This is a genomic window from Mesorhizobium sp. B2-5-13 (assembly GCF_006440535.1).
GTDB classification, from domain to species: Bacteria; Pseudomonadota; Alphaproteobacteria; order Rhizobiales; family Rhizobiaceae; genus Mesorhizobium; species Mesorhizobium salmacidum.
Genome location: NZ_VFUI01000027.1, coordinates 1 through 47,818, shown reverse-complemented (window position 1 = coordinate 47,818; position 47,818 = coordinate 1). Strand labels below are relative to the sequence as shown.

At 63.6% G+C, this 47,818-nt stretch carries 51 protein-coding genes; 29 read left to right on the top strand and 22 right to left on the bottom strand.

Annotated features, from left to right (window positions below; all coding sequences use genetic code 11):
• Nucleotides 1-224: 224 nt before the first annotated feature.
• The 4 genes from FJ434_RS26975 to FJ434_RS26960 all read right to left on the bottom strand — a co-directional run bounded on the left by FJ434_RS26975 (nt 225) and on the right by FJ434_RS26960 (nt 4,073).
• Entirely contained in the window at nt 225-875 is a 651-nt protein-coding gene (locus FJ434_RS26975) for a dihydrofolate reductase family protein (RefSeq protein WP_140752067.1), read from the bottom strand.
• Nucleotides 876-984: 109 nt separating this feature from the next.
• Nucleotides 985-1,821 carry a protein-L-isoaspartate O-methyltransferase gene (locus FJ434_RS26970; RefSeq protein ID WP_181166102.1) on the bottom strand — a complete coding sequence of 279 codons (837 nt, stop codon included), beginning with the start codon at nt 1,819-1,821 and terminating at the stop codon, nt 985-987.
• A gap of 129 nt (nt 1,822-1,950) precedes the next feature.
• Nucleotides 1,951-2,469, bottom strand: coding sequence for a DUF2867 domain-containing protein (locus tag FJ434_RS26965; protein ID WP_140752071.1), 519 nt, complete (start codon nt 2,467-2,469; stop codon nt 1,951-1,953).
• Between the two features lie 239 nt (nt 2,470-2,708).
• Nucleotides 2,709-4,073: an Nramp family divalent metal transporter gene (locus tag FJ434_RS26960; RefSeq protein ID WP_140752073.1), complete on the bottom strand. Its 1,365-nt coding sequence runs from the start codon at nt 4,071-4,073 to the stop codon at nt 2,709-2,711.
• A gap of 214 nt (nt 4,074-4,287) precedes the next feature.
• Here FJ434_RS26960 and mntR point away from each other — a divergent pair, with 214 nt between their 5' ends.
• The 5 genes from mntR to FJ434_RS26935 all read left to right on the top strand — a co-directional run bounded on the left by mntR (nt 4,288) and on the right by FJ434_RS26935 (nt 8,672).
• Nucleotides 4,288-4,737: a manganese-binding transcriptional regulator MntR gene (gene mntR, locus FJ434_RS26955; RefSeq protein ID WP_140717219.1), complete on the top strand. Its 450-nt coding sequence runs from the start codon at nt 4,288-4,290 to the stop codon at nt 4,735-4,737.
• Between the two features lie 207 nt (nt 4,738-4,944).
• Nucleotides 4,945-5,133, top strand: coding sequence for a hypothetical protein (locus FJ434_RS26950; RefSeq protein WP_140505111.1), 189 nt, complete (start codon nt 4,945-4,947; stop codon nt 5,131-5,133).
• Between the two features lie 26 nt (nt 5,134-5,159).
• Complete coding sequence (locus FJ434_RS26945; RefSeq protein WP_140505113.1) at nt 5,160-5,993, top strand: alpha/beta hydrolase; 834 nt, start codon at nt 5,160-5,162, stop codon at nt 5,991-5,993.
• A gap of 334 nt (nt 5,994-6,327) precedes the next feature.
• Entirely contained in the window at nt 6,328-7,251 is a 924-nt protein-coding gene (locus FJ434_RS26940; protein ID WP_140717225.1) for a neutral zinc metallopeptidase, read from the top strand.
• Between the two features lie 155 nt (nt 7,252-7,406).
• Nucleotides 7,407-8,672, top strand: coding sequence for a TCR/Tet family MFS transporter (locus tag FJ434_RS26935; protein WP_140752075.1), 1,266 nt, complete (start codon nt 7,407-7,409; stop codon nt 8,670-8,672).
• 117 nt (nt 8,673-8,789) lie between these two features.
• On the opposite strand, the gene carA is transcribed toward FJ434_RS26935, so the two are convergent.
• Nucleotides 8,790-9,995: a glutamine-hydrolyzing carbamoyl-phosphate synthase small subunit gene (gene carA, locus FJ434_RS26930; protein WP_140752077.1), complete on the bottom strand. Its 1,206-nt coding sequence runs from the start codon at nt 9,993-9,995 to the stop codon at nt 8,790-8,792.
• 275 nt (nt 9,996-10,270) lie between these two features.
• On the opposite strand from carA, the gene FJ434_RS26925 reads away from it, so the two are divergent.
• A complete protein-coding gene (locus FJ434_RS26925) occupies nt 10,271-10,720 on the top strand; it encodes a GatB/YqeY domain-containing protein (RefSeq protein ID WP_023781512.1) in 450 nt (149 codons plus the stop codon).
• Nucleotides 10,721-10,784: 64 nt separating this feature from the next.
• Here FJ434_RS26925 and FJ434_RS26920 read toward each other — a convergent pair whose 3' ends face one another.
• Entirely contained in the window at nt 10,785-11,702 is a 918-nt protein-coding gene (locus FJ434_RS26920; protein ID WP_140752079.1) for a LysR family transcriptional regulator, read from the bottom strand.
• 100 nt (nt 11,703-11,802) lie between these two features.
• On the opposite strand from FJ434_RS26920, the gene FJ434_RS26915 reads away from it, so the two are divergent.
• Complete coding sequence (locus FJ434_RS26915; RefSeq protein WP_140752081.1) at nt 11,803-12,594, top strand: alpha/beta fold hydrolase; 792 nt, start codon at nt 11,803-11,805, stop codon at nt 12,592-12,594.
• Nucleotides 12,595-12,619: 25 nt separating this feature from the next.
• On the opposite strand, the gene FJ434_RS26910 is transcribed toward FJ434_RS26915, so the two are convergent.
• The gene (locus FJ434_RS26910) at nt 12,620-13,603 is read right to left on the bottom strand and encodes a hypothetical protein (protein WP_140752083.1); all 984 of its coding nucleotides are present in this window, start codon (nt 13,601-13,603) and stop codon (nt 12,620-12,622) included.
• Between the two features lie 294 nt (nt 13,604-13,897).
• Between FJ434_RS26910 and FJ434_RS26905 the strand changes: the two genes are divergently transcribed.
• Nucleotides 13,898-14,455: a GNAT family N-acetyltransferase gene (locus FJ434_RS26905; protein ID WP_140752085.1), complete on the top strand. Its 558-nt coding sequence runs from the start codon at nt 13,898-13,900 to the stop codon at nt 14,453-14,455.
• Nucleotides 14,456-14,457: 2 nt separating this feature from the next.
• Here the strand turns inward: FJ434_RS26905 and FJ434_RS26900 are convergent, their stop codons facing one another.
• The 4 genes from FJ434_RS26900 to FJ434_RS26885 all read right to left on the bottom strand — a co-directional run bounded on the left by FJ434_RS26900 (nt 14,458) and on the right by FJ434_RS26885 (nt 18,804).
• A complete protein-coding gene (locus FJ434_RS26900; protein ID WP_140752087.1) occupies nt 14,458-15,495 on the bottom strand; it encodes a P1 family peptidase in 1,038 nt (345 codons plus the stop codon).
• A 1-nt stretch (nt 15,496) separates the two neighbouring features.
• Nucleotides 15,497-16,681 carry an MFS transporter gene (locus tag FJ434_RS26895; RefSeq protein WP_140505130.1) on the bottom strand — a complete coding sequence of 395 codons (1,185 nt, stop codon included), beginning with the start codon at nt 16,679-16,681 and terminating at the stop codon, nt 15,497-15,499.
• Between the two features lie 115 nt (nt 16,682-16,796).
• Nucleotides 16,797-17,006 (bottom strand): DUF2061 domain-containing protein, encoded by a 210-nt coding sequence (locus tag FJ434_RS26890; RefSeq protein WP_140752089.1) that lies wholly within the window; start codon nt 17,004-17,006, stop codon nt 16,797-16,799.
• Nucleotides 17,007-17,139: 133 nt separating this feature from the next.
• Nucleotides 17,140-18,804, bottom strand: coding sequence for a Na/Pi cotransporter family protein (locus tag FJ434_RS26885; protein ID WP_140505131.1), 1,665 nt, complete (start codon nt 18,802-18,804; stop codon nt 17,140-17,142).
• 379 nt (nt 18,805-19,183) lie between these two features.
• On the opposite strand from FJ434_RS26885, the gene FJ434_RS26880 reads away from it, so the two are divergent.
• The 9 genes from FJ434_RS26880 to FJ434_RS26840 all read left to right on the top strand — a co-directional run bounded on the left by FJ434_RS26880 (nt 19,184) and on the right by FJ434_RS26840 (nt 27,876).
• A complete protein-coding gene (locus FJ434_RS26880; protein ID WP_140505133.1) occupies nt 19,184-19,564 on the top strand; it encodes an RcnB family protein in 381 nt (126 codons plus the stop codon).
• Between the two features lie 220 nt (nt 19,565-19,784).
• Nucleotides 19,785-20,084 (top strand): helix-turn-helix transcriptional regulator, encoded by a 300-nt coding sequence (locus tag FJ434_RS26875; protein ID WP_140752091.1) that lies wholly within the window; start codon nt 19,785-19,787, stop codon nt 20,082-20,084.
• A gap of 108 nt (nt 20,085-20,192) precedes the next feature.
• A complete protein-coding gene (dnaG, locus tag FJ434_RS26870) occupies nt 20,193-22,148 on the top strand; it encodes a DNA primase (RefSeq protein ID WP_140752093.1) in 1,956 nt (651 codons plus the stop codon).
• 426 nt (nt 22,149-22,574) lie between these two features.
• Nucleotides 22,575-24,599, top strand: a complete 2,025-nt coding sequence (gene rpoD / locus FJ434_RS26865; RefSeq protein WP_140505140.1) for an RNA polymerase sigma factor RpoD — start codon at nt 22,575-22,577, stop codon at nt 24,597-24,599.
• Between the two features lie 209 nt (nt 24,600-24,808).
• On the top strand, nt 24,809-25,102 hold the full coding sequence (locus FJ434_RS26860; RefSeq protein WP_140752095.1) for a GYD domain-containing protein: 294 nt from the start codon (nt 24,809-24,811) through the stop codon (nt 25,100-25,102).
• A gap of 179 nt (nt 25,103-25,281) precedes the next feature.
• A complete protein-coding gene (locus tag FJ434_RS26855; RefSeq protein WP_246678397.1) occupies nt 25,282-25,500 on the top strand; it encodes a DUF333 domain-containing protein in 219 nt (72 codons plus the stop codon).
• 79 nt (nt 25,501-25,579) lie between these two features.
• Complete coding sequence (locus tag FJ434_RS26850; RefSeq protein ID WP_140752099.1) at nt 25,580-26,644, top strand: DMT family transporter; 1,065 nt, start codon at nt 25,580-25,582, stop codon at nt 26,642-26,644.
• Between the two features lie 3 nt (nt 26,645-26,647).
• Nucleotides 26,648-27,028 carry a DCC1-like thiol-disulfide oxidoreductase family protein gene (locus FJ434_RS26845; protein ID WP_140505147.1) on the top strand — a complete coding sequence of 127 codons (381 nt, stop codon included), beginning with the start codon at nt 26,648-26,650 and terminating at the stop codon, nt 27,026-27,028.
• A gap of 155 nt (nt 27,029-27,183) precedes the next feature.
• A complete protein-coding gene (locus FJ434_RS26840; RefSeq protein WP_140752101.1) occupies nt 27,184-27,876 on the top strand; it encodes a PadR family transcriptional regulator in 693 nt (230 codons plus the stop codon).
• 116 nt (nt 27,877-27,992) lie between these two features.
• Here FJ434_RS26840 and FJ434_RS26835 read toward each other — a convergent pair whose 3' ends face one another.
• Nucleotides 27,993-28,226, bottom strand: coding sequence for a YiaA/YiaB family inner membrane protein (locus tag FJ434_RS26835; RefSeq protein ID WP_246673759.1), 234 nt, complete (start codon nt 28,224-28,226; stop codon nt 27,993-27,995).
• 244 nt (nt 28,227-28,470) lie between these two features.
• Here FJ434_RS26835 and FJ434_RS26830 point away from each other — a divergent pair, with 244 nt between their 5' ends.
• Both FJ434_RS26830 and FJ434_RS26825 read left to right on the top strand, forming a co-directional pair.
• The gene (locus FJ434_RS26830) at nt 28,471-29,112 is read left to right on the top strand and encodes a TetR/AcrR family transcriptional regulator (protein ID WP_140505150.1); all 642 of its coding nucleotides are present in this window, start codon (nt 28,471-28,473) and stop codon (nt 29,110-29,112) included.
• Between the two features lie 44 nt (nt 29,113-29,156).
• Nucleotides 29,157-29,450 (top strand): HlyU family transcriptional regulator, encoded by a 294-nt coding sequence (locus FJ434_RS26825; RefSeq protein ID WP_140505151.1) that lies wholly within the window; start codon nt 29,157-29,159, stop codon nt 29,448-29,450.
• A gap of 107 nt (nt 29,451-29,557) precedes the next feature.
• Here the strand turns inward: FJ434_RS26825 and FJ434_RS26820 are convergent, their stop codons facing one another.
• The gene (locus FJ434_RS26820; RefSeq protein ID WP_140752103.1) at nt 29,558-30,592 is read right to left on the bottom strand and encodes a class I SAM-dependent methyltransferase; all 1,035 of its coding nucleotides are present in this window, start codon (nt 30,590-30,592) and stop codon (nt 29,558-29,560) included.
• Nucleotides 30,593-30,791: 199 nt separating this feature from the next.
• Between FJ434_RS26820 and FJ434_RS26815 the strand changes: the two genes are divergently transcribed.
• On the top strand, nt 30,792-32,885 hold the full coding sequence (locus tag FJ434_RS26815; protein WP_246673760.1) for an EAL domain-containing protein: 2,094 nt from the start codon (nt 30,792-30,794) through the stop codon (nt 32,883-32,885).
• Between the two features lie 139 nt (nt 32,886-33,024).
• Here FJ434_RS26815 and FJ434_RS26810 read toward each other — a convergent pair whose 3' ends face one another.
• Together FJ434_RS26810 and FJ434_RS26805 are read right to left on the bottom strand one after the other, a co-directional pair.
• The gene (locus FJ434_RS26810; protein ID WP_140717260.1) at nt 33,025-34,227 is read right to left on the bottom strand and encodes an MFS transporter; all 1,203 of its coding nucleotides are present in this window, start codon (nt 34,225-34,227) and stop codon (nt 33,025-33,027) included.
• Between the two features lie 171 nt (nt 34,228-34,398).
• Nucleotides 34,399-34,857, bottom strand: coding sequence for an Lrp/AsnC family transcriptional regulator (locus tag FJ434_RS26805; protein WP_140752136.1), 459 nt, complete (start codon nt 34,855-34,857; stop codon nt 34,399-34,401).
• 170 nt (nt 34,858-35,027) lie between these two features.
• Here FJ434_RS26805 and FJ434_RS26800 point away from each other — a divergent pair, with 170 nt between their 5' ends.
• Entirely contained in the window at nt 35,028-35,762 is a 735-nt protein-coding gene (locus FJ434_RS26800; protein ID WP_140752104.1) for an AzlC family ABC transporter permease, read from the top strand.
• Nucleotides 35,759-36,058, top strand: a complete 300-nt coding sequence (locus tag FJ434_RS26795) for an AzlD family protein (RefSeq protein ID WP_140505159.1) — start codon at nt 35,759-35,761, stop codon at nt 36,056-36,058. The genes FJ434_RS26800 and FJ434_RS26795 overlap by 4 nt, the downstream gene beginning before the upstream one ends.
• 53 nt (nt 36,059-36,111) lie before the next feature.
• Here FJ434_RS26795 and FJ434_RS26790 read toward each other — a convergent pair whose 3' ends face one another.
• Nucleotides 36,112-36,744, bottom strand: coding sequence for an FMN-dependent NADH-azoreductase (locus FJ434_RS26790; RefSeq protein WP_140505161.1), 633 nt, complete (start codon nt 36,742-36,744; stop codon nt 36,112-36,114).
• Between the two features lie 109 nt (nt 36,745-36,853).
• Between FJ434_RS26790 and FJ434_RS26785 the strand changes: the two genes are divergently transcribed.
• On the top strand, nt 36,854-37,816 hold the full coding sequence (locus FJ434_RS26785; protein ID WP_140752106.1) for a LysR family transcriptional regulator: 963 nt from the start codon (nt 36,854-36,856) through the stop codon (nt 37,814-37,816).
• Nucleotides 37,817-37,833: 17 nt separating this feature from the next.
• On the opposite strand, the gene FJ434_RS29995 is transcribed toward FJ434_RS26785, so the two are convergent.
• The gene (locus FJ434_RS29995; RefSeq protein ID WP_198028830.1) at nt 37,834-37,932 is read right to left on the bottom strand and encodes a putative RiPP precursor; all 99 of its coding nucleotides are present in this window, start codon (nt 37,930-37,932) and stop codon (nt 37,834-37,836) included.
• Between the two features lie 170 nt (nt 37,933-38,102).
• Between FJ434_RS29995 and FJ434_RS26780 the strand changes: the two genes are divergently transcribed.
• Together FJ434_RS26780 and fabF are read left to right on the top strand one after the other, a co-directional pair.
• Nucleotides 38,103-38,684 (top strand): TetR/AcrR family transcriptional regulator, encoded by a 582-nt coding sequence (locus FJ434_RS26780; protein ID WP_140752108.1) that lies wholly within the window; start codon nt 38,103-38,105, stop codon nt 38,682-38,684.
• Nucleotides 38,685-38,752: 68 nt separating this feature from the next.
• Nucleotides 38,753-40,024 (top strand): beta-ketoacyl-ACP synthase II, encoded by a 1,272-nt coding sequence (gene fabF, locus FJ434_RS26775; RefSeq protein ID WP_140752110.1) that lies wholly within the window; start codon nt 38,753-38,755, stop codon nt 40,022-40,024.
• Between the two features lie 30 nt (nt 40,025-40,054).
• Here fabF and FJ434_RS26770 read toward each other — a convergent pair whose 3' ends face one another.
• The gene (locus FJ434_RS26770) at nt 40,055-40,648 is read right to left on the bottom strand and encodes a TetR/AcrR family transcriptional regulator (RefSeq protein WP_140752112.1); all 594 of its coding nucleotides are present in this window, start codon (nt 40,646-40,648) and stop codon (nt 40,055-40,057) included.
• 66 nt (nt 40,649-40,714) lie between these two features.
• Here FJ434_RS26770 and FJ434_RS26765 point away from each other — a divergent pair, with 66 nt between their 5' ends.
• The gene (locus tag FJ434_RS26765) at nt 40,715-41,140 is read left to right on the top strand and encodes a VOC family protein (protein WP_140505170.1); all 426 of its coding nucleotides are present in this window, start codon (nt 40,715-40,717) and stop codon (nt 41,138-41,140) included.
• Between the two features lie 9 nt (nt 41,141-41,149).
• On the opposite strand, the gene FJ434_RS26760 is transcribed toward FJ434_RS26765, so the two are convergent.
• Nucleotides 41,150-42,100: a trypsin-like peptidase domain-containing protein gene (locus FJ434_RS26760; protein WP_027145790.1), complete on the bottom strand. Its 951-nt coding sequence runs from the start codon at nt 42,098-42,100 to the stop codon at nt 41,150-41,152.
• A gap of 226 nt (nt 42,101-42,326) precedes the next feature.
• Here FJ434_RS26760 and FJ434_RS26755 point away from each other — a divergent pair, with 226 nt between their 5' ends.
• Both FJ434_RS26755 and FJ434_RS26750 read left to right on the top strand, forming a co-directional pair.
• Nucleotides 42,327-43,199: a S1C family serine protease gene (locus FJ434_RS26755; RefSeq protein ID WP_140752114.1), complete on the top strand. Its 873-nt coding sequence runs from the start codon at nt 42,327-42,329 to the stop codon at nt 43,197-43,199.
• An 8-nt stretch (nt 43,200-43,207) separates the two neighbouring features.
• Nucleotides 43,208-43,846: a helix-turn-helix transcriptional regulator gene (locus FJ434_RS26750; protein WP_140752138.1), complete on the top strand. Its 639-nt coding sequence runs from the start codon at nt 43,208-43,210 to the stop codon at nt 43,844-43,846.
• Between the two features lie 6 nt (nt 43,847-43,852).
• On the opposite strand, the gene FJ434_RS26745 is transcribed toward FJ434_RS26750, so the two are convergent.
• The gene (locus FJ434_RS26745; RefSeq protein WP_246672921.1) at nt 43,853-44,209 is read right to left on the bottom strand and encodes a type II toxin-antitoxin system VapC family toxin; all 357 of its coding nucleotides are present in this window, start codon (nt 44,207-44,209) and stop codon (nt 43,853-43,855) included.
• A 29-nt stretch (nt 44,210-44,238) separates the two neighbouring features.
• Nucleotides 44,239-44,505, bottom strand: a complete 267-nt coding sequence (locus FJ434_RS26740) for a type II toxin-antitoxin system VapB family antitoxin (RefSeq protein ID WP_140505177.1) — start codon at nt 44,503-44,505, stop codon at nt 44,239-44,241.
• A 177-nt stretch (nt 44,506-44,682) separates the two neighbouring features.
• Here FJ434_RS26740 and FJ434_RS26735 point away from each other — a divergent pair, with 177 nt between their 5' ends.
• Entirely contained in the window at nt 44,683-45,549 is an 867-nt protein-coding gene (locus FJ434_RS26735; RefSeq protein ID WP_140752116.1) for an NAD(P)-dependent oxidoreductase, read from the top strand.
• 382 nt (nt 45,550-45,931) lie between these two features.
• Here FJ434_RS26735 and FJ434_RS26730 read toward each other — a convergent pair.
• On the bottom strand, nt 45,932-47,818 hold a 1,887-nt coding region (locus tag FJ434_RS26730), incomplete at its 5' end, for an OmpA family protein (protein WP_140796819.1).

Below are 47,818 nucleotides of genomic sequence, written 5' to 3'. Positions count from 1 at the left end.
GAATCATCCCTCTTCATTCCTTACGCACGGAATCACCAACCCGGTTCCGTGCAAAGGCCTCACAAGGGGAGAAGGAAGAGTCATCGATGTCATGGCTAATTGCCAATGTTGGAGAGTGGCAGAGCCGAATGCGCCAGGCTCCACCTTCTCCCCTTGTGGAAGAAGGTGGCCTCGCGAAGCGAGGTCGGATGAGGGGTGTTCCAGCTTGATGCCAGAGGTCGAATTTACTTCCAGTTCTTGCGCCGTTCGAGTTCGGCGTCGGAGGGTTTGCCGGTGACAAAGGAGCCGACCTCTATTTCGCCCGCGCGCTCGTAGGTCGCCATGATGACGCCGGTGGTGGAAGCCTGCGATTTGACAAGCCTGAAGGCGGCCGGCATCGCGGCATCGCCGAACAGCCGCTTGCCCTTGCCCAGCAACAGCGGGAACGTCATCAGCCGGATCTCGTCGATCAGCCCGTTGGCGAGCAAAGTCTGAATGAGATTGCCAGATCCCTGGATGAGCAGGTCAGGTCCATCTTCCTGCTTGAGCCGGTGCAAAGTCGCGATGATATCGGGCCCAAGCGACTGCGTGTTCTGCCAGGTCAGAGTGTCCGGCCGATGCGTCGCCACATATTTGGTCGCGGGGTTGAAGGCATCCGCGATCGGATCTTTCTGGTACGGCCAATACGCGGCGAAGATGTCGTAGGTTCTGCGGCCGAGCAGCAGGGCGAAGGGTTTGGAAAATAGGTCATCCATTGCCGCGCCCGCCTCCTCGTCAAAGTAGTGGAAAGTCCAGCCGCCGAATTTGAAGCCGCCGACCGGATCTTCTTCCGGTCCACCGGGTGCCTGCATGACGCCATCGAGGCTGACGAAGGTTGCGGCGGTGATCTTTCTCATTGTGCTCTCCCTTGCTTTCGTCCACGCCGTCGCGGCCGGACTTCAGTCCAAGGACGGACCAGCCGCGACCATCCCGACAGCGGCCGCGAATCTGGTTCGCCACCGATGCTTAATCACGCGCGCTCGGGGCTTCTGACGAGAACCAGACATGCTCGAAGATTGCCGTGGCGGTGCTGTCTGGCTGCCTATCCTCGATCAGCCAGATCGAGCGGCTGCGCGCGGCCTCTTCGCGTGTCGGGATCTTCGCGGCGGAGTCGGCGGTCGACGCGCCGACACAAGGGATGAACCACGAGCGCATGAACGGGTGGCAGGCGAAGCCTTTTTCGCCGCGGGTCACCATCACCGCGAACGGAACGCGCTCGGCCGGACGCCACGGGAAGATCATGCGGCCGCCGGGGCGCAACGCCTTCAGCCATCCGGCGGGAGGGGCCACGACACCGGCGTTGACATAGATGATGTCGGATGATGGCAGGGGCGAGGTCACGGCATTGCCATGGACAACAGTCGCATTGCCGTAGGCTTCGAGATTTTGCCGGGCCAGCTCTGCCAGCTTCTTGTCGAGCTCGAAAGCGGTGACGGTGCCGCCCGGCGAAACCAGCCTGGTCAGCACCGCAGTGTAGTAGCCGGTGCCGGCGCCGATATGACAAACGGCCTCGCCGGGTCTCGGCGCAAGCTTTCCGATCCACATGGCGTGCAGGAACGGCTCGCCATTGTTGATGCCCTTGTCGTCGTCGAGCGCCACCAGCACGTTCTGGTAGATGTGGGCCGGATCGGCGCTCGGCGTCGTGATCTTGCCGTTGCCGGCGATGATCGTCCACGGTCCGGGGCCGAGAAAGGCTTCGCGCGGCACTTCGGCGAAGACCGTCTGCAGGCGCGGATCGGGCGATCCGGCATTTGCGGCCATCAGCCGCGCGTAGAATTTCCTGAAATCTTCGATCCCGGTCATGACGAGGGGAAGATAGCGCGGATCGCCGATTTGTCGCGGGACCATCTGCGGCCGGACTGTGTGAGAAGAAGCACGGGGCGGGAGCTCCCCGCCGTGTTTCATCGTTCGAAATTCGACGTTCCTGCAGCTCTACTGCATTTGCGTTTGTGCACAGCGTGCCAGGTTGGCCCTGACCACCAGGTGATGAAAAGGCCTGATCGCGTTGAGATAGGTGAAGCCCAGGGCATTGTGGGTATGCACAACGGTTGTCGCGATGATCAACGTGCCCGTTGGAGAATGGCGTCGGAGCAGAGATAGACGGAAGTCCAGGTGTCGGTCATCCGTGCCGAGCACGATTTCGTCCTTGCCCTCCCAGTGCACCGGGAAGAAGTCCACCCGTTCACGGCTCTCCTGGAACGTCCTGACCGTGTCGGAGGTTTTGATGCCGAAGGGCATAACCATGGCGTCGCGCAGCGCGATCAACGCCTTTTGCCACACGGGTGGATTGACGAGTATCCGCGTCGCCAACTCGCGCATGCTCGACTGTTCCGATGCACTCAAGTCAATGCTGTAGCTATCGAGTGAACTGGCGTTCTCGTACCAGCTCGCAATGATACTTTCCGACGGCGGCGTTGTCCGGCGTACCTGCGGTTTGCGGTCTAAACCCATGCTGAAAGCTCAATCATGGCAGCTGGCCAAATAGCGGTAGGAGTACATGCCTTAGAACGAAGCCGACCGAGAACGATATAATATGGTGCGTGAGCGCTATACAAGCGGCGCGGTCGCAAGCCGATATCGGCGCGCACGAGGGCACAATCGAATCGGCCCTCGCCTGGATGCAAATCGCCTTCGTTGCGATACTGTTGCGCAGACCGGGTTATGATGGATCTTAATTTCGACTCAGGTTCTTAGCCAACCCCGGACATGGTCTCGTAGAGCAGCTTGAAATTGAGCACCAGGATGATGGCCGCGACTACCCAGGCCAATGCCGCCACGCCGCGCGGGATGGCGAGGTTGCCCATCTTCTTCTTGTCGGAGACGAACTGCACCAGCGGGATGACGGCGAAGGGCAGCTGCATGGACAGGATCACCTGACTGAACACCAGCAGCTGGCCGGTGCCCTTCTCGCCATAGAGCGCGGTGACGACCACCACCGGAACGATGGCCAGGCCGCGCGTCAAAAGACGCCGTGCCCAGCTGGGGATGCGCAGGCGCAGAAAACCTTCCATGATGATCTGGCCGGCCAGCGTCGCCGTCACCGTCGAGTTGAGGCCCGAGGCCAGCAGTGCCACGGCAAACAGGATCGAGGCGATGCCCAAGCCAAGCAGCGGCGACAGGAGCTGGAAGGCCTGGTCGATCTCGGCGACATGATGGTGGCCGGTGTCGTGGAAGGCGACCGCCGCGACGATCAGGATGGCGGCGTTGACGAAGAGCGCCAGCATCAGGGCGATGGTGGAGTCCATCGTCGCCCATTTGATGGCATCGCGCTTGCCCGCGTCGGTGCGTTCATAGGCGCGGGTCTGCACGATCGAGGAATGCAGATAAAGATTATGCGGCATGACCGTGGCGCCGATGATGCCGATGGCGATGTAGAGCATCGCCGGGTTGGTGATGATGTCGGAGGACGGCACGAACATCGAATGCAGGATCGTGCCGGCCGGCGGGGCGGCAACGAAGATCTGGATGGCAAAGCAGCTGAAGATGATGATCAGAAGCGCGACGACGAATGCTTCCAGATAGCGGAAACCCTTGTTCATCAGGAGCAGCACCAGGAAGGCGTCGAGCGCGGTGAGCATGGCGCCGCCGATCAGCGGGATGCCGAACAAAAGCTGCAGCGCGATCGCGGTGCCGATCACCTCGGCGAGGTCGCAGGCGATGATGGCGAGCTCGCAGGCGATCCACAGCACGAAATTGACCGGGCGCGGGTAGTAAGCGCGGCAGGCCTGGGCGAGGTCGCGGCCGGTGGCGATGCCAAGCCGCGCGGCCAGCGCCTGCAGCAGGATCGCCATCAGGTTGGACAGCATGATGATGAACAAAAGCGTGTAGCCGAACTGGGCGCCGCCGGCGAGGTCGGTCGCCCAGTTGCCCGGGTCCATATAGCCGACCGAGACCATGTAGCCCGGGCCCATGAAGGCGAACAGCCGGCGGAACCAGACGCCTGACGTCGGCACCGCGATGGTGGAATTGACCTCGCGCAGGCTGGGCTGATCGTCTTCCTCCCGTCTGGCGGGCCGCCATGCGGACCGGGGGGCTGTGACGTCTGCTTCTAACATGAAAAGGCTTTCCGCGGCTTCCGGAGGATACCCATAAGCTATGCCATGGCTCAACATTATGCAATAGGCTATATTTCATTGTCGGTGCTTGTTGCGAGGGCGGGCGACCGGAGACGCCGATTGCGCCTCTCGCGGAATGCAAATAAACGGCCTGAAGAATCAGAGCCCGTGCTATAAAAGCAGCGACGGCTAAACTTCCGAGGAGGAGCGCGCATTGGCGCTGAAGAACAGACCGGCTCCGCGTGAGCCGTTGCTCGATGCCGATATCCATTCGGAAGGGTTCCGGCAGACGCGCGAAGCGCGCCGCAGCGCGCTGGTCGAGGATTATGTCGAGCTGATCGCCGACCTGATCGAGGACGGCAATGAGGCGCGTCAAGTCGACATCGCCGCTCGCCTCGGCGTCGCCCAGCCGACGGTGGCCAAGATGCTGACGCGGCTCTGCGCCGACGGGCTGGTGTCGCGAAAACCCTATCGCGGCGTGTTCCTGACCGAAGCCGGCCGCAAGGTCGCGGAGGAAAGCCGCATTCGCCACCAGACAGTGGAAGCCTTCCTGCGCTCCCTCGGCGTCAGCGCCGAGACGGCGCGCATCGACGCCGAGGGCATCGAGCACCATGTCAGCGCCGAGACGCTGGAAGCGTTCCGCAAGGCGATGACGGCCCGCTGAAGGGCGCTTCATTGCCGAGTTTTCGAACACGTTGCAGCATGTCGCGGCGAATAGGATTCGCCCGATCTGCCGTAAGCTTCTGATTTTATGCATGTCGTTATTCCGAAACCGAGGACACTTCCGGGCGACATGCTTTAGTTGCTGGAACCGTCGGCGCTTATGCGCGTTGGCTCTCATCGCGCGCTTGTTGCGCGCAGGGAGGAAGCCATGGGCGTTGAGCAGGCACCGACCGCAAAAGGCAAGCAGGCAGCCACAGGATTGAAACAGGCGGCCGCCAGGGACGAGCGCAAGACCGAGGCCGAAACCGGACATTCGCTGAAGAAAGGCGCCGATCGTTTCGAGGAACGCTCGAAGAGCTCGGACGGCAAGAGCGCCGGTGCCAAGCAGAAAGAGTAGGCGGCGGTAATTCCGGATCGATGCAGATGACGATCGAGTGGCGCCCGCCCGAACGCTTTGTCTTTCAAGGACATTCCATCGCCTGGGGCGTGATGGGGGAAGGACCGCCCGCCGTCGTTCTCCATGGCACGCCCTTCTCCTCGGTCGAGTGGCGCCGCATCGCGCCATGGCTCGCCAAGCAGCGACGCGTCCACTATTTCGACATGCTTGGCTATGGCTGGTCGGACAAACCGGACGGCGACGTGTCGCGCGCCATCCAGAACGAATTGTTCGCGGCGCTCTGTGCCCACTGGAAGCTGGAACGGCCCGACGTGGTCGCGCATGATTTCGGCGGATCGACCGCTCTGCGCGGTCATCTGCTCAACGGGTTAAATTTTCGCTCGCTGGTGCTGATCGATCCGGTGGCGATCAGCCCGCAAGGCTCGCCGCTGGTCCAGGCAGCCAAACAGAACGAGAAGGTTTTTGCCGAGCTGCCCGCCTATGTCCACGAAGCGATCTTGCGCGCCTATATCAACGGCGCGACGTACAATCCGTTACGCAAGAACGAGATGCAGGCCTATCTGCGTCCATGGCTTGGCGACGCGGGCCAGAAGGCATTCTGGAGGCAAGTCGCACAGATGGATGACAAATACACGGAGGAGGTGGAGTGGCGATATGGCGAAATCCGGTGTCCGGTCACCATCCTCTGGGGCGACAATGACGATTGGATCCCGGTAAAGGACGGCCGGGAGCTGGCGCGGCGCATTCCCGGCGCGACGTTTCAGACAGTCCCTGATGCCAAGCATCTCGTCCAGGAAGATGCGCCAGAAGCGATCGCCGCTACGGTCCTTCAGTTCTGGCGGAGCATGGAAGCCGGCTAGGACTGTTCAGCGTTTGATAGAACCGCCGGACCGGCCTAATTTCCTTCGCTGGTCTTCGGCTCTTCGGCGATCTCGCGCTTGACCGTGTCGCGCACGCTGGCCAGCGCCACCAGCAGCGACAGGAAACCCCTGATCTCCCTCAAGCCTGGCACCCCTCCCAATGCCCGGCGATGCGACAGGCCTTGCGCGCTCCCTGCCAGTGCGGTGAAGCGGCCATGTGGCGCTGCCTGGCCACAAAAATGCTGTGACTTGGAGCAACCATTGCGATACTTGTTTGTTGGGTTGAGCCGGCCCCGCCGGAGCAATGGGGAAGTTCGCAGCACGAGGAATTGCCATGCTCTGGAGAGGCCGTCGTCAGAGTGACAATATCGAGGACGACCGCAGCGATGGTGGCGGCGGCGGGATCGGTGGTGGTGGCGGCCAGTTCCGCATCCCGATCGGTGGCCGCGCCGGTGGCGGCGGCAGCATATTCCTCGTCATTCTGGTGGTGCTGGCCGGTTGGTATTTCGGCTTCGATCCCTCGGCAATCCTGGGCGGCGGCGACGGCGGCCTGCTGCCGGGTGGTGGCGGCCAGATATCAGACAATAGCGGCAGCCAGGACAGCGGCGGCACCCCCGCCAATGACGAGATGAAGCAGTTCGTGGCGACCGTGCTCGCCGAGACGGAAGACACCTGGACCGGCATCTTCAAGTCGCAAGGCCTGACCTATGAGGACCCTAAGCTGGTGCTGTTTTCCGGCCAGGTCCGCTCGGCCTGCGGTTTTGCTTCCGCCGCGGCCGGACCGTTCTATTGTCCGGGCGACCACAAGGTCTATCTCGACATGACCTTCTTCCAGCAGCTCGACCAGCAGTTCGGCGCTTCAGGCGAGTTCGCCCGTGCCTACGTCATCGCGCATGAGGTCGGTCACCACGTGCAGAACCTCACCGGTATCATGGGTAAGTTCAACCAGATGCGCCAAGGCATGAGCGAAGCCGATGCCAACCAGCTGTCGGTGCGCATCGAGCTGCAGGCCGACTGCTTCGCCGGCGTGTGGGCGCATTACACCGGGCAAAAGGGCATATTGGAGCAGGGCGACTTCGAAAGCGCGCTGAACGCGGCCAAGCAGATCGGCGACGATACGCTGCAGAAGAAGATGCAGGGCTATGTCGTGCCGGAAAGCTTCAACCACGGCACCTCGCAGCAGCGGCAGACCTGGCTGACGCGCGGCTACAAGAGCGGCAAGCTGTCGGACTGCAACACGATGACTGGTTCGCTCTAAGCAGTCGTTTTCGGATAAGGACCTGGCGGCAAGACGCCGTCAGGGAGTGTCAGGATCAAAGCTTCCTGCCTGTTCCCGCATTGTTCCTTTTCGCCGGCTCGCCTATAAGGTGCGTCCGCCCGCGCCCCAGGGCGGCCAGAGGAGCTTGACCCATCATGATCGACCCCAAGACCGCCAGGCGGGGCCTTGCGCTCGTTTTCACCACGCTGCTGCTCGACATTATCGGCTTCGGCATGATCATGCCGGTGCTGCCGGCTTTTCTCAGGGAATTGACCGGCGTCGGCATCAGCGAAGCGGCGATCGAGGGCGGCTGGCTGTTCTTCGTCTATGCGGCCATGCAGTTCTTTTTCGCGCCCATCATGGGCGGCCTGAGCGACCGGTTCGGGCGGCGGCCGATCCTGCTCGCCTCGGTGCTGACCTTCTCCATCGACAATTTGATCTGCGCGATCGCCTGGTCCTATCCGATGCTGTTCATCGGGCGTGTGCTCGCCGGCATTTCGGGCGCCAGCTATTCGACGACGTCGGCCTTCATCGCCGACATTTCGAACGACGAGAACCGGGCGAAGAATTTCGGCCTGCTCGGCATTGCGTTCGGCGTCGGTTTCGTCATCGGGCCGGTGCTGGGCGGCCTGCTCGGCACATTCGGCCCGCGCGTGCCGTTCTTTTGCGCCGCCGGGCTGGCCTTCGTGAACTTCCTGATCGCGATGTTCTTCCTGCCCGAAACGCTCGATGAAAAGCATCGCCGCCGCTTCGAGTGGAAACGCGCCAATCCGGTCGGCACGCTCCTGCAGATGCGCCAGTATCAGGGTATCGGCTGGATCGGGCTGGTCTTCTTCCTGATGACGCTCGGCCATATGATGTATCCGGCGGTGTGGTCGTTCGTCTCCAATTACCGCTATGGCTGGAGCGAGCAGCAGATCGGCTTCTCGCTCGGCGCTTTCGGCCTGTGCGGCGCGATCGTCATGGGCACGGTGCTGCCGCGCGTCATCCCGAGGCTCGGCGAGTGGAGAACGGCGGTCATCGGCCTGACGTTCACGGCGGCCAGCGCCTTCGGCTATGCCTTCGCCTCGCAAGGCTGGATGGTCTACGCGGTGATCGTCGTCGGCTGCCTGGAAGCTCTGGCCGATCCGCCGCTCAGAAGCCTCGCCGCCGCCAAGGTGCCGCCTTCGGCACAGGGCGAGTTGCAAGGCGCGATGACCTCGATCTTCTCGATCACCTCGATCATCACGCCGCTGCTCTATACCGCGATCTTTTCCTGGTTCACCGGGCCAAGCGCGCCTGTCACCTTCGGCGGCGCGCCCTATCTGGTCGGTGCGTGCTTCCTGGTCCTGGCGGTCATTGTCTTCGTCACCAAGGTGGCGAGACCGGCGACGGTCATGAATGTCACGAACAATGTCGTGGAAGATGGAGCCCAGCTATGAGCCGAAGGCAAGTGAGGGCCGGCCGGTGGCGTGAGGTAGAGGAATTTTGCGATGCGGGGAAGAAGAGCGCCGAGGTTGCGGCAAGCTCACTTCCGATGAGGGGCGGCGCGAGGTCTCTCAGGCCCGCTCCACCAGCAATTCCTCGCCGCGCTTCTGGCGGATCAGGTTGACGAAGCGGCGGAACAGATAATGCGAATCCTGTGGGCCGGGCGAGGCCTCGGGGTGATGCTGGACCGAGAACACCGGACGGCCGGTCAGCGCGATGCCGCAGTTCGAGCCGTCGAACAGCGAGACATGGGTTTCCTCGACGCCCGCGGGCAGCGAGTCGGCATCGACGGCAAAGCCATGGTTCATCGAGACGATCTCGACCTTGCCTGTCGTGTGATCCTTCACCGGATGGTTGGCGCCATGATGGCCCTGGTGCATCTTGGCGGTCTTGCCGCCCAGCGCCAGCGCCAGCATCTGATGGCCAAGGCAGATGCCGAACACCGGAATGTCGGTCTTGAGCAGGTCCTGGATCACGGGTACGGCATAATCGCCCGTGGCTTCCGGGTCGCCGGGGCCGTTGGAGAGGAAGATGCCGTCGGGCTGCATGGCGAGAATTTCTTCCGCGTCGGTCTTGGCGGGAACGACGGTGACCTTGGCGCCGAGGCCGGCAAGCAGCCGCAAGATGTTGCGCTTGACGCCGTAGTCGATGGCGACGACATGCAGCGAAGGCTCGGCCTGTTCGCCAAAGCCCTCGTTCCACACCCATGGCGTCTCGCGCCAGACCGAGGACTGGCCCGACGTGACCTCCTTGGCGAGATCGAGCCCGATCAGGCCCGACCATGCGGCGGCGCGCCGCTTCAGATCGTCGAGGTCGAAGACGCCATCCGGTGCATGCGCGATGACGGCGTTGGGCATGCCCTTTTCGCGGATCAGCGCGGTGAGCGCGCGGGTGTCGATGCCCGAGAGCGCGACGATGCCGCGCTTCTTCAGCCACTGATCGAGGTGGCCGGCAGTGCGGTAATTGGACGGGTTGGTGACATCGGCCTTGAACACGGCGCCGACAGCGCCGGCGCGGGCGGCCGGGTTGAGGTCTTCGATGTCCTCGCCATTGGTGCCGATGTTGCCGATATGCGGGAAGGTGAAGGTGACGATCTGGCCGGCATAGGACGGGTCGGTGAGGATTTCCTGGTAGCCGGTGAGTGCGGTGTTGAAGCAGACTTCGGCGACGGCGGAGCCGGTGGCGCCGAGGCCGCGACCCTCGATGACGGTACCGTCGGCCAGCACCAGAAGGGCGGTCGGCTTTTCAGTGGCCCAGGCGGGCGTCATCTCGGCCATGGCGGCACTCCTATCAGGCCGCGCGCTTCCATAGCCCGGCGGGCCTTCGCGCGGCAAACGGCGCGAAGCGGCGAATTCGCGGCCTCCACGCACCCAAGCTTCAGTTCATGCAAGGCCCAGTACATAGGGGAAGGGAGCAGGGCGGTCAATGATCATGCGAAATGCCGTCGCGATTTATTTCATTGAGGAATATCATAGGCTTGCCCTGGCATATCAGGGTTTGCGTTGGCCTGTCCCCGGCGCTATTGTCCGCGCCGACCGAAGGAGAGAGAGCAATGCGCGCGAAAATCGCCGAATCCCTGAAGACCGCGATGAAGGCGCAGGACAAGCACCGGCTGCCGACATTGCGGCTGATCCAGGCCGCCATCCACGACCGCGACATCGCCAATCGCGGCGCCGGCAAGGAACCCGCCAGCGACGAGGAAATCCTGCAGATCCTGGCCAAGATGGTGAAGCAGCGCGAGGAATCGGCCAAGGCATTCGAGGACGGCAAGCGGCCGGAACTGGCGGCGCAGGAACGCGGCGAGATGGAGATCATCCGTGGCTTCCTGCCGACGCAGCTTGACGATGCGGCAGTCACGGCGGCGGCGCGCGAGGCGATTGCCGCGACCGGTGCGGCCAGCCAGAAGGATATGGGCAAGGTGATCGCCGCGCTGAAGCAGAAATATGCCGGCCAAATGGATTTCGGCAAGGCGAGCGGCATCGTCAAGGGGTTGCTGCAGTAGGGCTTTTACCGTCGCGTCAGCGGCTTCCAACACGGCCTACTCGACGCCAAGCCGCGGCTCGCCACTAGGCCCGAGGCTCCAACGCACGGCGCAATGCCGGCGCTTCCTGCTGGATATGGTCCCACAGGCGGTTGGCGATCGGCCCGTGCGGCCGGTCGCGGCGGCGCGCCACCACCAATTCATCGGTGCGGCCCGGCAGATGACTGCCGGCAATGGACAGTAGCTGTCCGCCGCGCAGCTCTTCCGCGATCAGGAAGTGGGGCAGGTGGCCCCAGCCGAGCGCTTGCAGGATAATCTCCTTCTTCATCGCTTGATCGGGGACCAGGCATTGCGGCGCGCCCTCGACCACGAAATAGTCCTGTCGTGGCGAATGCAGGGCGGTGTCGCGCATCACGCATTGGGTGAACGCCTGCATCTTCTCCAGTGTGATCGGTCGTTCGATGCGCTCGGGCAGGAAGCCCGGCGCCACCACGGGAATGAACGGCACCTCGCTGAGGTCGATCCATTCCACCCGCGCATCACCCTTGTCGATCCAGTGCAGGATGAGATCGGCCTTGTCGTCGAAAAGGCGCTCCCACGGGCCGCCGACGGCTTCGAAATGGAGATGCAGCCGGGTGCCGAGGCACTGGGCGAAGAACCGCCCGAGCATGCCCAGTACCTGCGGGCGCGGGCAGATGTCGCCGATCACGACGTGGATTTCGCTTTCCTCGCCCATCGACAGCTGGGCGGCATGGACGCGCAGGCCTTCCAGTTCGCGCAGCATCGATTGCGCGCGAAGGTGGAACGACAGGCCCGCTTCGGTCGCACGCACGCGGTAGCCGCTGCGATCCAGCAGGACGAGGTCGAGCTGGCGTTCGAGCCTTGCGACAGCGGCGAACACCGCGGGATGCGAGCGGTGGAGCATGGCCGCGGCCGGCTGAAAGCCGCCGGTGCGGATCACGGCGTCGAAGCACTGGAGGTCGTGCAAGGTGAATTCGGCCATGTCATCTTTGATTACAGAGATTGTCCTATCTTTGTAATATCACCAAAACCCGGCCACAGCTACGCTTTGCCTTATTCACCGTTCCAAGAGGATTTTCATCATGAGTGAGCTGAATTTCGTGACTGTCGGCGACGGCACGCGCATCGCCTATCGCTTCGACGGCGATGCCGGGAAGCCTGTGCTGGTGCTGTCCAACTCGATCGCCACCACGCTGCATATGTGGGATGGGCAGGTCGGCGAATTGTCCAGGCATTTCCGCGTTCTGCGCTACGACTTTCGCGGCCATGGCGGGTCGAGCACGCCAGTCGGCGCCTATTCACTCGACCGGCTTGGCCGCGACGTGATCGAATTCATCGATGCGCTCGGCCTTGGGCGCGTGCATTTCCTCGGCCTGTCTCTGGGCGGTTTCGTCGGGCAGTGGCTCGGCATCAACGCGCCCGAACGGATCGACCGGCTGATCCTGAGCAACACCTCGTCCCATCTCGGGCCGGCAAGTTATTTCGACGAGCGGATTGCCGTCGTGCGACAGGCGCCGGACATGTCGGAAACCGCCGACGTGTTCCTCAACAACTGGTTCCCCGCGGACATGGTGGCGGCCAACGAACCCGTCATCGAGGAATTCCGCGCTATGCTGCTGGCGATCGACCGGCAAGGCCTGGCCGGCCTGTTCGCGGCGGTTCGCGACGCCGACCTTCGCCGCACGGTGGCGCTGATCTCCCGGCCGACACTGGTGATCGCCGGCGAGCACGACACGGTGACGGCGGCGAGCCATAGCGAGCTGATCGCGGCCGCGGTGCCCGGCGCGAAGCTTGTCGTGCTGCCCGCGGTCCACCTGTCGAACGTGGAATACCCCACCGAGTTCGTGCAGGCCGTGCTCGATTTCCTGCGCTGAGCCGGAGCAGGGCCGTGGGTACGTCTCACGGCTCCTTGCAGATCGGCAGCGGCTGCGCAGGTGGTGCGGGATGATCCTTCTTGTACTGGGCGATGACAGGCTCGAGCATTTTTCGCGGCCAGAATTTCGGCTTTCCGATTTCCTTCAGGCACGATGCGTTCCAGTAGGTGCCTGAAGCGGAATGGCCGCTGGCAACGGAGGCGATATCGCGCGATTCCGGATAGATGTAGAGCGTCGTCGGATTGTCCTTCACCATCGAGATGAGTTGCCCGGCATCGGCCGGCGACCAGCTGGTGCAACCATTGCTGCGGCCGCCGGCATAGTCCACCAGTTTGCCGAACGGCACGAAGCCGTCATGGTCGGCATAGGAACTGTTCGGGGTCTTGCGCATACACATGCCGCGCAGCACCTGTGCCGCGTGGCCGCCGATCACGCGCTGCCTTGCGTTGGCGGCTTCGCCTTCGCCGTCGAACTGGATGAAGGTGCGCTGGAAAGCCACGTCCTGTTTCGCGCCAGTGCGATAAAAGCCCTTGAACGAGGTCTTCGCTTCGCTGGTCATGTAGGCGCCGCCGGCGGTCAGTTCCGAATCCATGGCATTGCCGAAGTTCTTCGCGCAGCGCCTGCCGTTCGAAAAATCGACGGTGCCTTTCAGGTTCCGGCCGCCGCCGTGACCCGACGAAATCGCGCGAAACGACTGGCTGGCTTCGCATATGACATAGTAGCGGCGCCCGAGCACGCCATTGCCCAGATCGCCGGGACGGGTGGCATCCATGGCGAAGTAGCAGGGGTTCCGGACGGCGCGCTGCGCCACCTTCTTCAGGTAAAGCGCGCGCGCCCGCTCCAGCACGACTTGTGAGATCTGGCCATCGCCGTTGCCGACATGGGCCTCCAGCCAGGCCGGAACGGCCGATGGCGCGGCAAAGGACCGGGCCGATGCCGTCAAGGCAACGATGATGGCAAGAAGGCTGAGGGTGACGACGACACCCAGCGGGACAGATCTCAACCGCACCGTACCCATTCTCCTGCCGAAGCCCTTTGTGATTCCCCGCGGAATCACCAGAGGACGATCATAAGACGCGGGGTGTCATCAGGCGAAACACATCTTGTTTAGCGCGTCGGCAAGTATGCGCGAAGAGACCAGGCCGACGCGCAACCATCCATAAGCTGCCATGCTGGGCCAAGGCTTGGGGCGGAGGCCTGCAAACGTCCCCAATTTTCGATCCGCCCGGATTGCTCTTCCAGCCGGCTTGAGCGCCCTGCTGTCGAAGGTTATGCCTGCCTCGTTTATCAGGAGGCATCGATCATGGTCGAGATCGTGAAACCGGCGCTTGAACATCTGCCGTCCTACAAGGCGGCGCTCGAGCGCGGCTGGTCGCCGGACAATGTGCGGCTCCTGGAGGCGACGCGCGAGCAGCTCGCGGCCATAGAAGAAAATCCCATCGCGTTCCTCGCCGACCTCGATGATCCCGAGGCCAAAGGGCCGCCCATCGCCTTGCCCGACGGCACGCAGATGCCGCGCCTGCCGGGCTTCCGCCGCTGGATCTGGGACGGCGAGGCATCGGGCTCGATCGGCTTTCGCTGGCAGAAGGGCACGGCGGAACTGCCGCCGCACGTGCTTGGCCATATCGGCTACGCGGTGGTGCCGTGGAAGCGGCAGCGCGGCTACGCCACCGAAGCGTTGCGGCTGATGCTGGACGAGGCGAGGGCGGTGGGCCTACCCTATGTCGAGATCACCGCCAAACCGGGCAATCCGGCCTCGCACAAGGTGATCCTGGCCAATGGCGGCAAGCTCGTCGAGCGCTTCGTCGAGGACGCTGCCTATGGAGGGGCGGAGAGCCTGCGGTTCCGGATCGAGCTGTAGACCTATCGCCTTTCGGCCTGGTCGCGCAGCCAGTCGGCGAGCGATGCGCGGTGCGTGCCGGCCCTGCCGGTGAAAGCCTCGGCGGACAGCATGGAATTCAGCACCGCCTCCTGCGTCGCTTCCGCCGCCGCCCGGAAGAGAATGTCGATGCGTGCTTCGTTGAGCGCGACCAGCGGCACCAGATCGCGGGTTTCATCGTGGTCGACCGGGTTGCCGGTGCTGAAGGCAATGGCTATGTCGCCGCTGCCATTGCCCCAGAAGGAGCCAAGCCTGGCGATGCCGGCCCCAGTGCGGCGCGCCACACGCTCGAGCTGGCGGTGTTCGAGCGGCACGTCCGTCGCCAGAACGATCATGATCGAGCCGCGTTCGGCCTCGGCCTGCCGCCTGGGGTCGGGCCGGCGTCCATCAGGCAGGACGAGGTCGCCGGGCCTGCCGAAATTCGACAGGACGAGAATGCCAAGATGATGTCCCTCGCCAAGCGCAATTTTCCTGGAGGCCGAGCCTATGCCACCCTTGAAGCCGAAGCAGCTCATTCCCGTTCCGGCGCCGACATTGCCCTGCTCGACCGCGCCCTCACGGGCGTCCGCCAACGCGGCAAGGGCATGCTCCTCCGATATCGCCAGGGCCTGGATGTCGTTCAGCGCACCGTCATTGCATTCACCGACCACCGGATTGACCGTTCCGGTGGTGCGGCCGATATCGGGGTTCTGGCGGATGGCGTCACGGATCAGCGCCGTGGCGCAGGTGCCGACCGAGAGCGTGTTGGTCAAGAGAACGGGCGTCTCGATGGTGCCGAGTTCCTGCACCTGCGTCAGCCCGACCGTCTTGCCGAAGCCGTTGATGACATGGCTTGCCGCCATCACCTTGGTGCGGAACAGGTTTCCGCCATGCGGCAGGATCGCGGTCACGCCGGTGTTGATGTCGCCGTCGCGCAGCGTGCAGTGACCGACGCGCACGCCAGGCACGTCGGTGATCGCGTTGTGCGTGCCCGTCGGCAAGGTGCCGCAGGTCAGGCCGAAATCGGCGACAGTCCTTGCCATGTTATTCGGCGGCGGCCGGTACCGGCGGGCTGATGTCGCTGCGCCGTTCCCAAAGATGGGAGAGGACAGCCACAATGACGGCGACCAGCATGGCAAACGCGCCAACAGCCGGCAGGCTGCGATAGCCGTAGCCGGCATTGAGCATGGCGGCGCCGAGCGACGCGGCCAGCGCGATGCCGATATTGAAGCCGGACGGAATGAGCGAGGCGGCGAGGCCGGAGGCGTCGGCCGTCCAGGACAGGATGCGGGTCTGGATCGGGGTGCCGATGGCGAAGTTGAGACCGCCCCAGACGATGATCGCGACAACCATCGGCACGGGGTAGGGGCTGACGGCATAGATGACAGCCAGCGTCACCGCCTGCAGGGCGAGCATGGTGATCAGCGACGGCATCAGTTTCCAGTCCGACAGTTTGCCGCCGAGGAAGACGCCAAGCGTGGCGCCGACGCCGTTGAGCAGCAGCACCCAGGGCACCAGGTTTTCGTCGAGCCCTGTCACCTCCAGCAGCGTCGGGGTGATGTAGGTGAACAGGCAGAACTGGCCGAGCATCAGCATCAGCATCAGGATCAGCGAGGTCCAGACCTGCTGGCGCGCCAGCACGCGGACCTCGCTGGCTAGGCTCGCCGCCTTGGACTGATACCCGGTCGTGCGCGGCAACAGGGCCGCCATGGCCAGAGTTGCCGCCACGCCCAGCGCGCCCATCACCCAGAAGGTCGCGCGCCAGCCCCAGATGTTGCCAATGGCGGTGCCGGCCGGCACGCCGATGACGTTGGAGACGGTGAGGCCCGACAGGATGACGGCGACCGCCATGCCACGCTGATCCTCGCGCACCAGGCCGACGGCGACCACCATGGCGACGCCGAAATAGGCGCCATGCGCGACTGCCACGGCAATGCGCAGCAACAGCATCGAGGTGAAGTCGGGCGCCAGCGCGCAGGCCGCCTGGCCCAGGGTGAATGCGACGGCGAGGCCGAGCAGCAAGGTCTTGCGCGGCAAGGACTTGGTGGCGAGCGCCAGCAGCGGGCCGCCGATGGCGATGCCGCAGGCATAGCCGGAGACGAGATAGCCGGCGGAGGGAACCGAAACGCCAAGCCCTTGCGCCACCTGCGGCAGCACGCCGGCGATGACGAATTCGGTGGTGCCGAAAGCGAAGGCGGCGATGAACAGGGCGATGAGCGGCAGCGACATGAGCAGAAACCCCCGAAATACAGGGCTCAAACCATGGATAGCCCGGGCAGGCAATCCAGAAATTGTCACGGTCGCTTTAGCTTTTCTTGACCAGATCCGTTGGGCACCGGTCCCGTCAGCTCACGGACTTACGTCCGTAAGGAACCTTCAGCCATGCCCGCTCGTGAAAATAATAAAGCAGCGACTTGGTGAAGACCTCCGTTACACCGATGGCGGCCGCAATCTTGACGCTTCCGGTCACCACCAGCGAGATGATCATCGTATCGATGGTGCCGGTCACCCGCCAGGAAAGCGCCTTGGCGAAACTGCGCGAATGGGTTTCCATCGATTTCCTCCCGGTGGAAACGGATTCTTAGCCGACGGATGGGCGGTTAAGCAAAGACTAATTTGGCCGTTCACGGCTGGAATGCCTACCCCTTGTTGCCAAGGTGCATGCCGCCGCGGCGAATCGTTGTCGCCTAGCTGGCCTTCAGCCGTGACCCCGTGAGCAGGCCGCGCTCTTCCAGCACGGGATAGGCCATCGAGGCCAGCAGCGAGTTGATCTGCTTCAGGTCGCGGATGGTATCGAGGTGGATCGAACTGGTTTCGACGCTTTTGGCGGTGCCTTCGCGCAGCCGCAGGAAATGGCTGGCGCTGGTTTCTTTTTCGCGGTCGCGCAGCTGGTCCTTCTCCAGCACCAGCTGGCGTGCGGTTTCGGCATCGCGCGAGACCAGCACGTTGAAGGCAAGCCGGGCATTGGCCAGCACTGAGGCGTGGAAGGCGCACAATTCGCTCCAGCCTTCGTCGGTGAATTCCAGCCCGCGTTCGAATTTCTTCTTCACATGGACCAGCATGTTGCGCACGACTATGTCGCCGACCTGCTCGAGCTTGACGCAGGCGCCGATCAGCTCCTGGCAGCGCAGCGCCTCGTCTTCGGTCATCGGGTTCCTCGTGACCTTGGCGAGGTAGAGCTTTATGGCCGCGTGCCTGCGGTCGACACGGTCGTCGAGCGCCGCCAATGCCTTGATCTTGTCCGAGTCGGCGTCCTCATAGAGTTCGATGATACGCTTGAGCATGATCTCGACCGTCTCGCAGACCCGCACCACCTCGCGTGTGGCGTTGGCCAGAGCCTGGCTCGGCACATCGAGCGCGCTTTCGTTGAGCGCCGACAGTTCGACGACGTCGAGCGTGGCGGCCGGCGCCGGCTTGGCTCCGAGTGCCACGATCCTTTCGGAGGCTCGGTATACCAAACCGGCCAGCGGCAGGCCGGCGAGCAGGATGATCACGTTGAACAGGATATGGGCGTTGACGATCTGATCGGCCGCCGTCGGGCCGAGGAAGGCGACATGCGGCCGGAAGATCATGAACAGGATCAGCATGACCAGCGAGCCCAGCCCGCGCATCAGGAGGTTGCCGACCGGCACGACGCGGACTTCGGGGCTGGCGGAGCGTGTCAGCATCGGCGCGATGAGCGATGAACCGAGATTGACCCCAAGGATGAGGACGAGGCCGAGTTCGGGGCTGATCAGACCGCGGCCGGCCAGCGTGGCCATCAACAGCACCGCCGCGATGCTCGACTGGAACAGCCAGGTGATCATTGCCGCCAGCAGGTAGGCGGTAATGGAATCGGTGGAGAAGTAATTGAGGATGACCGGCAGCAACTGGCTGTTGCGCAGCGGCTCGGACGCCTGGCCGATCATTTCGAGGGACAGGATCAAGAGGCCGATGCCGACCAGGATGCGGCCGATCTGGCGCCAGTCGCGCCGCTCGGTGGCCATGAACATCACCGTGCCTGATGTCAGGCAGAGCGGCACAAGCAGCGTGAGATCGAAGGTCAGCAGCTTGACCACCAGAGCCGAGCCGATCTCGGCGCCACGCACGGCCAACTGGCCGGCGGCGCCCGAAACGATGCCGGAACCGGCGAAGGAGCCGACCAGCAAGGTGACGGCGGTCGAGCTTTGCAGCGCGATCGCAAGGCCGGTGCCGGCCAGCACCGCCATGATCGGATTGCGCATGGTGGCGCGCAGACGGTGACGCAGCACGTCGCCATAGGCGCGTTCGACGCCGGTCTTGACCATGCGGGTGGCAAACAGCATCAGCGCGACCGCGCCGGCCAGATGCAGAAGGACGACCGAGCCGCTCATCGCCGCGCCTGCGCGCGGGCATGGCGCGCGCTTCGGGCAGCATGGCGACAGGGGGCGAAGACGAGGGCACGAATCATGGTCATGGCAGCCTTGGAATATAGCCGGAATATTTTAGCCGGATAATAAAAATCTGTCGATTTCAAGGGCCGCCGCGAGGCGACAGCCGGTGTCGGAAAATGGACGGGCCCGCAAATGGTTGCATGGACCTAAGCAGTGGATTCGGCCGGACCTGCGACGCTTTTGGCGCCCGTCTTTGCGATGATGTTCAAATCTTTGGATTAACCATCCGAATTCGTTACATAATTGTAATGCCGGCGTTCAGTTTCGGTTCATCCCTTGGCCGCTATTCCCCTGGCATCGACAACCAAGGAGACTTCTGATGAAACGCATTGTCCTTTCCGCTCTCGCCTTCTCGATGCTGGCCGCCACCTCGCTCACCGGCCAGGCAGCGCCGATGAACGCGCCAGTGGCGCCGCAGTCGAACTACGCCAAGGTCGACTGGCAGAAGCCCTCCAACCGGGATGTCAAGAAGCGCGTCATCCAGAAGCGGTTCGTCCAGAAGAAGGTGATTGTGAAGCGGAACCACTGGCGCAACGGCCAGAAATATTCCGGCTGGAGGCAGCACCAGCCGATCCGCGATTATGGCCGCTATGGCCTGCATCGTCCCGGCCGCGGCCAGGAATGGATCCGCGTCGGCAATGACTATGTGCTGGTCGGCATCCTCTCCGGCGTCATCTTCGGCGCGCTTGCCGCGCAGTAATCATCTACGATAGCCGGCATGTCGCCGGCCTTTCGATGGCAGGCGGCCCGCAAGGGTCGCCTTCTATCGCGTGATCTTCGAAGAGACGGATCAAGAGATCATCGTGACCAAGATCGGACCGCGTGGATCGGTATATGATTGAAGGAAATGCCGGGATGAACAACGTCGCCTATGTCACGACGCCAGGTGGCGAGGAACTGGCCATCCTGCCTCGCAGCGAATGGAAGCCCTTCGTGAATCGCTGGAGCATGCGCAGGCGCTTGGCGGGTTTCGTGCCGGGCAGCTTCCCGGTCTTACGCCCGATGAAGCACGAGCACTTGTCGGCGCGGTCTCTCCGCTCGCTTTTTGGCGTAGATACCGCAAGCAGACCCAGGCCGTTCTCGCTGCCTCCGTGGGCGTGACCCAGAACTATCTTTCGGATATCGAGAACGGAAAGCGCGGTGGGGATGTCACGCTTTGGCTGCGGATTGCCCGTGCTCTCGAATTGCCGATCGAGAGTTTGGTCGACGACGGCGACTGACCGGCGGTACAGCGGGGTCGCCTTGCCCTGTGGAAACCGGGTATGGCCTCTATGGGGGGTCGTCTGAAATCGCGGGCATGATTATATGGTGACGAAACGAGTTCCCCGATGCGATTTCCGCCCGCCTTCCTTGACGAGATACGCGACCGCGTGCCGATTTCGCAGGTCATCGGCCAGCGCGTTGCGTGGGATCGCAAGAAGACCAATACGTCGCGCGGCGACTATTGGGCCTGCTGTCCGTTCCATGGCGAGAAGAGCCCGTCCTTCCACTGCGAGGACAAGAAGGGCCGTTACCACTGTTTCGGCTGCTCGGTCTCGGGCGACCATTTTAAATTCCTGACCGAGCTCGAAGGACTGAGTTTTCCCGAGGCGGTCGAGAAGATCGCCGACATGGCCGGCGTGCCGATGCCGGTTCGCGACGCACAGGAAGAGCGGCGCGAGCAGGAACGCGCCAGCCTGACCGATGTCATGGAGATGGCGACCGCCTTTTTCCAGGAGCGCCTGCAAGGGCCCGAGGGCGCCAAGGCCCGCGCCTATCTGCGCGATCGTGGGCTGACGCCGGCGACACAGCAGTCATTCCGGCTCGGCTTCGCGCCCGACAGCCGCAACGCGCTGAAGGAGCATCTGGCGGCCAAGGGTGTGCCGAAAGCCGATATCGAGGCCTGCGGGCTGGTGCGCCATGGCGACGACATTCCGGTCTCCTATGACTGGTTTCGCGACCGCATCATGTTTCCGATCCCGGATTCGCGCGGCAAGATCATCGCCTTCGGCGGCCGCGCGCTGGCCCCCGACGCGCTCGCCAAATACATGAACTCGCCCGATACCGAGCTCTTCCACAAGGGTAACGTGCTCTACAATTTCGCCCGCGCCCGGCAAGCGCTGTCAAAGGGGGCTCTGGCCAAGGGCGGTACGGTCATCGCGGTCGAAGGCTACATGGACGTGATCGCGCTGGCGCAGGCCGGCTTCGAGAATGTCGTGGCGCCGCTCGGCACGGCGCTCACCGAAAACCAGCTCGAACTGTTGTGGCGCATGGCGCCGGAGCCGATGCTGTGCTTCGACGGCGACAAGGCCGGGCTGAAGGCGGCCTGGCGGGCCGCCGATCTGGCGCTGCCATCGGTGCAGGCCGGACGCTCGGCGCGCTTCGCGCTGCTGCCGGAAGGCAAGGATCCCGACGATCTGGTCAAGGCCGAGGGGCCGGAGGCCTTCCGCGCCGTGCTGGCCGATGCGCGGCCGCTGGTCGACCTGTTGTGGATGCGCGAGACGGCGGGCGGCGTCTTCGACACGCCCGAGCGGCGGGCGGAATTGGGACAGACACTGCGGGAACTCAGCAGCCGCATCCGCGACGAAAGCACGCGCTACCACTACCAGCAGGAAATGCGCGAGCGGGTGCTGAGCTTCTTCGGCTCCCAGCGCAATGCGCGGCAAGGCCGTCAGGATGGCGGCCGGCCCGGTCAGCGCGGCCAAGGCAAGCCCGCGCCCGGCGGGCAATTCGCCAAGGCAGGCGGCGGGCGCATGGCGATCACCGAAAGCCTCGGCCAGTCGGCGCTGGTCAGGCGCGGCGAGGGGATGTCGGTGCGCGAGGCGACGATCATCGTGGCATTGGTCAACCACCCGGCGCTGATCGACGAGAATTTCGCCCATGTCGAGTTCCTCGACCTCGCCAATTCCGACCTGACGCGGCTGCACGCCGCCATCCTCGACGCGATGGCGCATAACATGGCCAATGACCGCCACGCCGTGGTGGCGACGATAGAGCGCGCCGGCTGCGCCGAGATCTGGGAGCGCGCCGTCGGCCTGATCAAGCGGGCGCGGCAATGGCCGGCGCTGGAGACGGCGGCCCTCGAGGATGCCCGCGACGCTCTGAACCAGGCGTTGCACTTGCAGCGCAGCGCGCGCACCTTACATAAGGAGTTGAAACAGGCGGAAGCGGCCCTCGAAGCGGATCCTTCGGACGAAAACTTCCGCCATCTGATCGAAATTCAGGCGCAATTTCAGGATGTACAAGCGACGGAAGCGCTGATCGAAGGATTCGGTGTTTCGTCGGGCAGGGCTGGGCGAGCCTAGGTGCATGCGAGCGCGAAATGAAGGCGCGGCCACGCTTCCCCTGGGGGCGAGGCGCGCTAAGTCGGGTAATTGATTCGCTTTTTTCATGCGAATCATGCCAGAGGCGCTTGACCTTCGGACAGAATGGCGGAATCAGGACGATTCGAAACGTTAACCCGCACCCGCGCCGACGGGAAACAAGCGATGCAAGGTACTTGGTCACTGGACAGGCGGCCCGTCTGACACAGATATCAGGGTTAATCTGGACTTAATGTATGCCGCCCAAGAGTGGAACCCGGTTTTGGGGCAACGGCATGCACCAAACAAAAGAGTGGATGCAGCTCATGGGCCGGGTGAAGCGCGTTTAGAAAAACGGGCGTATCCGATTTGACTGGTCCGACAGCTGACGCGGCCCCCATGGCCGGCCGCTAGGAGAAGATAAAGACTATGGCGACAAAAGAAAAGGAAGAGGCCGAGACCGAACGCGAAGGCGCCACCGATGGGCCCTTGCTCGACCTTTCCGATGATGCTGTCAAGAAGATGATCAAGGCCGCCAAGAAGCGCGGTTATGTCACCATGGACGAGCTGAATTCGGTGCTGCCTTCCGAGGAAGTGACCTCTGAGCAGATCGAGGACACGATGGCGATGCTATCCGACATGGGCATCAACGTCGTCGAGGATGACGAGCAGGGCGAAGAGGCCGAGGCCGGCGACACAGCCGCCGATGCCGAGGAAGACGCCAACGAGCTTGCCGAGCAGACCGGCACCGCGGTCGCCGCCACCACCACCAAGAAAGAGCCGACCGACCGCACCGACGATCCGGTGCGCATGTATCTGCGCGAAATGGGCTCGGTCGAGCTGCTGTCGCGCGAGGGCGAAATCGCGATCGCCAAGCGCATCGAGGCCGGCCGCGAGACGATGATCGCGGGCCTCTGCGAAAGCCCGCTGACCTTCCAGGCGATCATCATCTGGCGCGACGAGCTCAACGAATCCAAGATCCTGCTGCGCGAGATCATCGACCTCGAAGCCACCTATGCCGGCCCCGAAGCCAAGCAGGCGCCGGTGGTTGAACGTGTCGAGGAAGCGCCCAAGGCCGAGGAAAAGCCGCGCCGCGGACGCGACGATGAAGACGACATCACCAATGTCGGCGTCGACACGCGAGGCATCGGCGACGACGACGAGGAAGACGAGGACGAGGCGAGCCTGTCGCTGGCGGCGATGGAAGCCGAACTGCGCCCGCAGGTGATGGAGACGCTCGACGTCATCGCCGACACCTACAAGAAGCTCAGGAAGCTGCAGGACCAGCAGGTCGAGAACCGGCTGGCCGCCGCCGGCACGCTGTCGCCCAGCCAGGACCGCCGGCTGAAGGAGCTGAAGGACCAGCTGATCAAGGCGGTGAAGTCGCTGTCGCTCAACACGGCGCGCATCGAGGCGCTGGTCGAGCAGCTCTACGACATCAACAAGCGCCTGGTGCAGAACGAGGGCAAGCTTTTGCGCCTCGCCGAAAGCTATGGCGTGCGCCGCGAGGAGTTCCTGAAGGAATATCAGGGCTCCGAACTCGATCCGAACTGGACGCGCTCGATCGCCAACCTGACCTCGCGCGGCTGGAAGGAATTCACCAAGAACGAGAAGGATGCGATCAAGGATCTGCGCGCCGAGATCCAGCACCTGGCCACCGAAACGGCGATCTCGATCCTGGAATTCCGGAAAATCGTCAACCAGGTGCAGAAGGGCGAGCGCGAAGCCGCGATCGCCAAGAAGGAAATGGTCGAGGCCAATCTGCGCCTCGTCATCTCGATCGCCAAGAAGTACACCAATCGCGGCCTGCAGTTCCTCGACCTGATCCAGGAAGGCAATATCGGCCTGATGAAGGCGGTCGACAAATTCGAATACCGCCGCGGCTACAAGTTCTCGACCTACGCGACATGGTGGATCCGGCAAGCGATCACGCGTTCGATCGCCGACCAGGCCCGCACTATCCGCATCCCGGTGCACATGATCGAGACGATCAACAAAATCGTGCGCACCTCGCGCCAGATGCTGCACGAGATCGGCCGCGAGCCGACGCCGGAGGAACTGGCCGAAAAGCTCGCCATGCCGCTCGAAAAAGTGCGCAAGGTCTTGAAGATCGCCAAGGAGCCGATCTCGCTCGAAACGCCGGTCGGCGACGAGGAGGATTCGCATCTGGGCGATTTCATCGAGGACAAGATGGCGATCCTGCCGATCGACGCGGCGATCCAGGCCAATCTGCGCGAGACCACCACGCGCGTTCTGGCCTCGCTGACGCCGCGTGAGGAGCGCGTGCTCAGAATGCGCTTCGGCATCGGCATGAACACCGACCACACGCTGGAAGAAGTCGGCCAGCAGTTCTCGGTCACCCGCGAGCGTATCCGCCAGATCGAAGCCAAGGCGCTGCGCAAGCTCAAGCACCCGAGCCGGAGCCGCAAGCTGCGCAGCTTCCTGGATAGCTGAGACCTGCCAATCGCATTGGAGATAAAGGGCGCCACGAGCGCCCTTTTTCATAGGCGTGTTCGCTCTTGCGACCAGCGACCTTAGGGAGGATAATTTCGCGTCGGATGCATTTTTCGGGCGACAACCCCGGAAGCCCGCCCCGGTCGAGGCCGTGTCGACAGACCCACGGCCTGAGTGCCGTGCTCCGTGGCCCCGGAGGGAGGTGTGCCATGACAAGCTACATCGTGCTGATGAACTGGACCGAGCAGGGCGCCAAGAACGTGCGCGAATCCCCGAAGCGGCTCGATGCCGCCAGGAAGCAACTGGGCGAGATGGGGGGATCGTTCAAGGCGTTCTACCTGACCATGGGCGAGTACGACATGGTGGCGGTGGTCGAGGCGCCCGACGACGCGGTGCTCGCGCGTTTTTCGCTGATGCTGGCGGCGGCCGGCAACATCAGGACGCGGGCGATGAAGGCGTTCCCCGAATTCGCCTATCGCGAGATCATCACCTCACTTGGATGATGGGTTTTTGCGGACAGCCGGATCAGGTGCCGCCTCAACGGCACGTGATCCGGCGCGCGTTACGACAAATTTGACAGCTGCCTCGGGACAGGACGTCTCGCCGTGGTAGACATGCGGCCAAGGAGAGATCGCATGACAATTTTTCGATACTGGCCGCCGGTCTTGCCTTGATGTCGTCGATGCCCATCGACGCCGGCGCCGCACAAAAACCGGTCGGCATGGCCAATCCGGCATCGGTCCACTGCGGTGCGATCGGCGGCCGCTTCGTGGTTAGGAAGGACAAGGCCGGCAACGAATATGGGTTTTGCCGCCTGCCCAGCGGTCGCCTGTGCGAGGAGTGGGCGCTGTTTCGCGACAACAAATGCGTCGGGCCCAAGGTGGCGATGCATCGGAACTGACGCATCGGTTGGACAGCGACGCATGCCGTGTCGAGTGGTCTCGTCGATGACATGGCACGCCGCCGTGATAGGGTGAGCCATGCCCGAAGCACATTCCCATTCGCATCTGTGGCCCGGCGTGCCGCTTGCGCTCGGCTCGGCCGCCTTGTTTGGCGCAACGCCGCCGCTGTCCAAACTGCTGCTCGACAACGTCAGCCCGTTCATGCTGGCGGGTCTGTTGTATCTCGGCGCCGGCATTGGCCTAGCGCTCTACCGGCTCTTGCGCGGCGGGGGAGCGGGCGACGGAGAGGCGCGCCTTGCCGCCGGGGATATTCCTTGGCTGGCGCTGGCAATCGGTATGGGCGGCATCGTTGGACCGGTGCTCTTGATGTTTGGCCTCACTCTCAACACTGCGTCCAGTTCCGCCCTGTTGCTCAATCTGGAAGGCCTGGCGACAATGGCGATCGCGTGGCTCGTTTATCGCGAAAATGTCGACCGGCGTCTGCTTTTCGGTGCTTTCGCCATTCTGGCGGGCGCGGTGCTGCTGTCATGGGCGGGGCAAGGCATTGCCTTCAATCTAGGCGCGCTGCTTGTCGCGGGGGCCTGCCTGGCATGGGGCCTGGACAATAATTTCACCCGCAAGATATCGGCGGCCGATCCGGTGGCCATCGCAATGCTGAAGGGATTGGTGGCGGGCGCCGCTAATGTCGGGCTGGCGCTCGCCTCCGGCGCGGCATTTCCCGCCGCGACCACGGTGATGGCCACGGCCGCCGTCGGTTTCTTCTGCATCGGCGTCAGCCTCGTCATGTTCATCCTCGCGCTGCGTCACCTCGGTTCGGCACGCACGGGAGCCTACTATTCGCTTGCTCCCTTCATCGGCGCGTTGCTGGCGATCCTGATGCTGGGCGATGCCGTCACGCTCAAGCTCGGGATAGCCGGTCTGCTGATGGGGGTTGGCCTGTGGCTGCATCTGTCCGAGCGCCATGAGCATGAGCACGACCATGAGGCGCTGGAGCACGAGCACAGCCATGTTCATGACGAGCATCACCAGCACCATCATGACGGACCGGTCCGCGAGCCGCATTCGCACTGGCACCGGCATGCGCCGCTACGTCACAAGCATCCGCACTATCCCGACCTGCATCATCGGCACGATCACGGCTGACCGATGCCCGGCCCCGCGCTGACCGTCTGGTACAACACGCGCTGTCCGGTCTGCGATGCCGGCATCAGCAGGCAGAAGGGGCGGCTGATCGCGGCGGTCAAGGCCGGTCGGGTCGAGTTCCGCGATATCAACCTGGAGCCGGATGCGCTGTCGTCGCACGGCGTCTCGCTGGAGGACATCCGCCGCCGGCTGCATGCCACCGATGCGGATGGCAATTTGCTGATCGGCGCCGATGTGGCGATCGCGGTCTGGCTGTTGACGCCGGGCGAGGGCTGGCTGGCAAGCCTATTCGGCAATCGGCTCATGCTGCCGCTGACCCGCCTTGCCTATGATCGCTTCGCCGATCTGCTCTACGGCTGGAATCGGCGCAAAGGCCGCTGGTAGTCCATTCGCACTCCATCCATTCCTGCCGAGCCTGACGCTTCGAAGCCACGATGTCGCTTGGCTCGTGACCAGATACATCGTAAGATATATCTTGACTCGACGGCACTGCGCGCCTAACTAAGATATATCGTAAGATAGAACTCAAGGAGCAATCAATGCACAGACACGATCATTCCGATCATCATCATTTTGGCGAGCGCATGTTCATGCACATGGCCGGCAAGTTTGGTGGCAAATTTGGTGGCAGAGGGGGCGGCGGCTTCGGTCCGTTCGGCGGCAGGGGCGGTGGCCGCGGCCCGGGCGACATGTTCCGCGCCGGACGGATGCTCGCCGACGGTGACCTCAAGCTGATCACGCTGTCGCTGCTGGCCGAGGCGCCGCGCCACGGCTACGACATCATCAAGGCGCTGGAAGAGCGCACCAGCGGCATCTACAGCCCGAGCCCGGGCGTGGTCTACCCGACGCTGACCTTCCTGGACGAGGCCGGCTATGCCGTGTCGACGAGCGAAGGCAACAAGAAGGTGTTCTCGATCACCGAGGCCGGGCAGGCGCATCTGGCCGACAACCGCGAAATGATCGACGGCGTGCTCGATCATCTCGAGCGCTTCGGCCGCAAGATGGCCAAGGCGCGCGACTGGTTCGGCTGGAACGATGACGGCGAGGACCGCCGCGGCGGCCGGAGCGGCCGTGGCGAGCGCTCGGAAACGCGTGACGAATTCCGTGCCATCCGCCACCGGCTGCGCGCGGCACTCGGCGACATTGTCGATGCGCCAGCTGAAAAGCAGGCCGAGGCGATCGCCATTCTAGAAGCCGCCGCCGAAGCGCTGGAAGCGCTGTCGCACCGCTGATCTCATGATGTCCGCGCGTCTCTTGAAGCGCGAAAGCCCAACAGAAAAGCCCGGGGAGACCCGGGCTTTTCTCGTCAGGCCATGCCGGCATCATTCCTTGCCGACATATTCGCTGATCAGCTTTTCGTTGCGCGCCTTTTCGATCTTGGCGGTGGTCTCGGCGGAGATGCGCTCGTCGGTGCGGTACTTGACCAGTTCACCAGGCTGCCGGTGAGCAGCAGGATGCCCATGGCCCAGTAGCCCTTGGTCGACAGGTCGACCGGCGCCAGCCACAGGGACGGGCCAAGCATGAAGTAGGCGGCGCCGACCGAGACGGTGTTGAACATGATGTAGGTCTGATTGCCGTTCATTGTCGTGTTCCTTTGATTGGATCGAAGTTGGGTTTGATGTGGTCGTGGTCAGGTCCAAAAATCTTCAGTTGATGGTCTTCAGGCGCTCGAGCACGCCCCTGGCGCGCACCTTCACCGCCGGGCCGTGCCCGGCGCCAAAAGAATTATGAACGCTGTTCACGATATCCGGCATATGGTAAACGAAGGGAGGTCGGGGGTGCGAAAAAGCGTGCCGTCGAAGGCACGCGCATCCAAAAGGACTGATATGGCGCTGGACAAGGAAGAGACGGGCGAGCGGGTGCTGGCCATTGCCGAGACGCTGCTCAACGAAGGCGGCATGGACAATCTGAAGGCCAGGACCATCGCCGAACAGGCGGGCATCTCGGTCGGCTCGGTCTACAATCTGTTTTCCGATCTCGACGGGGTCCACCGCGCAGTCAACATGCGGCTGCTCGACCGGTTGGGGATCGCCGGCGCTGCGGCGATGGCCGATCTTGGCAGGCGCGGCATCACCGACGTGCGCCAACGGCTGATGGCGCTGGCCGGCGCCTATGTTCGCTTCGTCGAGGCGCATCCCGGCAGCTGGCCGGCGCTGCTTGCCTTCAACAGGCGGCGTCCGGTACTGACCGCGCCCGACGTCTACGAGGCACGGCTCGACCAGTTGTTCGAGATCATCGCCAGCGTCCTTGCCGACGGCGGCTTCGATCTCGACGAGGACACACGCCGGATCGCCGCGCGAACCCTCTGGTCAAGCGTGCATGGCATCGTCACCAGCGGTTATGCGGCAAGGTCCGTGCGCCGGCAGGCGGACGAGATCGACCGGCAGATCGAGCTCCTAGTCACCGTCTTCATCAGGGGGCTGGAACGCGGCGGCACATTCGCGCATGCTGGGCCGACAGCGTCATGAATCGCATACCGACGGCGATCGCAGGCGGCAAGGAGATTTGAGCGATGTCTTTTCTGAAACGTCTTTTCGGCGGCGGTGGCGGCGAAGCGGCCGAGCCCGCAAGTGCCGCGCCCGCCAAGCAGGTCGAGCACAAGGGTTTTACGATCAGCGCCACGCCCTACAAGAACGAAGGCCAGTACCAGACCTGCGGCGTCGTCTCCAAGGAGGTCGATGGCGTGGTGAAGGAGCACAAATTCATCCGTGCCGACCGTTTCGCCGGACTGGACGACGCCGTCGACATCTCGATCAAGAAAGGCATCCAGCTCGTCGACGAGCAGGGAGATCGGATTTTCGGGTAGGGTCCAGGCGTCTCCGAAAGGGCGTGGATCGCGGGCGAGGGGGCTTACGCCCTCGAGCACTCCGTGAAGCGCTCGAGGTCCTTGGCCGGCGCGCCATCCAGGTGGTATTAGCCGCGCTTTTGGATGACGCCGTAGAGCACGTTGCGATTCTCGCCGAAGTACACTTGCGCCTCCACGGTGTTGCGGTCGACGCTGGCATTGATGATGTTCCACATGTCGACTTCCGACCGCAGCAGCAGCACCCAGTCCATGAACGTTTCCCGGTAGCCGGCGTCAGGAGTGCCCTCGGCGTAGTTCGCAAACAGGAATGTCCCGTTCGGCTTCAGCATCTGCAGACAGGTCTTGGTGAGTTTCACGGCGACGTTGTGCTGGAGGTAGTCGTAAAGCCCGGAGGCATAGATGAGATCGAACTTGCCAAGCTTGTGGCCCCTGGTGAGCACGGTCCGTACCGAGCCGTCGATGGCCTCGACCGCGGTGCCCTGGAAATCGCGCGCGATCAGTCCGACGCTCTGGGGATCCTGGTCGAGCGCGACCCAGCGCTTGAGGCCGCCCTCGGCCAATGCGGCCGAACGGTTCGCTTCGCGCAGATGGCCGGCCGCGATAGCCAGGACTTCGGTTTCCGGTCCATTCTTGGCCGCGGTCTCATCGACATAGCGGGTCAGCAGATCGCGGCGCTCCCGTGCCGCGACGCATGACGGCACGTTCTGGGTATGGCTGTAAAGCGCCTTGCCGATCTCCGAGGCGTTCGCCACGCTCTCGGCCACGTGCGGGTCACAATAGATGTAGTCGAGCAACTGCGCGTCGCCGGAATAACCCCTGGGCTTGGTGAAGGACCAATGCGTCAGCGGATCCTCGAGAAAGTACTTCTGGATCGGGTGGTTCTGCGCCACCGGTATCAAGGCTTGCCACACGTCGGGATGAACCTTGGCACGCAACGCGTTGAGAAGCGACAGCAGGCGGCGAACGATCTCGGCGGGAAACTTTTGCTGCTCGACCTGTTGCTGCGTCGCGTAGAGGATGAGCGCCAGCTCCGCGCGAGCGGTTTCGAACGCTTCGCCATGATGCTCGGGCTTTCCTCGACGGAGACCACTGGCAATTGCCTCCGCAGTAATCAGACTCTGGCCATCAAAGACAGTTTGCACACCAAGACTCCATAGTTAACAGTCAGTTAACTTATTGCTTAGAATATTCGGTTTGCCAATGTCGGGTCGCGGGCATTTTATCGGTATGATTAATTTCCCGCTAACCATGTCAATTCTTTGGGGTTTTTAAGGAGGGGATTCCGGGTTCGAGTTAACGGAAACTTGTCCTGCATCATTGCATTTGATCGCGCGGCAAGAGATGTCGCGCCCAAGGAGTCGGTCTGCGTTGGGGGCAGAAGCTGCAAAAGAATTCGGAACGCGAGATGCCCTTCAGCCGGGATTTGTCGTGAACGAACGCGCGTCATCCAGAGTGGCCGATGCGGTCGATTCGGAACCGCACGATCCCCGCCAGGAGCTGGGGGCGGCCGAACTTCGCATCCTTTACCGTACGGAAGCCCAGGCGAAGCGAAGGAAGGAAGCCAGGCCAGGCCTTTGGATCGCCGTCGTCATCTATGTCTTGTTTTCGGTATCGGATCTGCTGCTGATACCGGATGTGGCCGCCCTCACGATCACGGCCCGCTTCGCTGTCGGACTGACCGCACTGTTGGTCCTGGAAGCACAGCTTCGCAGGGGAGCCGCCACGGACTGGCTTGACGTAACCTGCGCCGCGGCCATCATCTTCGGCTATATCGGCTGGCTTTACCCCGCCTCCATGGGGGCGAACAAGGAAACCGTCGCCTATTATATGGTCTTCGGCACCATTTTCATGATGAGCGCCAATCTCTTCTTCACGTTCCGTTTCAAAGTGTCGATCATAACGTCGACTATAATTTTGTGCATCTTGTATGTGGTGAACTACTTTCTACCCGCGTCGCTGGCATATAAGATGGTGTTTGGCACTTTCTACGTTTCGTGCTTCACGTTCACATCCTATGTGAACTGGAAGCTGAACGAAGAGCGCTACAACGTCTTCCTCAACGCGCTGGAGGCCAAGATCCAGCACAATGAGGCCACCGAGCGCGGCAAGGCCCTGCTCAGGCTGTCGCGGACGGATCCGCTCACAGGCCTGGAGAACCGGCGCGCCATCGACGAGAAACTGCGCGACTACTGGAATGACTGGCAAAAGCTTGGCCATGGTTTTGCGGCGATCCTCATCGACGTCGACTTCTTCAAGAAGTTCAACGATTGCTATGGCCATCAGGAAGGTGACCGTTGCCTGATCCAGGTCGCCGAGGCGCTCAGCGACCTGATCAAGCAATATGATGGCTCCATTGGCCGCTATGGTGGGGAGGAATTCATCGTCCTGGCTCGCATGGCCAGGAAAGACCAGGTCGCGGATCTCGCCGAAGCCATTTGCAGCACGGTGGAGAATCTGGCGATCGCGCACGAGTTGCGGCGGGATGGCATCGCGATCGTGACGGCGAGCGTAGGCGCGGCATTCACCAGGAAGCAGACCGCCGCCAAGCTGGAGAAGATCATCCACGAGGCCGATCGAGCGCTCTATCTGGCAAAAGCCGGCGGCCGAAATTGTGTCCGGCTGTTCGATCCGACCGATCCCCAGAGCAGCGACGAGAGCGAGAATCTCGCGGCTTTGCTGAAGATCGCGATCGGCCAGGATCTCGTTTCGCTTGTCTATCAGCCCATCCAGGACGTCGCGTCGGGCCGGGTCGAGGCCGTGGAGGCGCTGATGCGTCTCAAGATGCTCGACGGGACCCTGGTTCCGCCGAGCCTGTTCATTCCCGTCGCGGAGCGAACCGGCGCCATCCTCGAGCTCGGGCGTTGGGCAATAAGGACCGTGTGCGCCGAACTCCTGGCGCAGGATCACGTGCGCGTCGTCAGCGTCAACGTCTCGCCGATCCAGCTCAAGACGCCCGGCTTCGCGACATCGGTCGCGACCATTCTGGGCGAGACCGGCGTGACCGGCAACCGGCTGGCCTTCGAGATCACCGAGGGGCTGGAGATGGAGATGCACTCCGACATCCTGCGCTGCATCAGCGATCTGAAGCTGCTCGGAATCAGAATATGGCTCGATGATTTCGGGACGGGCTTCGCCGGCCTTTCGTGGCTTCGTCTCATCGATTTCGATACGGTCAAGATCGACCGCTCGTTTCTCCACGACTGCGGCACACCCAAGGGCATGGCGATGCTGCAGGATATCATCGCGCTGGTCAGAAATCGCGGCCACAAAATCCTGGTCGAAGGGGTGGAGACCGAAGAGCAGATGCTCCTCATGCGCCAGTTTGGCATCGACAAAGTCCAGGGCTTTCATGTCGGCCGCCCGGCTCCGGCCGCGAATTTCCAGACCAAACGGGCCATTCAGAAGCGGCCGTTCACGGTTCTCAAGTCGGCGTGACGCCGAAGCAGGCGGTGGCTTGACCGGCCATGGCTCGTCAAGCCCGTTTGTCATCTGGCCACGATTGCCGTCCGGCCGTGTCTCCTGATTTTATGCGTGTCGTTATCCTGGAACCGAGGAGACTTCCGGGCGACATGCACTATGCCGTCTGCAACGCCGTGCGTGGCAGCGGCGGGAAGGCGATGGCTATGCCCGCGGCACCCAGGCCGATGAGAGCCGAGCCGATGAACAGCCAATGGTAGCTGGCATAGGCGTCGAAGATCATGCCGCCGGCAAGCGGCCCCAGCGCCATGCCGAGGCTGGAGAGCATGGTGGCGGCGCCGAATACGGTGCCGAGAATGCGCTGGCCGAAATATTCGCGCGCCAGCACGGCGTAGAGAGGCATGACGCCGCCATAGGTGGCGCCGAAGATGACGGCCAGCATATAGAACTGGTCGAGCTGGCTGATCGAGAGATAGGCGGCAATGACGATCGCCTGGATCGCCAGCCCCACGATCAGCACCGGCTTGACGCCCAGCCTGTCGGCCAGCACGCCATAGAGCAGCCGGCCGCCGAGGCCAGCCAGACCCTCGACACTGTAGATCGAGACCGCGGCCATCGGGGCGACGCCGCACAGCATGGCGTAGCTGACCATGTGGAAGATCGGGCCGGAATGGGCCGCGCAACAGGCGAAGAAGGTTAGCCCCAGCACGATGAATTGGGGCGAGCGCAGCGCCTGCCCGACCGTCAGGCCGGCGCCTTCGGCGACTGGTGCCGCGGCCGCACCGGAGGCGGCGGGTTTCGGCGGCTGGCGCACCAGAAGGACGGCGGGCAGCAGGAGCACCCAGGCCAGGAGGCCGATGTCGAACATGGCGGCGCGCCATTCATAGGCCGAGATCAGCCAGCGCGCGAAAGGCGAGATCGTCATCGGCGCCACGCCCATGCCGGCCGAGACCAGCGATACCGCTAGCCCGCGATTGGTGTCGAACCAGCCTGATGTCAGCGCGATCATCGGTGCGAAAAAGGCGCTTGCCGCGAGCCCGACGAGCACGCCATAGGTGATCTGGAAGGTGAGAAGCGACCCGGCGCGGCTTGCCAGCACCAGCGCCAGCCCGAGCAGCACGGCGCCGATCGTGACGACGATGCGGGCGCCGAACCGGTCGGACAGGGCGCCCCAGGCGAAGCCGCCGAGGCCCATCACCAGGAAGTTGAGCGTCATGGCGCTCGAAATGCCCGCGCGCGACCAGTTGGTATCGATCGCCATTGGCTCGAGGAAAATCGCCAGCGAAAACATCGTGCCGATGGCGACACAGGACATCAGCGCGCCAGCCGCGACGATGACCCAACGGTAGGAATGATTCATGTTTCTTCTCCCAGCCGGGAACAGGATCGATCTTTCGACGCCGCCCGGCAATTCCGGTTGCGTCCCAAGGACGTTCGAGGCGTGCTCGGATCGACATTCCAGATGGAAATTCTTATAGGGCCAGGCGATGGCCTGCGCCTCGTCAAATGCGCTGAGAGATATTTCAAAGGCTCAGATCGGCAGTTCCGATGTGTACTTGATCGTCCAGCTGGGAACGTCGGTCTTGACGTTCTGCACGCCCTTGATGCGGCTCAGATGCTCCGACTGGAAACGGCGATAGTCGTTGATATCAGCCGCCACCACGCGCACCAGGGCGTCGCAGTCGCCTAGCATGAGATAGCATTCCATCACTTGCGGCAGCTTGGCCACCTCGGTGGCGAAGTGCTCGATCGTGTCCTCGTCCTGCGTCTTCAGCCAGATCCGGGTGAAGAAGGTGAGGCCCTTGTCGATGCTGGCTGGATTGAGCACGGCGACATAGCGGTCGATGACGCCGGCTTCCTCCAGGAGCTTGACGCGCCGCAGGCAAGGCGAGGGCGACAGGCCGACCTCATTGGCCAGATCTTTGTTGGCCATGCGGCCGTCGCGCTGCAGTGCCCGCAGGATGCGCTTGTCGATGTCGTCGAGCTTCATGGCGTCGAATTCCATTTTCCTGCGGATATGTGACATTCAATGCCAAAATTTGGCGAAAGACAACAATCTTCGCAACCAAATTGCCGGGAGGTGTAGGTATGTTTCGCCCCTGACATCACGAAATTCCAAACGCAGGGCAGGGCGGCTGCGAGGCCGGCCTATGGCAGACCATGAGCGTTTCACAGGCAGTCGAGGCAGCCGGCAATGGTTCGGAATCCGAGTTCCGCCGTGGTGTGATGTCCTGCGCGCCGGTGCTGTTCGGCACCATTCCCTACGCGCTCGTGCTTGGCGCCCAGGCCACGCAGAAGGGGCTGAGCACGGTCGAGTTATCCCTGATGACCGGCCTGAACTTCGCCGGCGGTTCGGAATTCGCGGCGATCCAGTTGTGGACGTCACCGCCGCACATCCTGCTCATTGTCGCCATCACCTTCCTGGTCAACAGCCGTCATCTGCTGATGGGGGCGGCGCTCGCGCCGTTCCTGCGCGAGCTACCGCGGCGCAAGGTTTTCCCGGCGCTGTTCTTCATGTGCGACGAAAGCTGGGCACTTGGCCTGGCCGATGCCAAACAGCGTGCCGCCGCGGGCATCGGCCCGGCCTTCAGCCCGCGCTATTATATGGGCGCGGCGCTGGCGATGTATCTCACCTGGGTAGCCTTCACGACGCTCGGCGCCTTGCTCGGCCCGATGCTGGGCGATGTCGAGACCTATGGTTTCGATATGGCGTTTCCGGCCGTCTTCCTGGTGCTGATGCACGGCATGTGGAAAGGCTTTGCCGCCGCGCGACCGTGGCTCGTCAGCCTGGCAGTCGCCGCGCTTGTCTATCTCTTCGTTCCCGGCGCCTGGTATGTCGCGGCGGGTGCTGTGTCGGGGCTGGTCGCGGCCTGGTTGCTGGCAGGTGATGCATGATCAACACGACAACCCTTCTCACCATCGTGCTGATGGCCGGCGTCACCTATCTGACGCGGATCGGCGGCTATGTCGTGCTGCGCAACCGCGTGCTCAGCACCCGCGCCACGGCGGTGATGGACGCAGCGCCCGGCTGCGTGCTGATCTCTGTCATCGCGCCGGCCTTCGTGTCGCGGAATCCGGCTGATCTTGCGGCGTTGGCCGTCACGCTGGCGGCGGCAACGCGGCTTTCCATGCTGCCGACCGTGCTGATCGGGGTCGCTTCGGCCGGCCTCTTGCGGCATCTGATCGGCTGAAACGAAAAGGCAGGCGCGAACGCCTGCCTTTCGAGTTCAGATTATCCAGAGCCTTACGCGGCAGCAGCAGCCTGCTGGCTGGCCACCACGGCGTCGACCTTGGCGGTCGCCTTGGCGAGCGCCGCAGTGACCGCGTCCGGGCCCATGCCGACGCCTTCGATGCGGATGACATCGACATCGGTCATGCCGAGGAAGCCGAGCACGCCGCGCAAATAGGGAATGGCGTGATCGAACTGCACGGCCGCGCCCTCGGAATAGATGCCGCCCGAAGCCAGCACGATATAGACCTTCTTGCCGGTGACGAGGCCCTTGGGACCATTCTCGCCATAGGCAAAGCTCCGGCCGGAGCGGGCGATGTGGTCGACCCAGGACTTCAGGGTCGAGGAGATGTTGAAGTTAATGAAGCCGGTGGCGAGGATCACCGTGTCGGCAGCAAACAGTTCGTCCAGCACCGCGTCCGAAACGCCCACCACCTCGGCCTGGCGCGGGGTGCGGGCATCGGCCGGCGTGTAGATGCCGGTCGCATAGTCGGCATCGATATGCGGCAGCGGGTTGGCGACGAGGTCACGCACGACCAGCGTGTTCGATGGGTCGGCGGCGAGAAGCTTCTGAGCGAACTCGGTGGCGATGCGGGTCGAGTGCGAGGCAGCGCCGCGGGGGCTCGAGGTAACAAGAAGAATGGACATGGCGGGTCTCTCCAGTTGAATGAATTGTCCCGACATATATGGGCTATCGATCCATCCGATAAACTGGTATATTTTCTATACGATCCATCTATAAAATAGATACACAACGATGCAGCCGAACCCGACCCTCGACCAGCTCCAGATCCTTGTCGCGGTTGCCGACACCGGCAGTTTCTCGGCCGCCGGTCGCAAGCTCAACCGGGCACAATCCGTCATCAGTTATGGCATCGCCAATCTCGAGGCGCAGCTCGGGCTGAAGCTGTTCGAGCGCGAGGGCACGCGCGAGCCGCAACTGACCGAGATCGGCCGGGCGATGCTGGAAGACGCGCGGCGCATGATTGGCGTGCTGCAGCGGATGCGCTCGCGCGTCGACGGGCACCATCACGGGCTGGAGGCCGAGGTGGCGCTGGCGGTGGACGTGGCATTGCCTTCCCCCGTACTGGTGCGGGTGCTCCAGGCATTCGAGGCGCGGTTTCCGACCGTGATGCTGCGCCTGCATATCGGCACGCTCGGTCTCATTCCCGACCTCGTCGTCAACGGACAGGCCGATCTGGGCATTGGAGGCTTGCTGGGCGATGTCGACGTGCATCTCGTGCGCATCGGCTTCATGTCGCTGGTGCCGGCGGCCGCACCCAGCCATCCGCTGGCACAGCTGCCGAAGCCGGTGGCGCTCGAGGATGTGCGCGAGCACACGCAGCTTGTCGTCACCGATCAGTCGGAGCGCACCAAGGGACGTGATTACGGCGTCTTCGCCTACCGCACCTGGCGCCTGACCGACGTGCGCACCAAGCACATACTGATGCGCGAGGGGCTGGGCTGGGGTGGGCTGCCGCGCTGGTTGATCGCCGACGATCTGGCCAGCGGCCGCCTGGTGGAGCTTGATCTCGAACCTTACAAGGAGGTGAGTTCGCCATTGTTCGCCATGCACCGCAACGATCGCAGCCCGAAGCCGGCGGCCGCCTGGTTGATCGACCGGTTCAAGCGCGGGCTCGGCTGCTTCAACGAGTTCGAGCCGGGCGAGGTGCCCGAAGAGGAGCCGGAGACCCATGGCGTGTCCGGCTCCGGCATCTGACCCGGGCATCCGAGAAATCACTGGATTATCGTCACCCCGGAAACCACGATCTGCGCGGTGCGGGCGGTCAATTTCCCGTGCTTGCGTAGCGTCGGTTTTTCGTAGGTCTTTTTCATGTGTCGGTCCCGAATGTGAGCCTTGAGGATGCCCTGCCATAACGAGATTGGAGGGTTCCGGTTGCGTCGCCATCTCATTCCCCACCGCGGATTGGGACAGATTTAGGTTAGATTGCAATGGAACTCTATCCCTGTTATAGATGTTGGAAAAAATCTAAATTGAGGTCGACATGCGAGTCAATCGCACGCAGGCGGAAGCAAATCGCGAAGCGGTGATCAACGCGGCAAGCCGTCTATTTCGAGAGCACGGCTTTGACGGCATCGGGCTGAAGGATCTGATGAAGGGTGCCGGGCTGACCCAAGGCGCCTTCTACAAGCAGTTCGAATCCAAGGAGGACTTGGCGGCGCAGGCATCGCGGCGAGCGATGGAGCACGCAACCCGCAGATGGTCGGCTGTTGCTGCCGGGAGCCCTGATCCCCTTGAAGCCGTTATCGGGCTCTACCTTTCGCCTGGACATCGCGAAGAGAAGAGCAACGGTTGTCCGATCGTGGCGCTTGGTTCGGACGCGGCGCGTCAAAGCGAGGAAGTGAGGGGCCCCTTCCAGGATGGGATCGCAGCTCACCTTGAGGTTATCGACGAATTGATGCCGGCGGCAGAAGGTCCAAAAACCCATCGCAAGGCCATGGCGATGCTGTCGCTGATGGTGGGGGCCGTGACGATCTCCCGTATCCTTAGCGATGAAGGGATGTCGCAACGTTTTCTCGATGCCGCCGCCGGCGAAGTCAGGCGAATTGCGGCCGCGCGGGAATAGAAGCGATCGCGATCGAGCGTCGGCACGGCGCCGCCGCGCGAACGGATCAAACAGAAGCTGGAGCAGACATGCGTCGTATCGTCATTACAGGCATGGGAGCAGTTAGCCCCCTCGGAGCCAACGCGGCGACTTCCTGGTCGCGGCTCCTGGCTGGCCGCTCGGGCATTCGGAGCCTGCCGGCTGAAATGGTGGGAGACCTGCCGGCGAAAGTCGGCGGAATTGTTCCCTCCTTGCAGGAGGACCCCGAGGCCGGCTTCGATCCAGACACCGTCCTGGTTCCGAAGGAACAGCGCAGGGCGGACCGCTTCATTCTCTTCGCATTGGCAGCGGCGGAAGAGGCGCTGGCCCAGGCGAGGTGGAAGCCGGTCTCGGACGACGACAGGGCCCGCACCGCGACGATCATCGCTTCGGGTATCGGAGGATTTCCCGCGATAACCGAAGCCGTGCGAACCGTCGATCAGCGCGGTGTTCGGCGTCTCTCGCCGTTCACGGTGCCATCGTTCCTGGTGAACATGGCGGCGGGACAGATTTCGATCCGATATGGGTTCAAAGGCCCGCTCGGCGCTCCGGTGACGGCGTGCGCGGCCGGCATCCAGGCGATCGGCGATGCGGCGCGTCTCATCCGCTCCAATGAAGCCGACATCGCGGTGTGCGGTGGAACGGAAGCCTGCATGAATGCGGTCAGCCTCGGCGGCTTTGCCGCCGCACGCTCCCTTTCGACCTCCTTCAATCACCGTCCCGATCAGGCCTCCCGTCCCTTCGACATGCTGCGTGACGGCTTCGTCATGGGCGAAGGAGCCGGAATCCTGGTCATCGAGGCATTGAGCCACGCGCTTGCGCGCGGCGCCAAGCCGCTCGCCGAGCTCGTCGGCTACGGCACGACGGCGGACGCTTATCACATCACCTCCGGCCCCGAGGATGGCGACGGTGCGCGGCGGGCCATGGAGATCGCGATCACGCAAGCCGGTATTTCGCCGCGTGAGGTCCGCCACCTCAATGCGCATGCGACCTCCACGCCGGTCGGCGATGCGGGGGAAATAGAGGCGATCAAAAGGGTCTTTGGCGCGGATTTCAGCATCGCCGTCAGCGGAACGAAGTCGGCGACCGGGCACCTGCTCGGAGCCGCGGGCGGGCTTGCGGCGATCTTCACGATCCTGGCGCTCAGGGACCAGGTCGCACCGCCGACCCTGAATTTGAGTGCCCCCGATCCGGCCGGCGACGGGATCGACTTCGTCGCAAACCACGCCCGGCCAATGGAGATGGATTATGCGATCTCCAATGGCTTCGGCTTTGGAGGCGTAAACGCCAGTGCGTTGTTCCGGCGCTGGACGGACAGTTGAGTAGCGTGGGCCACCTTTGGGCGACCTGCATCAGGCGCGGGACAGTCCGTCTATCAGCGCCATCAGGACGGCGCGGTAGTCCTCGGCTGATGCGCCCGCCTCGATGGCGAGCGCAGCGCGGTCGAAAGCAGAACCGAGCAGCGCCGTCAGCGCCTCCGCCGGCAGCTTTGTCATCGATCGTGCCCGCATGGCGGCGACAAGGCCTTCACGCAGCGAGCGGTTGCCATGGCGACTATCGATCGCGTCCATGGCGGTGCGGCCGAGCACGGCCGGGCCGTCGAGCAGCAAGAGCCGCGTGCGGCCGGGCGCGCGCATGGCCATGAGATAGGCATCGGAACCGGCAATCAGCGCATCGCGGGCGCTGAGCGAAGGCGGGGAGGCGCGGTCAATCTCCCGCGTCACAGCCGCCGCTTCCTGTTCAACCACGGCGGCGAAAAGTGCCTGCTTGTCGGCAAAGTGGTGATAGAGCGCGCCGCGCGTCACGCCTGCGGCGGCAACGATCTCCGGCGTGCCGGTCTCGGCGTAGGACTTTTCCGTAAACAGTTTGCGCGCCGCCGCGATCAGGTCGGCGCGTGTCGCCTCGGTGCGGTCGCGGTTCGAGCGGCGCCCGGATTCCTGTTGCATACATGCAGCCTGTATGTTAATTCGATTTACATGCAGACTGTATGTTAATTGACGGGAGAAGGAAAGATGAAGACGACGAGCTACTACCCGGTGCTGATGACCGGCGATGTCGCCGGCACGGCCGCCTTTTATGTCGAGCATTTCGGCTTCCAGCCGCTGTTTACGAGCGACTGGTACGTGCACCTCCAATCGGTGGACAAACGCAGGGTCAACCTAGGCATCGTCCAGGGCGACCACGAGACGATCCCTGAGGAGGGGCGGGGGCGCACCTCGGGCCTGCTGATCAATTTCGAGGTCCGCGATCCTGACGCAGTCTACGAACGGATCACCGCCGCCGGCCTGCCGATCCTGCGCACGCTGCGCGACGAGCCCTTCGGCCAGCGCCACTTCATCACCAAGGATCCCAACGGCGTGCTGATCGACGTCATCAAGCCGATCCCGCCCAGCGAGGAGTTCCTGGCGCAGTATGCCGAAGGCGCGGCGGGGGTGTGAGCGGCAGCCTCAACCAGCCCTTGCCACCGGCGTCACCGCCACCTGGCTGACGCCGGTGCGGCGTACCACGGTGCACAGCGTCTCGCGGCCGATGCGCTCGGCGTCGAGCATGCGCACGAGATCGTCGACGCCCGTCACCGGGCGCCCGTCGATGGCGGCGATGATGTCGCCTTCCTTGAGACCTGCCTTGGCCGCCGGGCCGTCCTTCTCGACGCTGCGCAGCCGCACGGCCGTGCTGGTCGAAACCTGCGACAGCAACGCCGCGCGGCGCGGCAGGTTTACGGTGTCGGCGGAGACGCCGATGAAGGCGCGGCGCACGCGGCCGAAGCGGATGATCTCGGAAATGACGAACCTGGCGGTGTTGGAGGCGACGGCGAAGGCAATGCCTTGCGCGCCGTGGATCATGGCGGTGTTGACGCCGATCACTTCGCCCGCCGACGACACCAGCGGCCCACCAGAATTGCCGGGGTTGAGCGCGGCGTCGGTCTGGATGACGTCGTCGATCAGCCTGCCGGTCGAGGCGCGCATCGAGCGGCCGAGCGCCGAGACCACGCCCGAGGTGACCGTCCATTCGAAGCCCAGCGGATTGCCGATGGCAATCGCGATCTGGCCGCGCCGCAGCCGCTTGGAATCGCCGAGCGGCGCCACATCGGCGAAGCTGCCATCGGCGCGCACCAAGGCGATGTCGGTGTCGGGATCGCGGCCGAGCACGCGGCCCTCGCTGGAGGCGCCGTCCGGCATCGAGACGCGCACTGTTCTGGCGTCACCCACGACATGGAAATTGGTGACGACCAGCCCATCCGGCGCGATGACGAAGCCCGACCCATGGCCGCCCGGGCCGCCGATGCGCTCGATGCGGCAGACGGCCGGGCCGATGCGATCGACAGCGTCCGCTACTGTTTCGGAATAGGCGTCGAGCAAGGTGTCGTCGGATTGGATTTTGGGGGCGGCGAGGGCCATGAGCGGGCTCCGTGATTTCAGGCACAACGATGCGTTTGTTACATGCGTGTCGTTGTCCCAAAACCGGTGAGCACTTTTGCGCGACACGCACTATATGTGCGGAGCGGCCCGAACCGCCGCGACCTGACCAGATGGCCAGTCAAGCCCGCAACTAGCCGTCAGGCGAGTACCCGCAAGCGCGCCGTCGAGCGATATCTGGGACATGCAAGAAACCCAGGAGACCCTTATGAGCGACTTCAATTTGAGCGCGTTTTCAGACGCCATCGCCGATCTGGCAGCGAAAGCCGCGCCGGCGACGGCGAGCTTCGCCACCCATCACCACCGCACGGCCAGCGCCTTCCATTGGCGCGACGGCTATTTCGTCACCGCCGAGGAGGCCGTCGAGACCGGCGAGGAGATCGAACTGACGCTGGCCTCCGGCGCGACGGTGAAGGCCGAACTGGTCGGCCGCGATCCTTCGACGGGCGTCGCCCTGCTGAAGCCCGCCGATGCGGCGACCGCGCCTGTCCTTGCCAGGGCCGATGCCGTTCGGCCGGGCAACATCGCCATTGCCATCGGCAGCAGCCAGGGTTCAGCACTGGCCGTGTCCGGCTCGGTCGGCGAAGTCGGGCCGGCCTGGCGCTCGATGCGCGGCGGCACCATCGACCGGCGCATCAACCTGGCCGTCGGCGCCGGCGGCCGCTTCGAGGGCGGCCCGGTGCTCGACGCCAAGGGCGCGCTGATCGGCATGCTGTTGTTCGGGCCTCGCGGCCGTGCGCTGGTCATGCCCTACGAGACGATCGAACGCGCGGTGGCGACGCTGCGCGAAAAGGGCCATGTCGCACGCGGCTATCTCGGCGCTGGCCTGCATCCGGTGCGTGATCGCGACGCAGATGGCGCAATGGTGATGAGCCTCGACGACAATGGCCCGGCCAAGGCCGCCGGCCTCTCACTCGGCGACATCATCGTGGCGTGGAACGGCGAGGCCGTGCATGGCCCGCGCGACCTGATCCGCCGGCTCGGGCCTGACAGTGCCGGTGCTTCGGTGACGTTGGGTGTCGTGCGGGGCGGCGAACAGCGCGACGTCGTGCTGATCATCGGCGAAAAGCCGCTGAGCTGAGAGGAATGATGGAAGCACTCGCCAGCGACCGGATCGGGACCGACAGTGCGGCTTCGCGGCGGCTGGTGGTGCTGATCGCGCTTGGCGATGCCGGGCGCGCCGAGCGCCTGGCCGCTTCGCTTGCCGCCAGCGATGACCTGTTGCCGGTGGTCGTTGGCGGCGGCAGGGCCGATGTCGCGATCGTCGACGACAGGAGCGGTGATGCCGTGCCGGCCTCGGTGCCACGGGTGCTGCTGTCGGCGCGCGCCGGCGGCGAGCGGCCTGCCGGCGAAGTGTCTGCCGTCATGCCCGCCGGCGCGGACGACCTGCTGATCGCCGCGGCGGCGCGGTTGGCCGCCGCTGGCTACAGCATATCGGGCAATGGCCGCGCGCCCGGACGCCGTGAGGATTTCCACGCCGGCGATGGCGAGCCGTTCGAGGATGAAGTTCTGGACGAGCACGCCGCCCGGCCGGCGCTGTCGCCACGCGAGGCCGAAGTGCTGGCGCTGCTCGCCGAAGGCGCGCCCAACAAGGTGATCGCGCGGCGGCTCAACATTTCCGTGCATACGGCGAAGTTCCACGTCGCCGCGATCCTGATCAAGCTCGGCGCCGCCAATCGTACGGACGCCATCGCCATTGCCATGCGACAGGGGCTGGTGCTGGTCTGATATCGATCAGACCGCCGCTTCGATATCGGTCAGGCGGAAATCATCACCTTTGAAGAGCAGCGGCATGGCTTCGAGCCGGGCCGTGGCGTAGGCGATGCAGTCGCCGAAGTTCAGCGCCGCCGGGTGCCGGCCCTTGCCGTAACGCAGAAAGGCTTGCCGGGCGACAGCTGCATGGTCGGCGGTGAAGTCGGTTGTCTCGATCGAGGCGGTGCGCAGGAAGCGGTCGAGGCGATCCAGGATTTCATCCTGCCGGCCGCCCGCGAGCACCATGGTGGTTTCAAGAAAGGTTGGCGCTGCCAGCAACCGTCTCTTGGCTTGCGTGATCGCGAGCACGAAACGTTCGAAGCCCGGCTCGACACGCAAAATGGCGACCAAGGCCGAGGAATCGATAATCATTTCGTCGGGATTCCGAATTCGTCGTAACCGAGGATTTCGTCGTCAGTCATCGCATTTTCGCGCTTGGGGATTTTTCCGGCGCTATCGGAAATTGCCATCAACCGTTGAAATAGGTCGCTTGCTTCATCACGAGGCACCAACCGTTCGCGCGCAACCTCGCGCTCAAGGCTTTGACGGATCGCCTCGGTCACGGACACGCGGCGGCGGCGGGCGAGTTCACGCGCCAATTGCTCGACTTCCATGTTCTTGATCGAGAGTGCCATTCTATATTCTACCTATCTGTATAGAATATACACCAGACTCCGGGTCAATCCAACATGTTTCAGGCACTCGGCCAGCCAGCCTCCGCAGCGTCACCATGGCTTGCCGTCACAAGCTCTTGTATCCCCCTGCTGCGCGGGCAAGGATCGTACAAAGAAGTATGAGGACGCGGAGGAAAAATGTCGCTCAAGGGAAAGACGCTGTTCATCTCCGGCGGGTCGCGCGGCATCGGGCTGGCGATCGCGCTGCGCGCCGCGCGTGACGGCGCCAATGTGACGATCGCGGCCAAGACCGCAGAGCCGCATCCCAAGCTGCCGGGCACGATCTACAGCGCGGCGCAAGAGATCGAGAAGGCGGGCGGCAAGGCGCTGCCGATGCTGTGCGACATCCGCGAAGACGGGCAGGTCGCCGAGGCGGTCGCCAGGACCGTCGAGAAATTCGGCGGCATCGATATCTGCGTCAACAATGCCAGTGCCATCCAGCTTACCGGCACGCTGGAAACCGACATGAAGCGCTACGACCTGATGCATCAGATCAACGCGCGCGGCACCTTCCTCGTCTCCAAAATGTGCATCCCGCACCTGAAGTTGGCTAAAAACCCTCACATCCTGAATCTGGCGCCGCCGCTCGACATGAAGGCCAAATGGTTCAAGAACCACGTCGCCTACACCATGGCCAAGTTCGGCATGTCGATGTGCACGCTGGGCATGAGCGCGGAATTCGCCAAGGACGGCATCGCCGTCAATTCGCTGTGGCCGATCTCGACCATCGACACTGCGGCGGTGCGCAATCTTCTGGGTGGGGCGACGGTGGCGGCGATGAGCCGGTCGCCAGACATCATGGCCGATGCCGCGCATGCGATCTTCATGCGGCCGTCGCGCGAGGCGACGGGCAATTTCTACATCGACGAGGAGGTGCTGCGCGCCGAGGGCGTCAGCGATTTCTCGGTCTATGCGCCAGGCGCGACCGGGCCGTTGGCGGGAGATTTTTTTGTTCCCGACGAGGTGTTTGCCAATTCCGATACGAACGTCAAAAGCATCTATTAGGGAGCGTTACCCGCCACTGGCGCTGCCCTTATCCGCCTGCCGGCTCCGCTTCATGGACAGTTCCGGTTGTTCTCTGGTCGGCATTGAGAGCGTATTCCGGCCACCATGCCACCATTTGCAAGATGGATCTGAAACAAAAAACCCCGCCGGTGAGGGCCGGCGGGGCTCATTACGTCCCGCTGGAGTCGGGACGGGGCAGGGAACGCCCAGAGAAGAATCTGGGGTGGGAAGCCCAGTGATTCAATGAGTTGGCTCTAATGGCTGTACAATTCTTGTTGACCCGGTCCTGCTGCCCATGGTTCCAGCCCATCCCGGTTGACCGGGATGGGACCTTGTTGCCGGCCTGATTCCAGAAATTACTGCAAGCCGCTGGAAAGGCCGGTCAATTGTTGCTCGCCACCGGCGCCACCAGAGGGGTGATGCGGCGGATGGCGACACGCCGGTTCTCGCGGTTGGGCGCCGAGGTGTCGACCTTCAGATACTCCTCGCCATAGCCCTGTGTCGTCAGGTTCTCGGCCGGGATGCCGAAGGCATTGGTCAGCGCTTCCGCAACCGCTTCGGCACGGCGATCCGACAAGGCAAGATTCGCCTCCGGCGTTCCGACGGCGTCGGTATGGCCTTCGATCAGGAAGGTCTCCGCCGGGTTCTTCTTCAACAGCTTCTCCATGGCGTCGGCGACACCCTGGAGCTTCTGCACCTCGGTGTCGGAGATCGAAGAGGAGCCGAATTCGAAGTTCAGCGTATCGAGGTCGATGCGCCGGGCAATGTCACGCACGCGGGCCGAACGTTTGACCTCGTTGATCGAATAGAGGCGCTGCACCTTCTCCACCGGCGGCTGTTCGAGGAAGGTATAGTAGTCGTCGTCGCTTTCGACATCCTCGGAATCGAGAATATAATCCCGGCGCGGGATGGTCAGCCGCATAGGCGGCAGGTCATCGCCGGGATCGCGCCAGTCCTCTTCGTCCTGGTAGCTGCGCTCGTCGACATAGCTCAGCACATATTCGCGACCGTCGGGGGCGATGCGCGACCGCTGCAGGATGTCGCCGTAGCGGTTGCGGATGGTAACGATCCGGAAGCCATTGTCGCGCTCGACCGTCTCGCGTGTGCGGCCCTGCGGCAGGTCCTCGTAGTAGACATCCTTGGCGCCGCGGGTCAGGCGCGGGCGGTCATTGCTCTGGACGAACGTCTGGTTGTTGAACTGGACGATGACCCGGTCACCGATCTCCTTGAGCACGTCAACGCCCTTGGGCCGGCGGCGCTCACGAATGTCCTCGTCAGGCGCGCGCTCGAGGCGCTTGCCCTGCTCCTGAGTGACCGGCACGATCTTTTCGGGCCTGATCGCCTCCTGGGCGGCCCTATCGTCGGTTGGAGGCGGGCCCTGATCCACCGGGGCCACTACCGGCTTGCGGCCCTGCTCACCGCCCTGCTGGGCATTTTGGCCACCATTCTGCTGCCCACCATTCTGCTCTTCCCCATTCTGGTTGGCGGGCTGGTTGGCGGGCGTCCGGCCACCCTGGCCATTCTCGACGCGACCCTTGCGCCTGGCATCCTTCTGGCTGTCGAGGATAGGGGCGGCGTTCTTGTCGGCGGGTGCTTCGCCCTGAACCGGGTTTTCGCCCTGGACAGGCGCGGCTTGTCGACCGGTAGCGGGCTGCTCTCCGGTCGCCGGCTGTTCGCCGGTGGCGGGCTGTTTGCCCGTCTGCGGCTGTTCGCCGTTCGCAGGCTGCTCGCCGGTCGTAGGCTGTTCGCCAGCCGGTTTCCTGCCGTGCTTCTTCGTCTTGTCCTGGGACTGTTCGCCTTGGGCGGGAGGCTGCTCGCCGGCGGGGGCCGGTTCAACCTTCGGCGCCGCTTCGCCGGCAGGAGCCTGCTTCGGCGTCGGGGCGGTCTCCGGCACGGCGGCCGGTGCCTCTTTCTGCTGATCCTGCTTGGGTTTCCTGCCGGGCTTGGTCGGCTGGTTGTCGTTGGCAGGGGCCGCCTCGCCGGCGGGAGCCTGCTCGGTCTGCTGCTGCTGGTCGCGCTTCTTCCTGCGCGGCTGCTGCTCGTCAGTGGCGGGTGCAGCCTGGCCGGCGGGAGCCTGCTCGGTCTGCTGCTGCTGTTGCTGCTGCTGGTCGCGCTTCTTCCTGCGCGGCTGCTGCTCGTCGGTGGCGGGTGCAGCCTGGCCGGCGGGAGCCTGCTCGGTCTGCTGCTGCTGCTGCTGGTCGCGCTTCTTCCTGCGCGGCTGCTGCTCGTCGGTGGCGGGCGCTGCCTCGCCAGCAGGAGCCTGCTCGGC

Bases quoted from the DNA above. Each gene is read 5' to 3' on its own strand.
- FJ434_RS26975 (WP_140752067.1), bottom strand. From the start codon at position 875: ATGAGAAAGATCACCGCCGCAACCTTCGTCAGCCTCGATGGCGTCATG.
- FJ434_RS26970 (WP_181166102.1), bottom strand. From the start codon at position 1,821: ATGACCGGGATCGAAGATTTCAGGAAATTCTACGCGCGGCTGATGGCC.
- FJ434_RS26965 (WP_140752071.1), bottom strand. From the start codon at position 2,469: ATGGGTTTAGACCGCAAACCGCAGGTACGCCGGACAACGCCGCCGTCG.
- FJ434_RS26960 (WP_140752073.1), bottom strand. From the start codon at position 4,073: ATGTTAGAAGCAGACGTCACAGCCCCCCGGTCCGCATGGCGGCCCGCC.
- FJ434_RS26950 (WP_140505111.1), top strand. From the start codon at position 4,945: ATGGGCGTTGAGCAGGCACCGACCGCAAAAGGCAAGCAGGCAGCCACA.
- FJ434_RS26945 (WP_140505113.1), top strand. From the start codon at position 5,160: ATGACGATCGAGTGGCGCCCGCCCGAACGCTTTGTCTTTCAAGGACAT.
- FJ434_RS26940 (WP_140717225.1), top strand. From the start codon at position 6,328: ATGCTCTGGAGAGGCCGTCGTCAGAGTGACAATATCGAGGACGACCGC.
- FJ434_RS26935 (WP_140752075.1), top strand. From the start codon at position 7,407: ATGATCGACCCCAAGACCGCCAGGCGGGGCCTTGCGCTCGTTTTCACC.
- carA (WP_140752077.1), bottom strand. From the start codon at position 9,995: ATGGCCGAGATGACGCCCGCCTGGGCCACTGAAAAGCCGACCGCCCTT.
- FJ434_RS26925 (WP_023781512.1), top strand. From the start codon at position 10,271: ATGCGCGCGAAAATCGCCGAATCCCTGAAGACCGCGATGAAGGCGCAG.
- FJ434_RS26920 (WP_140752079.1), bottom strand. From the start codon at position 11,702: ATGGCCGAATTCACCTTGCACGACCTCCAGTGCTTCGACGCCGTGATC.
- FJ434_RS26915 (WP_140752081.1), top strand. From the start codon at position 11,803: ATGAGTGAGCTGAATTTCGTGACTGTCGGCGACGGCACGCGCATCGCC.
- FJ434_RS26905 (WP_140752085.1), top strand. From the start codon at position 13,898: ATGGTCGAGATCGTGAAACCGGCGCTTGAACATCTGCCGTCCTACAAG.
- FJ434_RS26900 (WP_140752087.1), bottom strand. From the start codon at position 15,495: ATGGCAAGGACTGTCGCCGATTTCGGCCTGACCTGCGGCACCTTGCCG.
- FJ434_RS26895 (WP_140505130.1), bottom strand. From the start codon at position 16,681: ATGTCGCTGCCGCTCATCGCCCTGTTCATCGCCGCCTTCGCTTTCGGC.
- FJ434_RS26890 (WP_140752089.1), bottom strand. From the start codon at position 17,006: ATGGAAACCCATTCGCGCAGTTTCGCCAAGGCGCTTTCCTGGCGGGTG.
- FJ434_RS26885 (WP_140505131.1), bottom strand. From the start codon at position 18,804: ATGAGCGGCTCGGTCGTCCTTCTGCATCTGGCCGGCGCGGTCGCGCTG.
- FJ434_RS26880 (WP_140505133.1), top strand. From the start codon at position 19,184: ATGAAACGCATTGTCCTTTCCGCTCTCGCCTTCTCGATGCTGGCCGCC.
- FJ434_RS26875 (WP_140752091.1), top strand. From the start codon at position 19,785: ATGGAAGCCCTTCGTGAATCGCTGGAGCATGCGCAGGCGCTTGGCGGG.
- dnaG (WP_140752093.1), top strand. From the start codon at position 20,193: ATGCGATTTCCGCCCGCCTTCCTTGACGAGATACGCGACCGCGTGCCG.
- rpoD (WP_140505140.1), top strand. From the start codon at position 22,575: ATGGCGACAAAAGAAAAGGAAGAGGCCGAGACCGAACGCGAAGGCGCC.
- FJ434_RS26860 (WP_140752095.1), top strand. From the start codon at position 24,809: ATGACAAGCTACATCGTGCTGATGAACTGGACCGAGCAGGGCGCCAAG.
- FJ434_RS26855 (WP_246678397.1), top strand. From the start codon at position 25,282: ATGCCCATCGACGCCGGCGCCGCACAAAAACCGGTCGGCATGGCCAAT.
- FJ434_RS26850 (WP_140752099.1), top strand. From the start codon at position 25,580: ATGCCCGAAGCACATTCCCATTCGCATCTGTGGCCCGGCGTGCCGCTT.
- FJ434_RS26845 (WP_140505147.1), top strand. From the start codon at position 26,648: ATGCCCGGCCCCGCGCTGACCGTCTGGTACAACACGCGCTGTCCGGTC.
- FJ434_RS26840 (WP_140752101.1), top strand. From the start codon at position 27,184: ATGCACAGACACGATCATTCCGATCATCATCATTTTGGCGAGCGCATG.
- FJ434_RS26835 (WP_246673759.1), bottom strand. From the start codon at position 28,226: ATGAACGGCAATCAGACCTACATCATGTTCAACACCGTCTCGGTCGGC.
- FJ434_RS26830 (WP_140505150.1), top strand. From the start codon at position 28,471: ATGGCGCTGGACAAGGAAGAGACGGGCGAGCGGGTGCTGGCCATTGCC.
- FJ434_RS26825 (WP_140505151.1), top strand. From the start codon at position 29,157: ATGTCTTTTCTGAAACGTCTTTTCGGCGGCGGTGGCGGCGAAGCGGCC.
- FJ434_RS26815 (WP_246673760.1), top strand. From the start codon at position 30,792: ATGTCGCGCCCAAGGAGTCGGTCTGCGTTGGGGGCAGAAGCTGCAAAA.
- FJ434_RS26810 (WP_140717260.1), bottom strand. From the start codon at position 34,227: ATGAATCATTCCTACCGTTGGGTCATCGTCGCGGCTGGCGCGCTGATG.
- FJ434_RS26805 (WP_140752136.1), bottom strand. From the start codon at position 34,857: ATGAAGCTCGACGACATCGACAAGCGCATCCTGCGGGCACTGCAGCGC.
- FJ434_RS26800 (WP_140752104.1), top strand. From the start codon at position 35,028: ATGAGCGTTTCACAGGCAGTCGAGGCAGCCGGCAATGGTTCGGAATCC.
- FJ434_RS26795 (WP_140505159.1), top strand. From the start codon at position 35,759: ATGATCAACACGACAACCCTTCTCACCATCGTGCTGATGGCCGGCGTC.
- FJ434_RS26790 (WP_140505161.1), bottom strand. From the start codon at position 36,744: ATGTCCATTCTTCTTGTTACCTCGAGCCCCCGCGGCGCTGCCTCGCAC.
- FJ434_RS26785 (WP_140752106.1), top strand. From the start codon at position 36,854: ATGCAGCCGAACCCGACCCTCGACCAGCTCCAGATCCTTGTCGCGGTT.
- FJ434_RS29995 (WP_198028830.1), bottom strand. From the start codon at position 37,932: ATGAAAAAGACCTACGAAAAACCGACGCTACGCAAGCACGGGAAATTG.
- FJ434_RS26780 (WP_140752108.1), top strand. From the start codon at position 38,103: ATGCGAGTCAATCGCACGCAGGCGGAAGCAAATCGCGAAGCGGTGATC.
- fabF (WP_140752110.1), top strand. From the start codon at position 38,753: ATGCGTCGTATCGTCATTACAGGCATGGGAGCAGTTAGCCCCCTCGGA.
- FJ434_RS26770 (WP_140752112.1), bottom strand. From the start codon at position 40,648: ATGCAACAGGAATCCGGGCGCCGCTCGAACCGCGACCGCACCGAGGCG.
- FJ434_RS26765 (WP_140505170.1), top strand. From the start codon at position 40,715: ATGAAGACGACGAGCTACTACCCGGTGCTGATGACCGGCGATGTCGCC.
- FJ434_RS26760 (WP_027145790.1), bottom strand. From the start codon at position 42,100: ATGGCCCTCGCCGCCCCCAAAATCCAATCCGACGACACCTTGCTCGAC.
- FJ434_RS26755 (WP_140752114.1), top strand. From the start codon at position 42,327: ATGAGCGACTTCAATTTGAGCGCGTTTTCAGACGCCATCGCCGATCTG.
- FJ434_RS26750 (WP_140752138.1), top strand. From the start codon at position 43,208: ATGGAAGCACTCGCCAGCGACCGGATCGGGACCGACAGTGCGGCTTCG.
- FJ434_RS26740 (WP_140505177.1), bottom strand. From the start codon at position 44,505: ATGGCACTCTCGATCAAGAACATGGAAGTCGAGCAATTGGCGCGTGAA.
- FJ434_RS26735 (WP_140752116.1), top strand. From the start codon at position 44,683: ATGTCGCTCAAGGGAAAGACGCTGTTCATCTCCGGCGGGTCGCGCGGC.